Origin of the sequence: Bacillus piscicola, from assembly GCF_022458745.1 — a bacterium.
Taxonomy (GTDB): Bacteria; Bacillota; Bacilli; order Bacillales; family Marinococcaceae; genus Alteribacillus_A; species Alteribacillus_A piscicola.
Genome location: NZ_JAJJJF010000010.1, coordinates 57,201 through 114,871, shown reverse-complemented (window position 1 = coordinate 114,871; position 57,671 = coordinate 57,201). Strand labels below are relative to the sequence as shown.

At 45.0% G+C, this 57,671-nt stretch carries 56 protein-coding genes and 2 riboswitches (2 of these 58 cut by a window edge); of the genes, 13 read left to right on the top strand and 43 right to left on the bottom strand.

The window, feature by feature from the left end:
* The 11 genes from rsbW to acpS all read right to left on the bottom strand — a co-directional run.
* Nucleotides 1-215, bottom strand: partial view of an anti-sigma B factor RsbW gene (gene rsbW / locus LOR49_RS14210; protein ID WP_275899684.1) — the beginning only. Its footprint begins 274 nt before the window's first position; only the first 215 of its 489 coding nucleotides appear in the window; it begins with the start codon at nucleotides 213-215; its stop codon lies off the left edge, out of view.
* Nucleotides 215-547 (bottom strand): STAS domain-containing protein, encoded by a 333-nt coding sequence (locus LOR49_RS14205; RefSeq protein ID WP_240377438.1) that lies wholly within the window; start codon nucleotides 545-547, stop codon nucleotides 215-217. The genes rsbW and LOR49_RS14205 overlap by 1 nt, the downstream gene beginning before the upstream one ends.
* Nucleotides 548-692: 145 nt before the next feature.
* A complete protein-coding gene (locus LOR49_RS14200) occupies nucleotides 693-1,685 on the bottom strand; it encodes a PP2C family protein-serine/threonine phosphatase (RefSeq protein WP_240377453.1) in 993 nt (330 codons plus the stop codon).
* 34 nt (nucleotides 1,686-1,719) lie between these two features.
* Nucleotides 1,720-2,133 (bottom strand): anti-sigma regulatory factor, encoded by a 414-nt coding sequence (locus LOR49_RS14195; protein WP_240377437.1) that lies wholly within the window; start codon nucleotides 2,131-2,133, stop codon nucleotides 1,720-1,722.
* Nucleotide 2,134: 1 nt separating this feature from the next.
* Nucleotides 2,135-2,491, bottom strand: a complete 357-nt coding sequence (locus LOR49_RS14190; protein ID WP_275899675.1) for an STAS domain-containing protein — start codon at nucleotides 2,489-2,491, stop codon at nucleotides 2,135-2,137.
* Between the two features lie 5 nt (nucleotides 2,492-2,496).
* Nucleotides 2,497-3,354 (bottom strand): STAS domain-containing protein, encoded by an 858-nt coding sequence (locus tag LOR49_RS14185; RefSeq protein WP_240377435.1) that lies wholly within the window; start codon nucleotides 3,352-3,354, stop codon nucleotides 2,497-2,499.
* Nucleotides 3,355-3,576: 222 nt separating this feature from the next.
* On the bottom strand, nucleotides 3,577-3,867 hold the full coding sequence (locus LOR49_RS14180) for an antitoxin (protein WP_420830482.1): 291 nt from the start codon (nucleotides 3,865-3,867) through the stop codon (nucleotides 3,577-3,579).
* Nucleotides 3,868-3,942: 75 nt separating this feature from the next.
* Entirely contained in the window at nucleotides 3,943-5,076 is a 1,134-nt protein-coding gene (gene alr, locus LOR49_RS14175) for an alanine racemase (protein ID WP_240377433.1), read from the bottom strand.
* 185 nt (nucleotides 5,077-5,261) lie between these two features.
* Entirely contained in the window at nucleotides 5,262-6,308 is a 1,047-nt protein-coding gene (locus LOR49_RS14170; protein ID WP_240377431.1) for a LolA family protein, read from the bottom strand.
* A 47-nt stretch (nucleotides 6,309-6,355) separates the two neighbouring features.
* A complete protein-coding gene (locus tag LOR49_RS14165; RefSeq protein ID WP_240377430.1) occupies nucleotides 6,356-7,894 on the bottom strand; it encodes an NAD(P)H-hydrate dehydratase in 1,539 nt (512 codons plus the stop codon).
* Nucleotides 7,895-7,948: 54 nt separating this feature from the next.
* Entirely contained in the window at nucleotides 7,949-8,329 is a 381-nt protein-coding gene (acpS, locus tag LOR49_RS14160) for a holo-ACP synthase (protein ID WP_240377429.1), read from the bottom strand.
* A gap of 124 nt (nucleotides 8,330-8,453) precedes the next feature.
* Here acpS and LOR49_RS14155 point away from each other — a divergent pair, with 124 nt between their 5' ends.
* Nucleotides 8,454-9,224 (top strand): rhomboid family intramembrane serine protease, encoded by a 771-nt coding sequence (locus LOR49_RS14155; RefSeq protein WP_240377427.1) that lies wholly within the window; start codon nucleotides 8,454-8,456, stop codon nucleotides 9,222-9,224.
* Here LOR49_RS14155 and LOR49_RS14150 read toward each other — a convergent pair.
* Nucleotides 9,190-10,518, bottom strand: coding sequence for a hypothetical protein (locus LOR49_RS14150; RefSeq protein WP_240377425.1), 1,329 nt, complete (start codon nucleotides 10,516-10,518; stop codon nucleotides 9,190-9,192). The two genes, LOR49_RS14155 and LOR49_RS14150, sit on opposite strands and share 35 nt — an antisense overlap.
* Nucleotides 10,515-11,054, bottom strand: coding sequence for an RNA polymerase sigma factor SigX (locus tag LOR49_RS14145; RefSeq protein WP_240377424.1), 540 nt, complete (start codon nucleotides 11,052-11,054; stop codon nucleotides 10,515-10,517). Before LOR49_RS14145 ends, LOR49_RS14150 begins: the two co-directional genes overlap by 4 nt.
* Before the next feature lie 370 nt (nucleotides 11,055-11,424).
* Here LOR49_RS14145 and LOR49_RS14140 point away from each other — a divergent pair, with 370 nt between their 5' ends.
* From LOR49_RS14140 to LOR49_RS14130, 3 genes are all read left to right on the top strand, one after another.
* A complete protein-coding gene (locus LOR49_RS14140) occupies nucleotides 11,425-12,483 on the top strand; it encodes an FUSC family protein (RefSeq protein WP_240377423.1) in 1,059 nt (352 codons plus the stop codon).
* Between the two features lie 133 nt (nucleotides 12,484-12,616).
* Nucleotides 12,617-13,312: a GerMN domain-containing protein gene (locus tag LOR49_RS14135; protein WP_240377422.1), complete on the top strand. Its 696-nt coding sequence runs from the start codon at nucleotides 12,617-12,619 to the stop codon at nucleotides 13,310-13,312.
* 258 nt (nucleotides 13,313-13,570) lie between these two features.
* Nucleotides 13,571-14,164 (top strand): cell wall hydrolase, encoded by a 594-nt coding sequence (locus LOR49_RS14130; protein WP_240377421.1) that lies wholly within the window; start codon nucleotides 13,571-13,573, stop codon nucleotides 14,162-14,164.
* 60 nt (nucleotides 14,165-14,224) lie between these two features.
* Here the strand turns inward: LOR49_RS14130 and wrbA are convergent, their stop codons facing one another.
* On the bottom strand, nucleotides 14,225-14,839 hold the full coding sequence (gene wrbA / locus LOR49_RS14125; protein WP_240377420.1) for an NAD(P)H:quinone oxidoreductase: 615 nt from the start codon (nucleotides 14,837-14,839) through the stop codon (nucleotides 14,225-14,227).
* Between the two features lie 212 nt (nucleotides 14,840-15,051).
* On the opposite strand from wrbA, the gene trhA reads away from it, so the two are divergent.
* Entirely contained in the window at nucleotides 15,052-15,696 is a 645-nt protein-coding gene (gene trhA, locus LOR49_RS14120; RefSeq protein WP_240377419.1) for a PAQR family membrane homeostasis protein TrhA, read from the top strand.
* Between the two features lie 72 nt (nucleotides 15,697-15,768).
* On the opposite strand, the gene LOR49_RS14115 is transcribed toward trhA, so the two are convergent.
* Nucleotides 15,769-16,572 carry a CAP domain-containing protein gene (locus LOR49_RS14115; protein ID WP_240377417.1) on the bottom strand — a complete coding sequence of 268 codons (804 nt, stop codon included), beginning with the start codon at nucleotides 16,570-16,572 and terminating at the stop codon, nucleotides 15,769-15,771.
* Between the two features lie 749 nt (nucleotides 16,573-17,321).
* On the opposite strand from LOR49_RS14115, the gene LOR49_RS14110 reads away from it, so the two are divergent.
* The 5 genes from LOR49_RS14110 (at nucleotide 17,322) to LOR49_RS14090 (ending at nucleotide 22,870) form a co-directional block, all read left to right on the top strand.
* The gene (locus LOR49_RS14110) at nucleotides 17,322-18,158 is read left to right on the top strand and encodes an STAS domain-containing protein (protein ID WP_240377416.1); all 837 of its coding nucleotides are present in this window, start codon (nucleotides 17,322-17,324) and stop codon (nucleotides 18,156-18,158) included.
* Nucleotides 18,159-18,351: 193 nt separating this feature from the next.
* Nucleotides 18,352-19,935: a peptide chain release factor 3 gene (locus LOR49_RS14105; protein WP_240377414.1), complete on the top strand. Its 1,584-nt coding sequence runs from the start codon at nucleotides 18,352-18,354 to the stop codon at nucleotides 19,933-19,935.
* A gap of 69 nt (nucleotides 19,936-20,004) precedes the next feature.
* Nucleotides 20,005-20,802 (top strand): carbon-nitrogen family hydrolase, encoded by a 798-nt coding sequence (locus tag LOR49_RS14100; RefSeq protein ID WP_240377413.1) that lies wholly within the window; start codon nucleotides 20,005-20,007, stop codon nucleotides 20,800-20,802.
* Nucleotides 20,803-20,935: 133 nt separating this feature from the next.
* Entirely contained in the window at nucleotides 20,936-22,489 is a 1,554-nt protein-coding gene (locus LOR49_RS14095) for a Na+/H+ antiporter NhaC family protein (RefSeq protein ID WP_240377412.1), read from the top strand.
* Between the two features lie 117 nt (nucleotides 22,490-22,606).
* On the top strand, nucleotides 22,607-22,870 hold the full coding sequence (locus LOR49_RS14090; RefSeq protein ID WP_240377411.1) for a hypothetical protein: 264 nt from the start codon (nucleotides 22,607-22,609) through the stop codon (nucleotides 22,868-22,870).
* A 74-nt stretch (nucleotides 22,871-22,944) separates the two neighbouring features.
* Here LOR49_RS14090 and LOR49_RS14085 read toward each other — a convergent pair whose 3' ends face one another.
* Together LOR49_RS14085 and LOR49_RS14080 are read right to left on the bottom strand one after the other, a co-directional pair.
* Nucleotides 22,945-23,364, bottom strand: coding sequence for a universal stress protein (locus tag LOR49_RS14085; protein ID WP_240377410.1), 420 nt, complete (start codon nucleotides 23,362-23,364; stop codon nucleotides 22,945-22,947).
* A 100-nt stretch (nucleotides 23,365-23,464) separates the two neighbouring features.
* Nucleotides 23,465-24,910, bottom strand: a complete 1,446-nt coding sequence (locus LOR49_RS14080) for a SulP family inorganic anion transporter (protein WP_240377409.1) — start codon at nucleotides 24,908-24,910, stop codon at nucleotides 23,465-23,467.
* Nucleotides 24,911-25,264: 354 nt separating this feature from the next.
* Here LOR49_RS14080 and LOR49_RS14075 point away from each other — a divergent pair, with 354 nt between their 5' ends.
* Both LOR49_RS14075 and megL read left to right on the top strand, forming a co-directional pair.
* Complete coding sequence (locus LOR49_RS14075) at nucleotides 25,265-28,489, top strand: DEAD/DEAH box helicase (protein WP_240377408.1); 3,225 nt, start codon at nucleotides 25,265-25,267, stop codon at nucleotides 28,487-28,489.
* A 312-nt stretch (nucleotides 28,490-28,801) separates the two neighbouring features.
* Entirely contained in the window at nucleotides 28,802-29,980 is a 1,179-nt protein-coding gene (megL, locus tag LOR49_RS14070) for a methionine gamma-lyase (protein ID WP_240377407.1), read from the top strand.
* Between the two features lie 117 nt (nucleotides 29,981-30,097).
* On the opposite strand, the gene LOR49_RS14065 is transcribed toward megL, so the two are convergent.
* The 9 genes from LOR49_RS14065 to coaW all read right to left on the bottom strand — a co-directional run bounded on the left by LOR49_RS14065 (nucleotide 30,098) and on the right by coaW (nucleotide 40,960).
* Nucleotides 30,098-31,609 carry an L-lactate permease gene (locus LOR49_RS14065; RefSeq protein ID WP_240377406.1) on the bottom strand — a complete coding sequence of 504 codons (1,512 nt, stop codon included), beginning with the start codon at nucleotides 31,607-31,609 and terminating at the stop codon, nucleotides 30,098-30,100.
* Nucleotides 31,610-32,001: 392 nt separating this feature from the next.
* Nucleotides 32,002-32,418: a TIGR02328 family protein gene (locus LOR49_RS14060; RefSeq protein ID WP_240377405.1), complete on the bottom strand. Its 417-nt coding sequence runs from the start codon at nucleotides 32,416-32,418 to the stop codon at nucleotides 32,002-32,004.
* Nucleotides 32,419-32,595: 177 nt separating this feature from the next.
* Nucleotides 32,596-33,234, bottom strand: coding sequence for a thiamine phosphate synthase (gene thiE, locus LOR49_RS14055; RefSeq protein WP_240377404.1), 639 nt, complete (start codon nucleotides 33,232-33,234; stop codon nucleotides 32,596-32,598).
* Nucleotides 33,234-34,064, bottom strand: coding sequence for a hydroxyethylthiazole kinase (gene thiM, locus LOR49_RS14050; RefSeq protein WP_240377403.1), 831 nt, complete (start codon nucleotides 34,062-34,064; stop codon nucleotides 33,234-33,236). The genes thiE and thiM overlap by 1 nt, the downstream gene beginning before the upstream one ends.
* Complete coding sequence (thiD, locus tag LOR49_RS14045) at nucleotides 34,054-34,890, bottom strand: bifunctional hydroxymethylpyrimidine kinase/phosphomethylpyrimidine kinase (protein ID WP_240377402.1); 837 nt, start codon at nucleotides 34,888-34,890, stop codon at nucleotides 34,054-34,056. The genes thiM and thiD overlap by 11 nt, the downstream gene beginning before the upstream one ends.
* A gap of 125 nt (nucleotides 34,891-35,015) precedes the next feature.
* Nucleotides 35,016-35,118: riboswitch (TPP riboswitch) on the bottom strand.
* A 61-nt stretch (nucleotides 35,119-35,179) separates the two neighbouring features.
* Entirely contained in the window at nucleotides 35,180-38,611 is a 3,432-nt protein-coding gene (locus LOR49_RS14040) for an efflux RND transporter permease subunit (RefSeq protein ID WP_240377401.1), read from the bottom strand.
* Between the two features lie 361 nt (nucleotides 38,612-38,972).
* On the bottom strand, nucleotides 38,973-39,473 hold the full coding sequence (gene tpx / locus LOR49_RS14035; protein ID WP_240377400.1) for a thiol peroxidase: 501 nt from the start codon (nucleotides 39,471-39,473) through the stop codon (nucleotides 38,973-38,975).
* Nucleotides 39,474-39,589: 116 nt separating this feature from the next.
* Nucleotides 39,590-40,039 (bottom strand): MarR family winged helix-turn-helix transcriptional regulator, encoded by a 450-nt coding sequence (locus tag LOR49_RS14030; RefSeq protein WP_240377398.1) that lies wholly within the window; start codon nucleotides 40,037-40,039, stop codon nucleotides 39,590-39,592.
* Between the two features lie 78 nt (nucleotides 40,040-40,117).
* On the bottom strand, nucleotides 40,118-40,960 hold the full coding sequence (gene coaW, locus LOR49_RS14025) for a type II pantothenate kinase (protein ID WP_240377397.1): 843 nt from the start codon (nucleotides 40,958-40,960) through the stop codon (nucleotides 40,118-40,120).
* Nucleotides 40,961-41,195: 235 nt separating this feature from the next.
* Between coaW and cls the strand changes: the two genes are divergently transcribed.
* On the top strand, nucleotides 41,196-42,644 hold the full coding sequence (gene cls, locus LOR49_RS14020; RefSeq protein WP_240377396.1) for a cardiolipin synthase: 1,449 nt from the start codon (nucleotides 41,196-41,198) through the stop codon (nucleotides 42,642-42,644).
* A gap of 58 nt (nucleotides 42,645-42,702) precedes the next feature.
* Here cls and LOR49_RS14015 read toward each other — a convergent pair whose 3' ends face one another.
* The 17 genes from LOR49_RS14015 to LOR49_RS13935 all read right to left on the bottom strand — a co-directional run.
* The gene (locus LOR49_RS14015) at nucleotides 42,703-43,662 is read right to left on the bottom strand and encodes a metal ABC transporter solute-binding protein, Zn/Mn family (protein ID WP_240377395.1); all 960 of its coding nucleotides are present in this window, start codon (nucleotides 43,660-43,662) and stop codon (nucleotides 42,703-42,705) included.
* Nucleotides 43,663-43,717: 55 nt separating this feature from the next.
* Nucleotides 43,718-44,587, bottom strand: a complete 870-nt coding sequence (locus LOR49_RS14010) for a metal ABC transporter permease (RefSeq protein ID WP_240377394.1) — start codon at nucleotides 44,585-44,587, stop codon at nucleotides 43,718-43,720.
* Complete coding sequence (locus LOR49_RS14005; RefSeq protein ID WP_240377393.1) at nucleotides 44,587-45,330, bottom strand: metal ABC transporter ATP-binding protein; 744 nt, start codon at nucleotides 45,328-45,330, stop codon at nucleotides 44,587-44,589. Before LOR49_RS14005 ends, LOR49_RS14010 begins: the two co-directional genes overlap by 1 nt.
* A gap of 212 nt (nucleotides 45,331-45,542) precedes the next feature.
* On the bottom strand, nucleotides 45,543-45,998 hold the full coding sequence (locus tag LOR49_RS14000) for a GtrA family protein (protein WP_240377392.1): 456 nt from the start codon (nucleotides 45,996-45,998) through the stop codon (nucleotides 45,543-45,545).
* Between the two features lie 50 nt (nucleotides 45,999-46,048).
* Nucleotides 46,049-47,191, bottom strand: coding sequence for a glycosyltransferase family 4 protein (locus LOR49_RS13995; RefSeq protein ID WP_240377389.1), 1,143 nt, complete (start codon nucleotides 47,189-47,191; stop codon nucleotides 46,049-46,051).
* 73 nt (nucleotides 47,192-47,264) lie between these two features.
* Nucleotides 47,265-48,413 (bottom strand): NAD-dependent epimerase/dehydratase family protein, encoded by a 1,149-nt coding sequence (locus LOR49_RS13990; RefSeq protein WP_240377386.1) that lies wholly within the window; start codon nucleotides 48,411-48,413, stop codon nucleotides 47,265-47,267.
* 263 nt (nucleotides 48,414-48,676) lie between these two features.
* Nucleotides 48,677-49,693 carry a ThiF family adenylyltransferase gene (locus LOR49_RS13985; RefSeq protein ID WP_240377384.1) on the bottom strand — a complete coding sequence of 339 codons (1,017 nt, stop codon included), beginning with the start codon at nucleotides 49,691-49,693 and terminating at the stop codon, nucleotides 48,677-48,679.
* Complete coding sequence (locus LOR49_RS13980) at nucleotides 49,690-50,457, bottom strand: thiazole synthase (RefSeq protein WP_240377382.1); 768 nt, start codon at nucleotides 50,455-50,457, stop codon at nucleotides 49,690-49,692. Before LOR49_RS13980 ends, LOR49_RS13985 begins: the two co-directional genes overlap by 4 nt.
* Before the next feature lie 5 nt (nucleotides 50,458-50,462).
* On the bottom strand, nucleotides 50,463-50,666 hold the full coding sequence (gene thiS, locus LOR49_RS13975; RefSeq protein ID WP_240377380.1) for a sulfur carrier protein ThiS: 204 nt from the start codon (nucleotides 50,664-50,666) through the stop codon (nucleotides 50,463-50,465).
* Nucleotides 50,650-51,789 carry a glycine oxidase ThiO gene (gene thiO / locus LOR49_RS13970; protein WP_240377378.1) on the bottom strand — a complete coding sequence of 380 codons (1,140 nt, stop codon included), beginning with the start codon at nucleotides 51,787-51,789 and terminating at the stop codon, nucleotides 50,650-50,652. The genes thiS and thiO overlap by 17 nt, the downstream gene beginning before the upstream one ends.
* Nucleotides 51,782-52,456 carry a thiamine phosphate synthase gene (locus LOR49_RS13965; protein ID WP_240377377.1) on the bottom strand — a complete coding sequence of 225 codons (675 nt, stop codon included), beginning with the start codon at nucleotides 52,454-52,456 and terminating at the stop codon, nucleotides 51,782-51,784. Before LOR49_RS13965 ends, thiO begins: the two co-directional genes overlap by 8 nt.
* Nucleotides 52,457-52,463: 7 nt before the next feature.
* Nucleotides 52,464-52,571: riboswitch (TPP riboswitch) on the bottom strand.
* 185 nt (nucleotides 52,572-52,756) lie between these two features.
* Complete coding sequence (locus tag LOR49_RS13960; RefSeq protein WP_240377375.1) at nucleotides 52,757-53,920, bottom strand: UxaA family hydrolase; 1,164 nt, start codon at nucleotides 53,918-53,920, stop codon at nucleotides 52,757-52,759.
* Nucleotides 53,921-53,937: 17 nt separating this feature from the next.
* Nucleotides 53,938-54,228: a UxaA family hydrolase gene (locus LOR49_RS13955; RefSeq protein ID WP_240377373.1), complete on the bottom strand. Its 291-nt coding sequence runs from the start codon at nucleotides 54,226-54,228 to the stop codon at nucleotides 53,938-53,940.
* A gap of 114 nt (nucleotides 54,229-54,342) precedes the next feature.
* Nucleotides 54,343-55,353 carry a tripartite tricarboxylate transporter substrate binding protein gene (locus tag LOR49_RS13950; protein WP_240377371.1) on the bottom strand — a complete coding sequence of 337 codons (1,011 nt, stop codon included), beginning with the start codon at nucleotides 55,351-55,353 and terminating at the stop codon, nucleotides 54,343-54,345.
* 55 nt (nucleotides 55,354-55,408) lie between these two features.
* Entirely contained in the window at nucleotides 55,409-56,458 is a 1,050-nt protein-coding gene (locus LOR49_RS13945) for an Ldh family oxidoreductase (RefSeq protein ID WP_240377369.1), read from the bottom strand.
* 33 nt (nucleotides 56,459-56,491) lie between these two features.
* Nucleotides 56,492-56,959: a tripartite tricarboxylate transporter TctB family protein gene (locus LOR49_RS13940; protein WP_240377367.1), complete on the bottom strand. Its 468-nt coding sequence runs from the start codon at nucleotides 56,957-56,959 to the stop codon at nucleotides 56,492-56,494.
* A gap of 17 nt (nucleotides 56,960-56,976) precedes the next feature.
* Nucleotides 56,977-57,671, bottom strand: partial view of a tripartite tricarboxylate transporter permease gene (locus LOR49_RS13935; protein ID WP_240377365.1) — the final stretch only. The gene runs 826 nt beyond the window's last position; only the last 695 of its 1,521 coding nucleotides appear in the window; its start codon lies beyond the right edge, outside the window — the gene reads right to left on this strand; the stop codon is at nucleotides 56,977-56,979.

Below are 57,671 nucleotides of genomic sequence, written 5' to 3'. Positions count from 1 at the left end.
ATATTGCAAACGACTGCCATTTGACCATTATCTTGGTAAGCATGGTCGACAACATTGGTACAAGCTTCTGCTACCGCTATTTTCATGTCTTCTATATCATCATACGAATAGCCGCTGCGGTTGGCGACACCTGATACGGTGAGTCTGACAACCCCTACATATTCCGCTTTTGCAGGAACCTTCATTTCGATATAATCCAGAGCTTGTCTGTCCATCACTTGGCTTCCTCCCTCTTATCTTCGTCGATGTTCATCACTTCATCCAATCCTGTAATAGAGAACAGCCTTTTAATACGATCATTAAGACCGGTCAACTCGAGCTTACTGTTATGGTTTTTGGCCGATTTAAGAGCACCGATAAAAACCCCCAATCCAGTGCTGTCAATGTAATTCACGTTCGTCAAATCAACAATCACTTTCGTTTCCTGTTCCTCGGTTAAAGGGATAATCTCATCTTTTAGCTGCGGAGCTGTATGAGCATCAATTTCACCACCCACGTACAGCACCTTACGTCCTTTTCCTTCCACAGTGCGCAGTTCTAAATCCATTTCGATACCCCCCTGTTATTTATCAAACACCTCTATAAGACGTCTATCTGTAAACAAAAAAGCGGCCCCTTTATTAGACCGCCAATAGGCTTTTTACATTTACTAATACCTGCTTCGCTTTGTGGATTCCCCGATTTTATAGATGTTAAACCTTTCTTCTTAAAATAATTAACGAAAAATCATCCTTCAGTTGAAAGTGCTGCAGCCTCTCTAATTCGTAAAAGACCTTGTCCACGATTTCCTGAGCGGTCATGTGCTGATACTTCCGAATAAGGCTGATGATTTCCTCTCGCTCAATAAAACCATCTACAGTCCGGCACTCCGTGACACCATCCGACAACAGCACGATAAAATCGCCAGGTTCTACACGTTTGTGATATTCCCTAAACTTTGTTTCTCTTTTGATACCAAGAGCAAGCCCTTTCGCATATAATTCTTCAAATTTATCCTCCGCGTAGTTGTAATAAAAGCCGGGCTCATGCCCCGCACCGGAATAATAAAATTGATGAATGCGCGGATCATAAGAGCCGTACATCATAGTAATGAACATATTAGCGGCGACATTCCGCTCCACTACCCGGTTTAAATTCTCTAGCAAGGCACCTGGCTGGAGACGCTGTTCCGGAAGGCTGTCCATCGCGTACTTAATCATTGACATACAGAGCGCAGCCGGAATACCTTTGCCAATAATATCGGCAATGGCAAGTCCGATACAGTCATTTTCATCTTTAATAAAGTGATAGTAATCACCACTCATTTTCGTAGCGGGCATGCTGATGACTCCAATATCCAGCGACTCTACTTCTGGAATATTTGCAGGTAGCAGAGTCTGCTGCATACTCGCAGCCACATTAATCTCCGCCTCTAGTTCCTTTTGTTTGTCACGTAGGCTCTGGTGCTCCCGATATGCCATCCCAAATCCCATCATCACTTCTATTAATAACTCAAAAGAATCCCGAACCCCTTCAGGCAGCTTCGGAAAAAACTCATCAATCGCTTCAAGATGGAAACTTACGGTTTCCTCTGGAGAAACTTGGTTTTCTAATATTTTTTTACTAAATTGCTGTGCTTGGTACAAGACAACCTCATTCTTATCCTCAATATATTTCTTTAATATTGTTTTGTATTGATTCTGCATGGAACTAAAAGTATCAGCCAACCTTCATCCTCCTTTAACGGAGCCACTTGATTGCTGTAATTTCAGTACCTACTCCGCTTCGTGAATCTATATCGAACTCATCCATTAATCGTTTGACACCCGGCAATCCTGCTCCTAGGCCACCAGACGTCGTATAGCCATCTTCCATCGCATTACGTATATTGTCAATACCTGGACCTTCGTCGCGTGCAGTAATTTTAATCCCGCGTCGAGGTGGTGACACATTTTCATTTTCTAAAAACTCAATGATGATTTCACCGTTATTCGCATATAAGTATATGTTTCTTGCAAGTTCGGAGATGGCTGTCGCGATTCTTGCCTGGTCAACACTGCTGAACCCCGCTTCTTTTGCTAGATTTCTTCCTGCTTGGCGGGCAGAAACAATTCCCCATTCTGTCTGAACTTCAACATTTGATTGGATGCCCATTTTAGTCCTCCAATTCCTGCTGAAGTTTTTCCAGCCCTTGTTCAAGATCAAGTGCAGTCGGCACTTCATGAAGCATAATACCCATGTCTATTAATGTAATAGCAACAGCAGGCTGAATGCCAGTCAAGACTACTTTTGCCCCCATTAAATTAGACATATCTACAACATCGCCGAGCACCTTGGCAATATATGAATCTATCATTTCGACAGAAGTTAGATCAATAACCACACCGAGCGAGCCTTCCTGATGAATTTTGTTCAGCAGATCTTCCTGAAACTGCAAAGCAGTCTGATCATCAAGCTCAACTTGTACGGAGATAAGTAAATATTTATGAAGCTTCAAAATTGGAATTCGCATTGGTTTCATCCTCCGATCACTACACTGCTGGCACTTTCTGTATTACATTTCACTATTTTTCGCTGCGTCATCTGCAGGCCAGCTTCGATCCCTTGTTGGAGCGTGCTTTTCGTTTGTAACTTGCCGAGATCGATCCCGAGATTTACGATCGTCTGCGCAATTTCCGGACGGATGCCAACAAGTATGCATTCAGCACCTACTAAACGAATCGCTTCTGCTGCCTGGATAATGTGGTGCGCTACCATCGTATCGACAACCGGTACCCCGGTGATGTCGATCAACACGACATGCGAGCGGTGCTCAATAATGCCTTCCAGAACATTTTCCATGATTAACTTTGCCCGCTCTGTATCAATGGTCCCGACAAGCGGCATGACACTGATCTTCTCAAATACAGGGATGAGTGGTGCCGACAATTCATTAAGAGCATGTCGCTGCAGCTGGATCGTATTTTCCCAAGATCCCGAATATTCATCCGCGATCTGATTGACAATCCCGTCCACCCATGTTTCTATTTCGTAAAAAGTCTCGAAAATTCTCTTTGAATTGACGCCCTCGCCTGAGGACATCGTCTCTAGAAGCACGCTGCGGAAAGATTGCATTCCCCTTGTAAAGTAACTTAGCGGCCAGCCAGAATAAATTAACCGCTCTACAAACCCCCGCAATTTTCCCTTTGCTTCGCGTTGTTCATACTCCAATGTATCAATAATCATTTCAATAAACTTTCTATTAGTTTCATCGTCCATCTCTTTGGGTACATTATTTCCAACAGTCTCTGTCTGTACTGTATTAATCTCTTCTAGCCAATTATCAATAATGTAGTGGCGCTGGTTATGAATCATTTGTATTATGGACGGCTGCATATACTTATCCTCCGTATAGCTATATATTTTTTGTTAAAGCATTTGACATAGTAACTTTTAATATATAGATGTTTCTATTATTTCATTTCTCTCGTACATGCGCAAATAAAAAAAGTTGCTGCTCACCTATAGCAACAACTTTCCGTTCTTAGTTTTTAACGATGATACAGGCACTCTTCATTCAATTTAGGAAACAAAAAAAGAATAAATCCAAGGAGCCCTTCACACTCCACTGACTAGTCTCGTATCAAGTGAATGTTCCGCTTCTTCTTCAGCAAGAAAAGACTCTGCGGCAATATGAAGATTAATCTGCGCCATTTCTACATACCCTTGCTGCATCGTCTCCCGTTTTGCTTTCTTCTGCCGTTCTTTCAGGTAAAATTCGGTAGCTTGATGAATAAATTCATTCCGGTTTACATTGTCCCTTGCGATCATGCCATCCAATTCATGAAGCAAACACTCCGGAAGGCACACTTTGATCTGTTTCTTGCTCTGGTGAGACAATCCACACACCTCCGTCATACGCCTATACTACTCGTTTCATTTATCCTCATAATAGCATTTCATTATCTGTTTTGCAAAGAGCTTTTATTTGATATATAGACGAGGCACGCGGTGGCTTATCATGCACGGGATTTCGTACGTAATCGTCTGCAGTCGTTCTGCTACTTCCATTACTGTAATCACTTCATCGCCCTGGCTTCCGACAAGTGTAACTTTTGTGCCTACCGGAGCATGGACGGGCAGCCGGATCATCACTTGGTCCATGCAGATTCTGCCGACGATTGGCGCTCGCCTTCCGTTCACCAGCACTTCGCCGTTCTTTGCATGCCAGCGATACCAACCGTCCGCATAGCCAATCGGAATCGTCGCAATCCATTCTTCTGTGTCAGATACGTAAGTGCATCCGTAGCCAATATTCGTTCCAGCCGGCACTTTTTTCACCTGCGCAATTCGGCTGTGCAGGGAAAAAGCTGTCTTTAACGGGAACGGGAATTCATCTTCGACTTCTTTCGACGGAGAGAGTCCATACATGGCGATGCCGAGTCGAATCATGTTAAAGCATTGATCCGGATAACGCAGGCTCGCCGCACTATTTCCGCAATGAATAAAGTCGAATGTATCTATGTGGGTTTTCACTAATTGAATCCGCTCTAAAAAACAAGCATATTGCTGCTGAAAATAGTCCGCTTCTTTTTCATCAGCAGTAGCAAAATGGGTATAAAGACCTTCTGCTTTCAACCTTGAACAGATTTTCAGCGTCTGCATGAAATCGTGAATCTCTGCATCTTCAACCAGTCCGAAGCGCCCCATTCCCGTATCTAGTTTAATATGAATGGAAAGGGTCGTTCCCACTTCTAAATGGCTCTCTGCTTCAAGTAACCATTCTTTTTGAAAAGCGGTAAGACGAATATGGCGCTTCGCCGCAATCGCCGCATCTTCTGGACGCGTTCTTCCCAAAACAAGAATTGGCGCCGCAATCCCGGCATCGCGCAACTCGAGTGCTTCATCAAACAGCGCAACACCGATAAACTCCGCTCCTGCAGCGAGCGCTGCCTTAGCCGTTTCCACGGCCCCGTGTCCATACCCGTCTGCTTTCACCATCGCCATCACGTGGATATCTTGGTCAAACTGTTTTTTTGTTTCCCGAACATTATACTGAATATAATCAAGGCGGATTTCCGCCCATGTTTCTCTCGTTGAGGCTGTTTTATAGGCCATGCTATCTTCTCCTATGCTGTCGCTTCCATCTAGCAGATTATATCATGATTATTCGTGTGATAGGGAGGAAATGTCAACAAGGTCATCTGTATGAAAAAAACTAGATATATCGAAACAGGACCAGCAGCCGCAATCAAAAAAAACACCTCAAAAGCAGGGGCTGTCTTTTGAGGTATGCGCTATTTTTACTTAATGTCCTCGGTAGCGTAGTCCATCGAGCGGGCAATCGCCGCCATCTCTGCTTTTGTTAAGTCATTAGAAGCGAGGAAGTATTCGACACCATTGTAACTCCATGTCAAGGAATCATCTGTCAGTGCACCAACGGCAAACCCAAGATCAACTGGTTCACCCTCACCTACTTCTACTTTGGCGGAAGCCGGTCTGACTCGTTCCGCCTGCTCTACAATAGTAAAAGACTGATCACCAACGTAAGATAACACGACTTTTTTCCCGTTTTTAGTGGTTGTTTCTTCCGTATCGACTAAAGAAGATCCCTGCGGTTCAAAAGTTGGATAGACGACCTCAAAGGATACGTCTCCTTCCTGCTCATCTTCGCCAGCTTCAGAGGCAGCGGTCGGAACATCTAAATTAGCGGCTGACATATTTTTCTCTGTATCAAAATCATTGTCGTCAAACGTGATATCCTCTTTAAATTCAGTGAATGTAACAGAGACCAGTAATTTAAAATCAGCATCATAGATTTTTACTGTTTTTGGGGCAAGCGTTTTTGCGTCCAGGACAATTTCCTGATGGTTTAAATTTTTGTTCTGGTAATTCGTTTTTGTCTCGAAGACGTAAGAGCCTTCGTTAACAGCAAATGTCCGTTCAGCGTCCATTAAGATATCGGATAGGAGAGACTCATAGAGATATACTTGGCTATTGTTATTCGGCCAATCGCTTTGGAAACGGAAGCTTTTATTCAGGGCTGGCGTCAATACAAAAACACCGTCATCATTTCGAATAATCATTTGGTTTTGTTCTTTATTCTCGTTCTTTAAATCAACTTTATAGTATTTATTCTTTTCGTTTTGCATGTGCCATACTTCCACGTCATATGAGCGAGGTTCTTCACCGGTTTCGAGGGTCATCGTTGCCTTCCCTTTGTATCCTTCCATGTCTTGAAGCTTTTTATCAAGCTCTCGGACGACCTCTTCCTGGGATTTCTCTCCGCACGCTGCCAACACTCCAGCCGTCATGAACAGCACGATACTAAAAAGCAATAATTTGCGCACGTTATCATTTCTCCTTTGTCCGCAAGATAACGACAAAGGAGGGAACCTTAATCTGACAAGATAATGGAACGAAATGCAAGTGGTAAAAGGTGAATGAAATCAGAGGCTGCAAGCGGGTGGGATGCAGCTGTCCGCTCAACCGCTATTTCGGCCGTCAACCCGTGAAGATACACAGCATTACTCAAGGAAGCGGCAATGTCTTCTCCTTGAAGAAAGATCCCGAGTGCGATCCCGGTTAACACATCTCCGGTCCCGCCCCTTGCAAGCGCCTCATTGCCCGTCGTGTTGATAAACTGCATCCCTTCTGGGGTCGTTACAATTGTATTCGGCCCTTTTAAAACAAGATAACAGCCATATTCTTCGGCAAACTGTCTCGAAAGGGAAAAACGGTTCTGGTTTACTTTTTGAACCGAAAGCCCCGCGAGTCTTGCCATTTCTCCCGGATGCGGGGTTAACAGAAGCGGTGCATGGCGTTCTTTCATTTCCGACTCTAATTCCGGCAAATAGTAAAGCGCGTCCGCATCGAGCAAGAGGGGAACTTGTACCTCCTTGAGCAATCGACGGATGAGAGTCTTCACTTCTTCTGTTCTTCCTAACCCCGGCCCGGCTGCAACACCGTCAAAGGCTTCCAGTTGAAAATCCGTCCTGCTTATTTCATGCCCGAGAATGCCTTCTTGATCAGGAAGCGGAAGAAACATCGTTTCCGGCACACGTGCTGCGATCATCGGCACGACCGAGTCTGGAGCCGCCGTCGTCAAAAGCCCACAGCCACTGTACAAACAAGCTGAGGCGGAAAGCGATACAGCACCGGGCATGGTGGATGAACCTCCAATAAGCAGGCCTTTTCCGTGATCCCCTTTATGAGATGCTGCTGCGCGCTTCGGGAGTGTGCTTCTGGCTTCTACATCGGTCCACAGTCTCCGCTTTACCGGCACGTGTTGCCGGGCTTTTTGTGGAAGCCCGATATCAACGACGGTAAGACGGCCGTAATGTTCCTTCGCCGGATACAAATAGGCACTGCACTTCGGTGATTGAATAGCAATCGTTACATCCGCATTCACCGTTACCGACGGCACTTCTTCTTCACCAGCAGGCACCCCGCTTGGAATGTCAATAGCAACAACATCCCCTGCTGAGCTGTTTACTACCTCGGCTGCCTTCCTGTAAGGCGGGCGAAGCTCTCCAGTAATCCCGGTTCCGAGCATGGCATCGATAAAAAGGTCATACGCACCGTTTTGAAATAGCTCCCCGTCCGAAAAACAGTTCCACTCATAACCACACGCCTCGTACAAATGAAAGTGATAGCGGGCTGCTCCTTGTACCTTTTCTTCTTCTTCCAGCAGCCACACATGTACATCCATTCCCTTTTCCAGCAAGGTACGTGCAATTACAAATCCGTCACCGCCATTACTGCCTTTGCCAGCCAGTACAGCTATCTTCCTTTCAGAAAGCGCCGGGTACAGCTTCTCGAGCTCGTGAGCAGCAGCGCGGCCGGCATTCTCCATTAACACCTCTTCATTCATCCCTAAGACGTCCATCGTATAGCGGTCCATTTCTCGCATTTCTTCACCGGTAACCACTTGCATGACAGGCCCCTCCTAACCGCAATATATTTCTATGAGACAAACCTTCCAGATATGTTAGAAATCACTAGCACTGAGCTCGACTTTTTCTAAAATCACTTGAGCTGCCGCATATTCTTTAGAGTGTGTAATAGAAACGTGTGCCCGCATCCCAGCAGCATCCGGGAAAGTAAGACACGGTTTTCCTGCCGAATTATTTGAAATGTTTATATCTTGAAAACCATATGTACCTGAAATTCCGGTACCAGCCGCCTTCACAAATGCTTCTTTTGCCGCAAACCGGCCAGCCGCAAACTCCACCTTTCTTCTTCCTGAATAAGCGCGAAGACGTTCGCGCTCCTCATCTGTGAGAATTCGTTTTTCAAAACGGTCACTTTTCAGAAGCAGTCGTTCAATCCGCGCCAGTTCAATAATGTCGAGTCCAACACCGTAAATCATCCTTGATTACCCCTATCTCTTAGCAGTTGGCATTAGCCTTCTACTTTTCTCATATGCTACTATGAAGAAAACCATCGCAATCTATGCTTTCGAAGTGAGCAAGCATCCCTTGAGGAGATGAATCATGTTTATACGAAATGAAACGTTTTATTCTTTCAGAAAAAATTATCCGATCATCACCACGCTCGTGTTCATCCATCTTGTTCTTTTTCTATGGATCAATTTATCAAGGTGGAGCGGAGGGCTCGTTCCCTTCGGCAGCTTCCTTCTCGAAGCAGGTATTGGCAATAACAACGCAGTGGCGCATGGTCAGTATTGGCGGCTTCTTACACCGATTTTCCTGCACATCGGTGCTGCGCATGTTCTTTTCAACTCTTTTTCATTAATTTTGTTTGGGCCGGCCCTTGAAAGAATGCTCGGCAAAGTGAAATTTATCATCATATATGCCGGTACAGGTGTACTTGCTAACATCGCCACCTTTTTACTGACAGGGCCTTACTATACGCACTTAGGTGCTTCTGGTGCTATTTTCGGATTGTTTGGCGTCTATTTGTATATGATTGTTTTTCGAAAAGATTTAATCGATGCTGCGAATGCCCAGATCATTACTGTCATTCTTATTTTAGGAGTAGTGATGACATTTTTAAACCCGGGGATTAACATTTCTGCTCACATCTTCGGCCTTATTTCAGGCGCTCTCCTCGCACCTTTGTTTGTAAAAAACGCTGTCCCGTTCCATATTACTGCTCCGGCAAGAGACAGGGGTGTTTCCTTTGACCCGAACCGCTGGAAAAAACGGCGTTATCTGTCTTCACAACGGGTCCTTCGCTTAATCGGCTGGGCATTTCTTTTACTCGTTATTATCGGTATTCTCTCCCGCCTCCTGCCATTCTGACAGGAGGCATTTTATTGGGGGCAAGCGGCACTGAAATCGACTTCCCCGCCTCATATCCGTCTATTTTTTCAATCTTGCCTCCGGAAAATTCCACTTGTTCAATCCCAAAATCGGCTGCCGCCAACAGAATGGCTTCTACCATAATGTTGCCGTTCCAGGATTCTGGCAGACGACTGTCGTTCGAAAACACGACCTGTGCCTCAGAACCATTCCGCTCCGCCCTCTCCACATGAACTGTTTCCGGAATGGGCGGTTCTACTTCCTCTGATCTCACTGCCGTCATCTGCTTGAGTGTCTTGCTAAACGAATAGAGAGCACCACTTTCATCTCGTACCGGAAGCGCGGCCGCATTGCTGCTTACAAGGAAAGATATTCCTGCGGGGCTTGTGTATACGTAATAGCCGCGGTTCTCCCGTTTGATTTCATAGTGGTCCAGTAACCCATAGTCACCAAGGGCCCCAGTTTCGCCGTCATATCGGACCGATACATTCTTTTCATTTATAAAAGGTATACTCTCTTCCAAACTGCGGATAATCAGATCACCGTTTTCTTCAGATGACAGCTCTTTAACGTTGGTGGCCGGCGTCTCAGCGTTACCTACCTCCTCCAAGTGAATGTCCTGCAGCGGGGAAGTCTCAAGCCCTGCTTCTTTTCCGGAATACTCTTCTATCAGAGAGGAGTATGTTTCAAACAAGTCCTCCTGTCCACTAACGAGAAACGTCACCGGTACGATAATAGATGAATCCTTTGCAAGCAGCGGTATTGTAACCGGCTTTTGATCGTCTGCTACGTCAGCTGTTGATACTGCCGGAGCATATACAGAAGCGGGTAAGCTGTTACTGCTCACTGCACGCGATTCTTCTCTTGCTTTCTCTGTCGTTTCCTTCTGCGACCCGCCTGTTACCAGACCCTCTTCTTTCTGATTGCAATCTGTTGCTTTCTGATTATCCTCCCCTGCTTCACGTTCCTTCTGATCAGGGACTGTTTTTGCCGCGTCTTCGCTGTGCTCTTCCCTTTGGATCCTTGCGTCTCCCCTCACTTCAGCACTTTTTGGCACATCACCGGCCGATTCATTCGTTCCGCTCATCAAGGGAGGCAGGAACACCAGCAGGAGTAGGATGGCAGCTGCACCTAAAAAAGCAGGATATGCCCGTTTCTGTCTCCGCCTCGTCTTTTCCACAGCAATTCCATCAATATTGCGAAAAATTTCTTCCTTGGTCCGCTCATCCTTAATCAATGGCATCTGTCCGAGCATCTTCTCTACCTTGTCATTTTCGAAATCTCTGTGCTTCATCCGTTCACCCTCCTCTCGCTGTCTTCTCCGTTCTCCCGCATAAGATCGCGAAGCTTTTTTAGGGCACGGTGCTGGGTCGTTTTCACTTTGCTTTCCGACCATCCTAATGTAGAAGCGGTCTCTTTCACCGTCAGCGACTCCATGTAGCGAAGGATTAACACGTGACGCTGATCCGGTGTACAGTCTTCCATCGCTCTATACACTTCCCTAATATCATCTCTTGCCGAAATAATTTCATCTGGAAGTGGAGCCGGATCTTCTACCTCTTCTTGCGATAGCGGCCCGAGTAAGCCGAACCATTTTCTTTTTTTTCGATTTTGCATTCTAACCCAATCAATAGCTGTGTGCCGTGCGACAGAATAGAGCCATGTCTTCTCACTGCTGTCACCTTTAAAAGAAGAATGAGATTGTAAAACCTTTATGTATACGTCTTGCACTAACTCTTCTGCCGCTTCTTTATCACGGACCATATAGAAGATATATCGAAAAAGAGAGTGGTGATACGTCTCATATAACCTTGTGAATTCATCTTTCACGAAGAACACTCCCTATCTATAAGTCGTCGCTTCCCCCCGCTGCGTTACAAATACCTAAAAAGAAAAGCTCCTGTGTCCGTAGACCATGAGCTTTTCAGAACTTATACGAAAATCGCAAACACCCAGTACAAGATGCCGTATAATGCTACCAGCGTAATAACAAATGCAAGTAAAGCTTTGTTTGACATTTTTTTCATGTAATCACCTGCCACCTAATTCATTGGTGATTATATCATGTTTACGCACCGAAAAAGAATGGAAAGTTTGATGAGTTTTATAATTACCTGTGTCCGTTCGGTTAATATTTGGAAAATATGGTAGAATGGAGGAAGTACGGGTTATTACGTTCGGAACTAGGCAGGTTTTTCACATGGATACGAAAAAAAAATGGAAAGTACGTGTTGTTGGTGGCCGTATTTTAAAGACAGGCATCGCAGTCTTTCTGACAGCGCTCATCTGCCGGTTATTCGGAATGCTGGAAGCCTTTGCGGTCATTACAGCGATTGTGACGCTAGAACCAACGGCTGCGGCATCCATTCGCAAAGGTGTACAGCGGCTGCCGGCATCTATTATCGGAGCAGCTCTCGCAATGGGGTTCACGTACTTCTTCGACATCAGCCCACTTACTTACACGCTTTCGGCTTTGTCAACCATTTATATTTGTACGAGACTAAAATTGACGGACGGCACACTAGTTGCAACCTTGACGGCAGTAGCAATGATTCCCGTTTCCGAAGGTCATCTTTTCTATTCGTTTCTCGAACGAGTTGGGACGACGACAATCGGGCTGTCTGTTTCAACGCTTGTGAATTTTATTATTTTGCCGCCGCACTTTTCCCATTTAATCGCCGCGCGCAACGAACGCCTCTTTAAAGAAGTGGCTGAAGTTTTTCGCATACGAATGCAAGCTTTTCTTTATGAAGATGCGGATATCAAAACGGGTGAACAACAGTACAAGAAGCTGGAAAAAGAGATGGAACGTTCGATTCAGTTATCGTACTACCAGAAAGACGAACTGCGCTACCACCGCCGCAGTTCCAAAGAAAAACGCTTTTTCACTTTTGAACAACGCCAACTTCACATTCTTGAGCGGATTATCTACCACCTTCATCAACTGTTTACCATGAAACCAAATGCGGATACTTTCACACCAAGAGAAGAAGGTTTAGTCAAAGAAGCCGTACAATCGATCGCCTTCATTCTTGCAGACCCGGATCACCGTATCCCGGAAGAACACTGGGACGTAATTGAAAAAATCGACGACCAATTTTGGCAGAAGCGCGAGAGTGCATCTCACCCAGCTGCCATCAGTCATCACCACCGTTTTTCTGATGATGTCATCCTTTTGTTTACGATTTTGTACATAAACGATGAATTGGAGGAGTTAGAACACCTGCATCTTCACGAAACGGACAACCAGGAAAAATAACCTAGTTAAGGTACAGGAGAAAAGCCTTTTGACTTCTTTTCCTGTTTTTTCTACACTTTCTGTAACTGTTTCTTATCGTAGCACGTCTAAGAAATAGCAAGGAACCAGCATCATAGAAAAGTGAGGGGATACAATGAAGCATGTATATGGATTAATTGCGTTGATGCTCAGCATCGGGTTATTAACAGCCTGCGGACAAGGCGGGGATAATACGGAAGACGCCAGCAATGCTGCAGCTGGGAATGAAACAAACAACGAACAAGCAGTCGAGGAAGAAGAAGCGGAACCGGCTGAGGACAACACTGCTGAGGAAGATGCTGCTACAGAAGAGGAATCATCCAGTGAAGAAACTTCCTCTGACGCCGAAATGAGTGAAGAAGCTGCATCTGATGATCAAGAAGGAGAGGTGAGCGAAACAGTCACACTCTACTTCCCGGACGACCAGCTGCTGGAGACGTATAAAGAGGAACAGGAAGTAACAGTTGCAAGTGAAGAGGAACTTCCAAAGGCAGCTCTAGAAGCCTGGGTTGCCGGGCCGAAACATGATAAATTAGTAACCTTCTTCCCCGAACCAATTGAAGTACAATCCGTTGAAGGGGAGGATGACACCGCAGTCGTTTCCTTTTCCAAGGAACTTCTAGACACCAACCTCGGCTCTACCGGCGAATTGTTCATGACCGAACAAATTGCGCTGATTATGCAACAGTTCGGCTATGAGCAAACAAGAATTCTCGTTGATGGCGAAGAGCAGTCCACTTTATTCGGCCACATGGATGCCGACGAACCATTCCCTGCAAACGATCCAAGTGAATATGAAACAGTCGAATAAAGGGTGACAATAGAAAACGGACAGTGAGCGTCTATCACTGTCCGTTTTTTTTTGGAAGTATCTATAAAAAAAGGTTAACTTTCGGAAATATTACAACACGTCATATTCGTCATCTAATTTTAAAAAATGCGGTATAGTACCTATCCGTCCATGCTTTTATACGCCTCTTTTCGCGGTGGTATTGTTTTCCTAGAGAAATAGCCATCGGTAGTTGCTATTCTTACGGTAGCTATTTTGCAAAAACAATTCCAGGAGGTTATGAACTTGTTTAAAAAGTGGAAAGTGATAGGTTTACTATGCGTCAGTCTCTTTACTATACATTCGGCAGCCGAGGCTGCTACCCTTCATACAGCAAAGAGCGGAGATTCTCTTTGGTCAATCGGTATGGATTACGGTGTTTCCGTCCTTGAGCTGAAGAAAGCAAATGGAAAAAGCTCTGCAAACGTCAACCCAGGAGAGAAAATAAAGGTTCCAGGGGGTATTACAGCAGAGGAAGAAGAACTACTTGCCCGCCTCGTAAGTGCCGAAGCAAAAGGAGAACCATACGCAGGAAAAGTTGCCGTTGCTACAGTTGTCTTGAACCGCGTGCCAAGTCCTGATTTTCCTAATACGATCAAAGGCGTTATTTACGAAGTGTCTCCAACCGGATATCCTTCTTTCAGTCCGGTTGGAAATGGCACTATTAACAAGCCGGCAGACGCAGAATCAAAAAGGGCGGTAAAAGAAGCACTTACTTTTGAAGGCCAAGGATACGGATCACTCTTTTTCTACAATCCAGATAAAGCAACCAATCATTGGATCGCAACAAGAGAAACTACTACAGTCATTGGCAACCACGTTTTTGCCAGATAATTAGACACCGAATCCCAGCAGCGCGAGGCGTTTCATGCCTCCGCTGTTTTTTTGTTTCATTTACTTCAGCTTTTCTGCCACGTTCGCTACTCGGGTCCCTAGACGCTCGGCCATGAGGAGTTCCCGGTCATCTGGCTGTGCAGAGCCATCTGGACCAGCGACTGTAGATGCTGCGTACGGAGAACCGCCAATCCCGTCTTTTGTTATTTGTTCAGGGTTGTCCCCATATGGAAGCCCAACATAAATAAATCCGAAATGAAGCAGCGGCACAATAGTCGTGATCGCGGTCGTTTCTTGGCCGCCGTGAATCGTATTACTACTAGTAAACACCGATGCAGCTTTCCCTTCAAGCTCTCCGTTCGCCCAAAGTGATCCAGCTGAATCAAAAAACTGTTTCACTTGCGCCGGCATATTGCCGTAGCGAGTCGGAACACCCCAGACGACACCATCTGCCCATGTTAAATCTTCATGGGTCGCAATTGGAATATCTTTTTGTGCTTCTTGTGCCTTCACATACGTATCTCGTTCCGACAGTGCTTTACGTACTTCTTCAAACTCGGCAATTTTTGCTATTTTCACTTCTGCTCCTGCTTTTTCTGCACCCTTCTTTACTGCCTTAGCCATTTGAAAAATGTGGCCATACGTACTATAATAAGGAATTAAAATCTTTGCCATTACTCCACACCTCTTATTCATTGTTTTTTCAGTAATTCACTTTTCCGATGGTAATTGTCCTGCTCAATTTTTTCAACAAATATGTTTTGTGTAGCTTATTCTGTTTATTTTATCCATCTGCGGTTCGATTAAACAGACAGTGCTCCTTGTTTTTACACATCCGAGGAAATATAGTTAAAATGAGCATCAAAATATTGAAAAGGAGATGTTTTATGGCCGCCGTACACACGTTTTCACGAAAAGAGGAAATAGCAAATGCCGCCACGCATGCGGTTGGCATTGTCCTTAGTGTTGCTGCGCTTTCCCTAATGATTGTTTTTGCCAGCCTTTATGCGAGTCCCCTGCATATTGTCAGTATGTCGATTTATGGGGGGACGATGCTGCTTTTGTATATTTCCTCTACACTGCTCCACACTTTAAAGGCAGGAAAAGCGAAAGACCTCTTTGAAATATTTGACCATGCCTCGATCTATTTGTTTATTGCCGGTTCATATACGCCTATTCTATTCCACGTCTTAGATGGCTCGTTAACCTGGTCCTTACTCGGTGTCGTTTGGGGGCTGGCCGTAACCGGCATTGTCTTTAAAGCTTTTTTTGTTAAAAAGTTCCGGTTCTTGTCTACCGTTTTTTACCTGTTAATGGGCTGGGTGATCGTCTTTGCTTGGCAGCCTCTCACGGAAGGACTGCCGGCGGGGGGTCTCGCTTTTCTCATCGGCGGCGGACTCTTGTACAGTGTCGGGACGATCTTTTATATGTGGCGGCACTTCCCTTATCATCACGCAGTCTGGCACCTTTTTGTCCTCGGTGGCACCATCTTGCATTTCTTTTTAGTGTTCCTTTATATTTTGCCACTGTAGTTTGATCAAACGGATCCCCCAAAAAAACAGCAGCACCGAGACCTGCTCTCGTTGCTGCTGTATTGCTTGTATTTATTTCGTAACAAACATCTGCGTCCAGTAATGGCCATAGTTTCCGCCTTCTACATGACCGACTCCGATATGGGTGAAGTCTTTGTTTAAGATATTCGCGCGGTGTCCTTCAGAGTTCATCCAGCCTTCCACTACTTGTTCAGGTGTTCTTTGACCGGCTGCAATATTTTCTCCCGCACCACGGAAGTCAATTCCGTATGTTTCCATCATATCAAACGGGCTTCCGTAATTTGGACTATTGTGATCAAAGTAACCGTTATCACGCATATCTTTTGATTTGTCACGTGCGACATCAGAGAGCTCGCTGTAGGCTTTCAGTGGAGCCAAACCTTGTTTTGCTCTTTCTTCATTTGTTAATCGAATGACTTCTTGTTCAAATTGACTTTCGGTTGCTGTTTCTTGTTCGTTTACTGGTTCTTTCTCGGTAACCGTTTCTTCTTGAGCTGATTCTTGTTCAGGGGCCGCCTTTTGCTCCGCTTCCGGCTGAGCTGTTTCTTGGCTGTCTGTATTCTCCTGTTGCGAAGCTTCCGGTGCTGGAACTGCTTCCTCTTTCGATACGTTATCTTGCTTTGCGGATTCTTGCTCATTTTGTGCTTTTTCAGGGAGAGTCAACTTTTCTCCTATGAATATCCAATCCAGGTCTTGGATTTGCGGATTTGCTTGCATGAGTTCATAGATAGATAGATGAAAGTTGCTGGCTACCTCTCCGAAAGAATCTCCTTTTTGGACCGTATAACATTCCTGTGCATTTACCGCTACAGGGAAAGCAAGTAGTACAGCAAGTGCTAAAATAATTTTTTTCATTTTCTCCACCTCCGCAATCATTATGCCATATAAATTAAGCTATGAAAGGGAGGGGGGATTTATTGCCAAATTGTGAATAAATTTTCTTTCAGTCCATCGTCCTGTTATGCTTCTATGTCATCGCAACGATTTAACAACAGACTGGGAAGTAAGAGCAAGATCGTGAAAAAAGAACTAGTTACTAGAGCTAGGCAATCGGTCTATATACACGAGTTTTAACATAAAAATGTAATCATCCTGAAACACATTTCCCACATAGTCGAAAACCCTTGTGCTATAACGAATAGCAGCCCAAGCCTTTCTCCAAGGCCTGTGCTTCTTTATGTCATTATTCTTCCATGTCACCCATTCCGTCAGCATCATCTTCAATTGCCGGTCCATCATTCAGCGCCGGATCTTCTTCCACATCCCCACAAGCCACGACCATCCCTGTTGCAATGACTCCCGTTAGTAAAGAGTACAGCGAATTTCGTACTCATTCCTAACCCTCCTTGTCATGGCAGACATGAACAGCCTATTGTTCATCTTCTTACTTACCTTCCATTTAGCAGCGCTTACTTTTTTCAAGAGACAAATTGGGTGTTTTTTACAATTTTGAATAATGTTGTTGTATCTGCCGAGGATGTTTTAGATTCCTAAGACATTATATTTTTAAAAAAAGGTTTAGTTGTGGTACAAATAGGGTATAGGATTTAAGTTGTGAGTCCGGTCCAATTGATCCATCATTATTCGGAGAAAGGATTGAAACAATGAAAGACCGAGTTCGTGTTTTGAAGACAATCGGGGAAGAGATTATCAAAAATAGTGAACATTTAAACAACCAAATCACTAAAAACTCACAGAATCGGAATGCGCGTTTTCTTTCAGATGATAACCCAGGCCTTGGAGAATCTTTTTTTAAGAGGCTTGGGGAAGATCTTATCGGAAGCACCAGTGACGACATACAATCTTCTTCCTTGATAAAGCAATGGGGAAAACAGGCAGCGGACTATTGCTTGGAACATAATATCGACCTATCCACTGCGCTGAAAATCCTGCCTGATTTCCGCGCAGTGATCACACATACTATTGAAAAGCAGTGCCTAGCCGCTCAATTATCTCTCCACGATTCGTTTATCATATATGGCAAATTTGAGAGTTTTCTTGACCACACGGCACAGATGTTTAGCCATGCCTTCTTGAATAAGCATATTGCCGACCTTGACCTTGCCAAGAAACAAATGCAGGAAATATCTGTTCCTGTCGTGCCAATTCAATCTGGAACAGCTGTACTGCCCCTTATTGGTGACATGGATGATGAGCGATCGGAGTTTCTTCAGCAACGGACACTCGAACGAGCCACTGAGTTGGATCTCACCTCTATTATTATCGACCTGTCTGGTATTAATACGATTAACACGTGGTTCGCCCAGCATCTCATACAATTAATTGACGCGTTGAAACTATTAGGCATTGAGCCGAGTATATCCGGCATGCGTCCGGAGCTTTCCCAAACTATCGTTCATTTAGGGATAACTTTCCAAAGCATCCCAAAGTACTTAACATTAGAGCAAGCACTTCAGCAACACCCTTCCTATAGCACATGATCTTTCGTAATGCCAGCACCGCCCTTTTCGAGGGCACCTGCTGGCTTTTTCCTTCCTGTTCACCGGCCCGCGATAGACACATAAACCTTCTGTCATTTTCACTTCCTATTGTGATCACTGGTTGTATCGTTTATGATAAAATGGTTTACTTAACCGTTAACAGGGAAGTTTTAAGTAAGAAAGGATAAATGAAATGAGTACGTTACAAAAAGAAATAGATTCACGGAAAACGTTTGCGATCATTTCTCACCCCGATGCCGGGAAAACGACGCTGACTGAAAAACTCCTCTACTTTGGCGGAGCGATTCGGGAAGCCGGGACCGTAAAAGGAAAGAAAAACACGAAACACGCGACGAGTGATTGGATGGAAATCGAGAAACAGCGTGGCATTTCCGTTACAAGCTCCGTGATGGAGTTTTCCTACGAAGGCCATCACATTAATATTTTGGATACGCCGGGACACGAAGACTTTAGTGAGGATACGTACCGGACGCTTACTGCTGCAGACTCGGCGACAATGCTGATCGACGCCGCCAAAGGGGTTGAAGCGCAGACAAAAAAGCTCTTTAAAGTATGCAGCATGCGTGGTATTCCAATTTTTACGTTTATTAATAAATTAGACCGGCAAGGGCGCGATCCGTTTGAGTTAATGGAGGAGATGGAGAATCTGCTTGGCATCCGCTCCGTTCCAATGAATTGGCCGATCGGTATGGGCCGTGACTTTTATGGCATTTATGACCGACACCAGCAACAAGTAGAGTTATACAACGCCGACAATCCAGCGCACGTCGAAGTAAAAAAAATTACCGGTCCGGATGACCCGCTCCTAGATGAACTCATTGATCCCTCTTTCTTAGCACAGTTTCGTGAAGAGATCGAACTCTTGGATGTGGCGGGTGATATGTATGACGTGGATAAAATTAAAAGCGGCGAGCTCACTCCGGTGTTCTTCGGAAGTGCCATTTCCAATTTTGGCGTTCAAAATTTTTTAGAGCACTTTTTGCACCTGGCACCGTCTCCTGTTGGTCGTGAAAGTGATCAAGGTTTTGTCGCACCGATTCGTGACTCGTTTTCTGGGTTTGTCTTTAAAATTCAAGCGAACATGAACCCCAAACATCGCGACCGTATTGCTTTTTTACGGATTACATCGGGTAAGTACACGCAAGGCATGCACGTTAACCACGTTCGTCTCGGGAAATCATTGCGTCTCACACAGCCAACTCAATTCCTTGCTCAAGACCGCAGTATCATCCAAGAAGCGTATGCCGGAGATATTATTGGCTTATATGACCCAGGCACTTTCCGAATTGGCGATACGCTCGCCGAAAAAGACAACTTTCAATTTGCGGAAATGCCCCATTTCTCGCCGGAACATTTTGCCGTCATTTCTGTCAAGGACGCGATGAAGCACAAGTCATTTGAAAAAGGGCTTCAGCAGTTAACAGAAGAAGGTGCTGTTCAGCTGTTTCATACGTATAATCGTTATCCCGAACAGCAGATTATCGGGGTCGTGGGTGTCCTGCAGTTTGAAGTAATGGAATACCGACTCAACAACGAATACAATGCTGACATTCGTCTTGAGCGCCTGCCTTTTTCAATTGCACGCTGGGTCGATGGCAGCGACACCGCTCTGGAACAGTTTAAGAAACGCCAACGTAATTTAACGACAGATCGAGATGGACGTATCGTCGCCTTGTTTGACAACGAGTTTCAAATGAGAACAGCCGCCGACAAATACCCAGAATTAACATTTTACGAAAATTCCTTTCGAAAATAACCGTCTTACGCAACAGTCCATGTTACCCTGTAATATAGAGAAAGCGATTTACTTTTAGGGGGGTTACGCATGAAATTAGCGATGTTTCAGATGGATATTATTCCGGGAGAGCCGAGTGAGAACTGCAAAAAAGTAGCGACATGGGCAAAAGAAGCAGCGACCGTTCATCAAGCAGATGCGATTGTGCTTCCGGAACTGTGGACAACAGCCTACACGCTTGAAGCTCTTGCTGATCTTGCCGTGGAAGAAAACAATGATACGATTCTTTCCTTTTTACAAGAAATCGCAGCGACTCACCAGCTCACCGTGTTTGGAGGCTCCTACGCAGCCAAAACGAAAAACGGTGTTGTGAACCGGGCGGTGGTGATAACGAAGGACGGGGAAACGGCAGAGATGTATGATAAAATCCACCTCGTTCCGATGCTTCAGGAGCCAAGTTATATGGCACCGGGGAAACAGCTTCCTTCCCTTCTTCATCATCAAGACATGAAAGCAGCTGTTTCCATTTGTTATGATCTTAGGTTTCCGGAATTATTTCGTCCGCTTGCTGTTGACGGAGCTAATTTGTTTGTAATCCCGGCGGAATGGCCGGCAGCCCGGGCCCGTCACTGGGAAACACTGCTAACTGCACGCGCGATTGAAAACCAAGCGTTCGTTGCCGGCTGTAACCGTGCGGGATCCTATAACGGAACGGAGTTCGCAGGACGCTCCATGATCATTGATCCCCTGGGAAACACGGTCGCCAAAGCATCCAACGATCAGGAAGAGACGATTGTCGCCGATATCGACTTCAAGCTGACGGCAGAGACACGGAAGAACATCCCTGTGTTTTCCAGTCGAGAGCCCTCCCTTTATAGGTTTTCCTAAAAATTAAGTTGCGCACCCGCAGCGGAGATTGGTATAATCTTCGTGGCAACTGAACGGCTTTACCGTATCAACTGCCTGGCACTAAGCCCTGGCAGTTTTTTCATTTGTATAATTAGGAAAGGAGAACGGAAATATGGAAGACCCATCCATTCTCTCGCTTGTGCCCCCACTCTTAGCGCTACTTATGATCATCACTACGAGGAAAGTTCTTCCGTCTCTTGGTGCCGGTATTCTCATTGGGGCTCTCATTCTTGGTGACTGGTCTGCTCTTGCTGCTCTTTCTCTCATTTGGGATACCTTTGCTGGTATTTTTGTCACCGATGGGGCTCTTAACAATTGGGAATTATATATTATCTTCTTTTTACTGATTCTCGGAGTGATGGCAGCGTTAATTAGTTTTTCAGGTGGGAGTCGTGCCTATGGAGAGTGGGCGCTTCGGCGTGTAAAAACGAGAACAGGTGCCCAGCTAATTACGCTTTTTTTAGGTATTCTTGTTTTCATTGATGACTACTTTAACAGTCTGACAGTGGGACAGGTGAGCCAGCCGTTGACGGACAGACACCAGATTTCGCGGACGAAGCTCGCATATATTGTCGATACAGCCGCCGCACCGATTTGCGTCATTGCCCCGCTCTCAAGCTGGGGCGCCTATATCATTACCATCATTGCGGATGTTCTGAGAAGTCACGGCCTGACAGACATTGGCGGCCTGCAAGCATTTGTTTTCATGATCCCGATGAACTTTTATGCGCTTACCGCTATTTTATTTCTATTTCTTGTTATTATTTGGAAACTTGATTTCGGTCCGATGCGCACTCATGAAAAACGAGCCATCGTGGAAGGTCAGATGTTTGACCCTGCGCATGCCAGTATTATCGGTGGAAAAGACAAGAATCTGGAGGAAAAAGAGGGACACGTCCGAGATTTAGTCGTGCCGATTCTCTTATTGATTGCATGCACCGTGTTTTTCATCATTTTCACAGGTGTGCAAGGGGCCGAATCTATTACGCTTTTATCCATTTTTGCCGAAACAGATGTCGCTTCTTCACTCGTTTATGGCGGTTTGATCGGTCTTCTTGCCGCTATCTTTTTCACGGTCCGGAAGCGCCCATCCGCCTCTTCTTTCTGGCGGACCATTTGGATTGGTGTTCGATCGATGCTCCCTGCCATTTATATTCTGATTATGGCGTGGATTATCGTCACGATTATCGATGAACTCGGCACGGGAAAATATATGGCCACTTTCATTGATGGTAAAATTCCATTGTTTTCACTGCCAGCCTTGTTGTTTTTACTCGCGGGCTTTATGGCGTTTTCTACTGGAACATCATGGGGCACCTTTTCGATCCTCTTACCAATTGCCGGAGAAATCGCAGCTACACTTGATATAACGATGATGCTGCCGCTGCTGGCCGCGGTACTAGCCGGTTCGATTTTAGGAGACCACTGCTCTCCAATTTCCGATACGACGATATTGTCCTCAACAGGGGCCGGAAGCCACCACATTGACCACGTGATGACCCAGATCCCGTACGCGGTTCTTGTCGCCGTGAGCTCCTTAATCGGCTATCTTGTGCTCGGCACGACGGGGAGTACTCTCCTGGGGCTTATTGCTGCAGTTGCTGCTACTTTCTTGATTGCTGTCGTACTAAAGATAATGTACAAGCCACTCTCTCACATTGTTTAAACATTAGATAGAAAGGAAATGAGGAAAGGAGACAGAGGTTATACGTAAAAGCCTGATCGGTCGGCAAGTATTACCGGCTGAACTGGTAAAGCGCGATAACTGAACCAGGGAGTGACGATGATGAACGTGTTATTTGTCATAATTGCAGTATTGATCGCTGCCGTTTACTTTTCTCCATTTTTCATGGAGAGTCTGCAAGCCTCCTTTCCTTATTTTAATACGATTGTACGCGTCCGTTATACGATTATTTTTGGTGGCATAGGGTTCCTGTATGGTATTGCCGAAGGAACGCTGAATATTCAAGAGTTGTTTCTCGGAATGATTGCCGGCAGCTTCATAGACTTACTCTTACGCTCTCAAAGCCACAAACCCACCGTTTAATAAGCGGTAAGAAACAATAAGATGCACAAGAAGGGTCAGGAGACATGCTCTCCCGACCCTTCTTGGTCAAGTTGTTATTTAATGATCATCACAGGACATTCGACTCGCTTTGCTACTTTATGACTGACGCTGCCGAGTACCATTGTTTGCAGCTGGCTCAAGCCGCGGCTCCCAAGAACGACGCAGTCATAGTCGCTGTTGTTGGCGAATTTGACAATGGTCGGTCCAGGTTCCCCGTGTTCAATATGAACATCGTAAGATAGGCCATTCTCCTGTAACTTTTCTTCAATAGGCGCTAATTTTTCTTTTCGTTTGTGGTCGATTAAATGGCTATTACCATATTGCAGGACATCAGACTTAGATGCAGAACCATCGACAACATAAATGATATCAACACGGGCGTCCTTTTCGCCTTTTACGAGTCCGATTGCATGGTCGGCGGCACGATATGAATTCTCTGAGCCATCAGCCGCAAGCAGTACATTCTGATACATAAATAACTTGCACCTCTTTTCATAAGACTACATTTTCTTTCTATCGTGTGGGAAATGAGCGAAAAAAGCAAGTGCGTCCCCCGTAAAGGACGCACTTTTTTTAATGACCGGACAAGCCGTTCAACCTCTTCATGAGCTGTGAGCTCTCTTTATTTAGTCCACTGATGGATACCTCGATCTCTTTCTGGACAAACTTCGCTTTCACTTTCTCAATCGCTTCTACCGCCGAATCATCCCAGATATGAGCTTTGGTAAGATCAATTTTTACATGGCTGACATCGTCATTAAAATCAAAACCCGCCATGAAGTCAGTGACAGAGGCAAAGAATAATTGGCCATCCACTTCATATGTTTTGTGGGAGCCGGCGACGTGTTCGGTTATCTTCACTTTCGAAATTTTACCCGCAAAGAAAATCGCACTTAAGAGCACACCAGCAAACACCCCTTTAGACAGGTCATGCGTGATAACGACCGTGGTAACTGTCACAAGCATGACCACAGAGTCACTCTTTGGCACGCGCGTGAGCATTCTCAGTGAATTCCAGTCGAACGTGCTGATCGACACCATGATCATAACACCAGCGAGAGCGGCCATCGGGATCTGGACTACTAGATTGCCAAGCACGATAATCAGAAACATAAGAAACACCCCGGCAACAAAGGTTGATAACCGTCCTCTGCCGCCTGATTTCACATTGATGACAGACTGTCCAATCATGGCGCAGCCGGCCATTCCACCGAAGAACCCTGTGACAACATTCGCATAACCTTGGCCGCGGCATTCTTTATCTTTATCACTGTCTGTATCCGTCATGTCGTCCACAATGGAGGACGTCAAGAGAGATTCCAACAGCCCGACAACCGAAAGAGCCAGTGCGTATGGGAAAATAATCGTTAGTGTCTCCCATGTAAGCGGGATTTCCGGCAGGAGAAAGACAGGAAGTGTATCAGGAAGAGCCCCCATGTCTCCTACATTACGCACATCTGCCCCGATGAAAATCGCGAGCGCACTCACAACGATAATTGCAACCAGCGTCGACGGTACCGCTTTCGTTACTTTTGGGAATAGATAAATAATAAATAAGGTCAAGGCAACAAGTGCGTACATCATCCAGCCTTCCCCTTGAAAATGTTCAATCTGAGCCATAAAAATTAAGATAGCTAACGCGTTTACGAATCCAACCATAACAGAGCGCGGAATAAACTTCATCAATTGTGCCAATTTACTGAACCCGATAATAATTTGCAGGACGCCTGTTAAAATAGTTGCCGCAAGTAAGTATTCCAGCCCGTGGTTGGCAACCAGCGTCACCATCAACAGCGCCATTGCCCCGGTTGCAGCTGAAATCATCCCCGGTCGTCCGCCGACAAAGGCAATTACGACCGCCATCGAAAATGACGCATACAGACCAACCATCGGATCCACCCCGGCAATAATAGAAAATGCAATTGCTTCCGGGATCAAGGCTAAGGCGACGACAATCCCGGCGAGTACGTCACCGCGAATGTTTCCAAACCAATCTTTTTTTATTGTTGCAGTATTCACTGTTTTGTTTCCCCTTCTTTCTATCTTTTTCAAGCTGAAGCATGATCATTCCTGTCTTTCTTTTTGCAAGTTCCGTCAACGTGACAATTGGACGTTCGCAATGCTGTCCATCTTCTCGCTTGGCACGTTAAAACAGACGCAGCCTGCCCTTCCTGACATGCAAATGGCTTTCGTCCCTCCCAAAAGCCGCCCGTTATGAACATATGGATTTTACCACAAACCAGCCGCAAAACCAACCACCCAATCAAACACCATCGTATGTGTTCGCTTTTTTATCGAAGCAGTTAGAAGAAATTCACTTTTGTCTTATGTTAAAATGGTCATTATGCATGTTTACGCGGAGGTGGCTTCACGTTGCGTTATTTAACAAAAGATAAAATACGCCGGCTGGCGGGGGATACGATCTATTCACGTGCCCTTCCCTACTGGATGAACGAGAAAGTCGAAATCACCAGCCACAATCGAGCCGGCTCTCATACAAGGGTGACGGCTTACGTCACTGGTACAAAGCGTTACAGCACCGGAGTGCTTTTTCATGAAGACGGTGACCTGCAGGAGTGCGAGTGTTCCTGTCCTGCCTATGAGGGGGGTATGGATATTTGCAAGCACATCGCGGCACTTCTGTTAACTCTTTCTCCCGTTCAAAATGCGCCTTTAAGACAACCAGTGCGGTCCTCCTCCCCAAACCATGAAAGCAGAATGACCGCACCTGTGAAAGAGTTATTTCTAGATTATTTTGCGGGCCGTTCCGAAGCAGTAGAAACGATAGGCGAGCCTCTCCAAGTCGAGTATAATCTCATTTTTCATACCGACTACGAACAGCGTAAAGAATTGTTCTTTTCTGTGGAATTGAAGATCGGAATTGGCAAACGTTTCATCGTTAAAGAGCCCGCGCGTTTTTTTGCGGCCATCCGCGAACGCTCGCTTCTTCCGATCACGAAAACCTTCACGTTTGACCCAACCTACCATTATGTGGAAAATCAGGATCTTGATGTCATTCAACAGCTAGAGGAAGTGCTCCAAACCCAAAAGTGGACAGGACGGCAGATCAGCTTTTTTTCAAAGGTAAACATTAAAAATGCGATCACCATTCCACCCGTAGCAGCGGAAAAACTGCTCCGATCCTTGCTTGCATGCAGTGACGTGAATGTAAAACCTGCTGCCGGATACTCGTTCCCGTTAACAGTAAAAAGAGAGTGGCCGGGTTCTTTTCAACTTCACAAAGAGGATCGTGACTATTATTTGACATATTCGTCCTTTGAGTATCCGCCACGCAAAATCAGCTTGACCTCTTTTTATTACTGGAACGACCGATTATATGAGCTGACGGAAGCGGATGCCGATACGGCGAGGTTGTACCAACTGCTGATGAAAACACCAAAAGGCAGGCTGCACTTAGAAAAAAAGGACGTAGAACAAGTATATGCGAATCTCGTTCCCACGCTGCAGACGCAAGGGCGTCTCCGCGTGGAAGACAAAGTGGGCAAGCGTGTGGAGAAACATCCCCTGCAGGCCAAAATCTACTTAGACAAAAAAGAGGATGCACTGACCGCCGATCCACTTTTCGTCTACGGACCCCATTCCTTGCATGCCGTGACAGAGGATAGGCATTATTCCGAAGAGGACGTCATCATCGCCCGTGACACCCGCAAAGAAGAAGAACTACGGCAGCTTATCGAAACAGCAGGATTTCATTGGAACGGTGAATCTTTGACGATTACAGACGAGGCGGCTGTTTTTTATTTTCTTACCTCCATTTTACCTGAGCTGCATGAAAAGGCAGATGTTTTCATGACCCAAGAGGTAGAAAATTTGCTCGTCCCTGCTTCTTCGTTTAACATTGAATCCGCTTTAGACGAAAGCCTCAGCTGGCTTGATATATCCTTTCAGACCGATGACTTAAATGAAGAGGAACTACATGCCCTGATGATCTCTTTAAAAGAAAAGAAACGCTATCATAAAACAGATGGCGGGCGTTTTATTGCGCTTGACGACGATATAATGACCGGCTTACAAGATTTCTTGACCGAAACAGGAGTAAGCACCGCCGACTTGCAGGACAACACACTCCGTCTTCCTGCTTACAAAGCGTTCCAAGCAGATAAGTATTTAAACACAGGGAGACAGTGGAACAAAGCGGCCAGTGTCGAGAAACTCCTGGAAGACATCCGCTCACCGGAAAAAATGGAGACCGCGGTGCCTGCTGCGTTGCACGGAAATTTGCGTGATTATCAAAAACGAGGCTTTCAATGGCTAAAAGCATTATCGTTGTACGGATTTGGCGGTATTTTAGCCGATGATATGGGTCTTGGAAAAACGATCCAGACGCTCACTTATATTTTATCGGAAAGAGAGGAACGCCCGGATGCTCCACCTTTTCTAGTCGTTGCCCCTTCTTCCCTGATCTTTAATTGGGAAAAAGAGGCAAAAATGTTCGCCCCCGGTCTTACCGTCCAGTTGGTGCACGGCTCCAGGACGGAACGCGAACAGCAGGCAGCTAATCTGGAGGGGGTCGATATACTGATCACCTCGTATCCGCTTATCCGTCGTGACAGCGAATTTTATGAGAAGGTGACCTTCCACGGCTTAATTCTGGACGAAGCCCAAGCGCTTAAAAATCATACATCCAAGACCTTCCGCGCAGTGAAACAGTTGCAGGCAGAAAAAGTATTTGCTCTGAGCGGGACACCGATTGAAAACCGTATTGATGAGCTTTGGTCGTTGTTTGCCGTGTTAATGCCCGGATTGTTTCCTGATATCAAATCGTTTAAAGCCTTATCTGCCGATCAAACCCGGCACCGTGTCTCACCTTTTATTTTACGACGGACGAAAAAAGAAGTGCTGACCGAACTGCCCGATAAGATTGAGTCAACACTTCATTGCGAGCTAACAAAAAACCAGCGTGAAACGTATGTCGCTTACTTAAACCGAATTAAGAACGAGACCGCCCAGCAGTTAAAGACCGGCACCTTTCAAGAGAACCGGATGAATATTTTGGCAAACTTAACAAGGCTGCGACAACTCTGCTGCCACCCAGGCATGTTTCTCGAAGACTATGACGGTGGCTCCGGTAAGCTCGATGAACTAATTGTCTTTCTCAAAGAGGCAAAGGCAAGCGGGAAAAGAATGCTTATTTTTTCTCAGTTCACGACGATGCTTGCATTTATATCAGAAGCACTGGAAAAAGAGGGGCTGTCTTTTTTCTACCTGGACGGAAGCACTCCAAGCAAAGACCGTCTGCAAATGACAGAGCAGTTTAACAGTGGTAAGCATGATGCCTTTCTTATTTCCTTGAAAGCAGGCGGCACCGGCTTGAATTTAACCGGCGCCGATACTGTCATTTTATTCGATTTATGGTGGAACCCGGCAATCGAAAGCCAAGCAGCCGACCGTGCGCACCGTATCGGGCAGAAACGCGTCGTTCAGGTGATCAAACTTATTTCCCAAGGTACCATTGAGGAAAAAATTCAAGCACTTCAGCAAAAGAAAAAGGCACTGTTTGACCAAGTCATCCAATCCGGCGAGACGAACCTAACCTCTTTATCCGAAGATGATATCCGCGAACTACTCGAATTATAGGAAGCATGTACTTTTTTGGTGCAAAAGGAGCAAATACCGATACTAGAACCCGAACTATTCGTATATAGTGTAGAAGGTTGATTTTCACTGCAGGTGGACGCTTTCCGTTACAATCAACAACAGATTTTACTGCTTTCAACGAATCATTTCTAGATTAAAAAAATACTGTTCGTGTTTATCATCTAGTTTGATTCAAATACGAATGATTCAAAAATAATATAGTGCTTTTTTGATTTTCAGGAAATATTTCATCTAGAAAAGCACTTGTAAAATTGATTCATACGTATAATAATTTGTCTGGAGGCAAACACGATGAAGAAAAAAGAACTTGATACACGTCTTATCCACGGCACCCATTCATCGCAAGGTGATCACGGCAGTCTTGTGCCGCCGATTCACCAGACATCAACGTTTTCCTTTACCTCAGCGGAACAAGGAGAGAAGCGCTTTGCCGGCGAAGAAGCCGGCTACATTTACTCCCGGCTCGGCAACCCAACCGTTCGAGAACTCGAAGAGAAAATCGCAGATCTTGAAAACGGTGAAGAAGGCATTGCATTCAGTTCAGGGATGGCGGCAGTCTCCTCTGTATTAACATCACTTGTCAAAACGGGCGATCACATCCTTGTTTCTGAGGGGATCTATGGTTGTACGTTTGGCTTGCTAGATATGCTGAAGGAACGCTTCCAAGTTGACTACGATCTCATTCCAATGGATACGGAAGAAGCGATCGTTTCCCGGATCCGTCCTGAAACGAAAGTCATTTATATCGAGACGCCAATCAACCCGACGATGAAGTTGGTGGACCTTAAGCTTGCTACTTCCATCGCAAGGAAACGAGACATTCATTGTGTCGTCGACAATACCTTTGCATCACCTATGCTGCAACGGCCGCTTGAGTTTGGAGCGGATGTCGTCCTGCACAGTGCGACAAAATATATCGGCGGTCACGGTGATGTTGTCGCCGGACTGGCCGTAGGAAAAAAAGATTTTATTTCCCGTGTCCGCCAATCTGCTCAAAAAGACATGGGCGGCGTACTCGGACCATTTGATGCCTGGCTCTTAATGCGCGGCCTCAAAACGCTAGGTCTGCGTATGACGCGCCACTGTGAAAATGCGCAGGCTGTTTTCGAACAATTGAAAGACCATCCAAAAGTAAACAACATCTATTACCCAGGAGACCCAAATTTCCCACAGCATGATCTCGCCGCTGCGCAAATGGAGCAATTTGGCGGCTTAATTAGCTTCGAATTGAACGGAGACAAAACAACTGCTCAACGTTTCATGAATGAGCTGCAGCTCATCCACATCGCTGTCAGTCTCGGTGATGCAGAAACGTTAATTCAACACCCTGCCAGTATGACCCACTCAGCTGTGCCTCCGAAGAGCCGCAAAGAAATGGGGATCAGCGAGCAACTGCTCCGTCTCTCCGTCGGACTAGAATCCGACTCCGACATTTGGGAAGACCTTGAACAGGCACTTGCCCGTGTATAGTAACCAACCAGCATTAACACCCTCGAAATGCCAAAGCATTCGAGGGTGTTAGTATACGTATTGGGACGGTATTCGTGGAACTTATGCCTTCATTTGGCTTATCCACTTTTAAGTATCTCAAACAAAAACGGACCAAGCCAAGATACCTAAAATTGTAATAACTAATGCCCCTATCGAAACGAGAAGCATTTTTCTTAACAGTTCCCCTTCTTTGCCAGAGTTCCCAGTAATGGATGCCACCAATGCCACCCTTGATGGGGAGCTCATCGTCACGTTTGAAGCGGAAACATTTTGGGATGTCGCAAGCAACATCTCCGGCTCATGTAATTTATGTGCCATTGAATGTTGGAATTGAGCAAACATGGCGTTCGAAGCTGTATTGCTTCCGCTCAAAAATCCACCCAACGCTCCTATAAGAGGAGAAACAGCCAAAAATGCGGATCCAAAGAAAGCAGCTGCATTCGTTGTGATTAAGTCAATCATACCCGCCTCTTCCATCACTGACGACATCGCGATAAACCCTACGGTTGACACAATGACCGGATAAGCCTGCTTGATTGTAGCAAAGAAACAGGATCGTACCTTTTTCCATGAGAGCCGATACACCCCCACAGCAGCGAGAGATGCGAGAAGAAGTGCAAATCCTGGGCTGTAAAGAACTTCAAGCCTAAAATCGTATGCAGGCAGTTCCCACACCAAAAAAGATTGAAAAAAGGCCTGAAACCTTGGGATCAAATGAGAGATAATAAAAAAGCCAATCAATACGGCATACGGCAAGAGTGAACGGTATAACGTTCTAGTAGAAAGCGCCTGTTCACTAGCAGCCGCCTCCTTCCATCCCCGTTTTCTTCGTGACTGTAAACGCCAATACCCTATTAAGCAGATGGCCGTAATCAAGCCGCCCATTGCGCCGGTTAACTCAGTTGAAATGAACATGTTAGCCGCAAGAGTGGAAAGAGAAAGAGTCGAACCTATAAAAACAATGAGACCTGCGTATTGTCTAACTGCCCTCCAACCGCCGGCAACCGCTACAACAACGGCAGTATAGAAATAGAATAACGGAATACTTACTAACGCGCTGGCGATTCCAAGAGTCTGAAGGGGGACTTCTGTTAACTCAGAATTGACTACCGTACCTATTGCCAATCCTCCCCACGGTACCGCTATTTGCGTTAGCAATGCCAGAAGTGCCGCTTTCTTTGGCTCAAAACCAAGTGACAAATAGATTGGTGCCGCAATCACCACTCCCACACCAAAGCCGCTAGTCGCTTCCAAAAAAGGCCCAAGCGCTGCAGATATCAAGATAGCTTGTTCCACCGGCGAACTGCTCATTTGGGAGAAAGTGACGGAAATTTGGTCAAGGGCGCCCCCCTGCCTAAGTAAGTTGTATAAAAAAAGACCAAAAAACACGACATAAATGACGATGACCGAGAGCAACACTCCTTTTATGGTACCTGCTGTGATATGGTCGGCTGATGTTTGAAAACGAAGCGGCAGCACCGTTATTACTACTACGGATAAATAAGTATAGACAGCCGTTTTTAAACTAGAGACTTTCAACACGAGTAAGCAAACGACTGCCAAAAGTAAAGGAAATAAGGCTAGTAACAAATCAAAAAATAAAATCATTTAATCCTCTCCTACATGACAATCAAAAAAGCGTTTTCAATAAAAATACGAAGAAACACTTGGAGTTACCAATTGTGACTGTTATTGGTAGCTATCTCCTTATCTTTTTACTTTCTATAAACAATCCACTTCTATGTTACTGCAATTAACATGCCATCCCTGCTTTATTTGCAAACTCATGACCATAATCAGATACCCTTTTTAAACTCCTGCGGCAATAAATAATTTTTCCTTTCTTGTCCTTATATCTACTTAATACAAAAGGGGCAAAAAAAAACGTCTCTTTATACAGACGCTTTTTGTAGACAACTGGAAACACATTTTTTAACTGGCTACATCGTTGAAAAAATGCTAACCTTTGCTGAAATGAAATAAGGATGGCAAGAATCATTTTATCCATCCTTGCGTTCTGGTGGTGGTAACAGAGAGATCCCTTTTGCTTTCAAGTTTTCAAGGCATTCCCGGAAATAACAACAATCATGTTCAGGGTAAATGTATGCAGCCTTTAAAGTGCTGTCTTGTTCCCCTTCCTCCGTCAAAAGTTGCCATTCCCTATAAGGAGTGCAATTTCTACCTCGATAGAGAGGGTCTTCCCATAATGGGTCCACTTGGAAGCCACGTGCCTTCATTTCATCCATTACTTTCTGATGATATTGATAGAGACGAACAGGAGCATATTGAAAGACATAGTTAACCGTTCGATGAGACTTTCCCCAGCCGTTCCCCCGCAGTGCACAGCATTCACGGTGCTGTCCTAAAAGTTGCTGGCGAGGCAGTTCGGGGATCAATGCTTCATGCCATAATCTCATAGCAGTAGACCTCCTTCTAGCACAGGTGTATGATGTCAAAATTGAACTAAATAACCACTGCATAATGATGATATGAATACTTGAAAAAAATCTTACAAACAAATAGCGACGTCACAGCAGCCTATGATCACATAGGTGTTTCCTAGGAGCTCTCTCTTTCATAAAAAAGCCAGCTGCTCACAAAGAGGTTAGCTGGCTTTTCAATGCTTTAGCTGCTTGGTCGGGGTCCGCGGCACGGCTGATAGCAGAAATGAGTGAAACACCATCAGCACCCGCACGGATAACATCTTTTGCGTTGTCTTCATTAATGCCCCCAATACCGACAATAGGCAAGGTTATTCTATTTTTACGGAGTACGCGGATCGCCGCTGGCCCAACCGGAGATTCTGCATCTTCTTTCGTGGACGTCTGGAACATCGGGCCGGTCCCGATATAATCGGCACCACCATCCACAGCCTCACGTGCTTCTGTAATTGTTTTCGCTGATACTCCGATCGCCATGGACGTTGGCACCCTTTGCTTGAGTACGGGCAAAGGCTCATCATCCTGTCCGATATGAATGCCATCTGCTTGTAATCGAAGGGCAAGCTCAACGTCGTCATTAACGAAAAATGGAATCTTGTACAGCCGGCAGAGGTCCCGCAGTTCACGGCCTAATGCTTCTTTGGCTCTGCCGGAAAGTGCTCCCGTTCCCTTTTCACGAAATTGAAAACAAGTGATACCGCCGCGGAGTGCTTTCTCCAGCACGACCGCAGGATCATCGGATGTATTGTTACTACCCATGATGAAATAAAGAAGGAGACTGCTGGCTTTCATTATTTGTCACCTTCCCAGTCTGAGACACTTTTCTTAATCGTGACGGTCTGTTTGAGTTCGAGCTCACCCACATGGTAGAGGGCATTCAAAAGTTCTATTTGAAAGGTGCCGGGACCTTCCATCGAAGCGTAACCTTCTGCACGTTCTGCCGCTACTCCGTAAAAACCGAGTGCTGCACTCGCTCCTTCCAATGTATCATCGGTCACAGCCAGAAAAGCAGCGATGACCGCACTCGCCAGGCAGCCAGTTCCTGTAACACGAGTTAACAGCGAATGGCCGTTTTTGACATTATAGATCGTTGTGCCGTCGGTTACTGTGTCTATCGGTCCTGTCACTGCTACCGGCAGAAGCAGCCTTTTTGCTGCATGAACTGCGATCGCTTCAATATTTTGGCCGGCTCCGGCTGCATCTACTCCGCGTATATCACTTTCAAGTCCGGCAATCGCGGCGACTTCAGCAGCATTTCCACGCGCAATAGTTATCTTGAGCTTTTCCAGCAGGGCGTGAACGGTTTCTGTCCGGTAGTCGGTAGCACCAGCGCCTACTGGGTCAAGGATAACCGGGATTCCTTTTTCATTTGCAGCTTTTCCTGCTGCCAACATCGCCTCAACTTGATCAGCATCAAGGGTACCGATATTTAAGACAAGCGCATTCGCATTTGCGGCCATGTCAGCCGCTTCTTCAACGGCATTTGCCATAACAGGCGACGCACCTAAGGCAAGAATACCGTTTGCCGTAAAGTTGGTAACGACACTGTTCGTAATGTTGTGTATTAAGGGCTTTCTATTTCTTATCCTATCTAGCAACCGACTGACAGCTTTACTTTCCATGCAGCGCCCTCCGTTCGACGAGCAGATCATCTTTAGAAAGACGTGACGCAAAATGGTTAACCGGACCGTTTCCTTTCCCGATACCAAGTGTCTCGACGATCGCTTTCGTAATATAATCCTTGCTTTCCTCGACCGCATTGTAAAGACTTTTACCACGTGCAATCTTTGCAGCAATGGCAGCGGAGAGTGTACAGCCCGTCCCGTGTGTATGATGGGTATCCGCGCGTGGCGCTGTGAAGAAGTGGCTTTCGCCTTTTGTATACAAAATATCGGTTGCCTCACCGGACAAATGTCCACCCTTGACAAGTGCTGCAGCCGCGCCCATCTCCTCTACTATTTGTTTCGCTGCAAATTCAGCGTCAGCCATGTTCACAATTGTTCTTCCCGTTAGTTTTTCAGCTTCCTCCGCATTCGGGGTGACGATGGCCGCCAAAGGCATGAGCCGGTTACGCATTAAATCATGAGTTCTTGCATCCATCAGCGAGTCGCCGCTCGTTGCTACCATCACAGGATCGACCACAAGCGGGACGCCCTCCTTTTCCACTACAGCTGCTATTAATTCCATCATCTCAGGGGTCGCAATCATGCCGGTTTTTACCGCATGTGGACGTGTATCTTCAAAAACAGCATTAAGCTGGCTTTCGATCATTGCAAGCGGCACGTGCCACACGTCACGAACACCTTCTGTGTTTTGAGACACAACAGAAGTCACAACGGCCATTCCATACGCATTGTTTTCCTGAAATGTCTTTAAATCGGCGTGAATACCTGCCCCGCCGGTTGGATCGGTGCCGGCAATGGTTAACGCTAATGGGACTTCTCTCATCGTAAGCCCTTCCTTTCTATTTCCATAATGAGACGTAAGCGGCATACTAAGAACAAAAAAACCACTCTCCATGTAAGGAGAGCGGCGACGATTTATACACGAAACATAGCGGTTGCCATTTTTCGAAATGTCCACGCCCACTTCCCTACGCTGGCATTAACCATATCAGGTTCAAAGGGACAGATGGCCATCCATCTTCTCAGCCGCTAGGCGCCCCTAGTGGTTCCTATTGTTCCAATTACCTTTATCGTACTGGAGACGGGGGAGGCGTGTCAACTTATCCCCTTCGTTATTCGTCCCTGTTATCTTTTTTTTTGCTTTCATCTTTTTGTTTTTCTGATTCTCTTGATTGATCCACTATCCGCCCCAGCAGCGATAGAATTTCGTCTTTTGTCAGCTGTTCTTCTAATGGTCGTTCTGTATCCTCTTCTCCTCGTTTATTACGCGACTTTTCCGTGGTTGCGTCCGGTTCTTCTTGACTCTCCTTCACGTCCTCTCGTGGTACTTCTTTTGTGTCGCGAGCACCCGGCACTTCTTCTTGTTTCTGCATTTTCTCTTCCTCGACAAGAGTTGCAGATGAGCGGGGGACATCATCTCTTTCTGTTCGCTGTTCACGTGGTAGATCATGTTTGTAAATCACATGTCCTTCCGGTGTAATAAAACGTCTATTCATTGTACGCGTCTCTTTATCAAAGAAGCTGTAAAGCACTGGCACGACGAACAAAGTCAAGAAGGTGCTGCTCACCAGGCCTCCGATGACGGCGATCCCCATCGGTTGTTGAATTTCCGTTCCTTCCCCGATTCCTAAGGCAAGTGGCACAACCCCTAGAATCGTCGTAATTGCTGTCATTAGAATGGGACGGGTCCGTTGCCGGACAGCTTCAACCAACGCTTCCCGAGATGGCATCCCTTTTTCTTTCATCTGGTTAATATAGTCAACAAGTACAATGGCGTTGTTAACGACGATCCCTGCCAGAACAATTAACCCAATAAAGACAGTCACACTTAACGGTGTCTGTGTAATCGCCAAAGCAATCATCACACCGATCACGACAAGCGGTACGCTGAACATGACGACAAATGGGTACTTAAATGATTCAAATTGACCTGCCATTACCAGGTAGATAAACAGAAGCGCGAGCACAAAGGCAAAAGCAAGGCTTTCAATTGCATCATTTAACAATTCTTGTTCTCCGGAGAAAGCGTAGTTCGTACTGTCTTCCAAATCAATATCTTCAATTGTGGTTTCCACCAGTTTTGCCATTTCGTTCAAACTTGTATCAGAGCTATACGTTACGGTAAACTCAACGCTCGGCTCTTGATCCAGTCGATTTATGACAGCCGGTCCTTTTCCCTCATCAATGGTGGCAAGATCATTCAAAGCCACATACTCACCGTTGTTTCCAGGTATCTTCAGCTTTTTGAGATCATCTTCTGTTTCTAGCTGATCCTCTTTATATTTTACGACAACGTCATACGTATCATTCGCATCCGTTCGAATAGATGTGGCCGTCTCACCACGCATCGCATTGTTAACAAACTGGGCAATCTGCGCCGGTGTCAATCCATGGTTACGGGCAGCTTTCGGGTCAACCCTTATTTGCATCTCTTTAGCTTCTTCTTCCGTAGACAGCGCAATGTCACGAACAGCAGCTTCATCTTTTAAATCATCGTGAAGAGTCGTGACGGCTTCATCAAGACGTTCCATGTTGCTGTCACTAAGCGTGAACACGATTGTATTCGCCTCACCACCTCCTACTGCAGCTTGAGTAGTTAATGTTATATCAGCATCAGAATCGACACCGGTCACTTTATTTTCAATCTCTTCGATGAACGAAATCGTACTCTGGCTGCGTTTATCCAGATCAGTCATTGTTACGAACACCTGCGCTTCATTGGATCCGGCCGGCCCGCCCATCGCACCCGAATCCTCCGAAGAACCGATGACTGACATATAGTCTTTTACATCAGGTTTATCATCCAGAATATCTTCAATCTTGTTAGCGACGTCGCTCGTTTTACTGAGTGAAGTTCCGTTTTCCATTTCTACATGTATGGAAAAGAAACCTTCATCGGTGGTCGGCAGGAAATTCATCCCGGTGGTCAGAAGCCCCGCCCCCCCTGCAAACAACAGCACAGTCGTCAGCACTAGTGTGATAATGCGATGGCTCAGTACCCATTTAATGGAGCGGTCTAGTCCATTCATAAACGGTGACTGCTGTCTTTTTCTCTCTTTGTTTTCATCTGGCGGGGTGAGGATACGACTAGCGATCATCGGTACGACCGTTACCGCCACAAACAGAGAGGCAAGCAGGCTGAAAGCAACTGCCAACGCAAACTCGGTGAATATATTTCCGACGATGCCGCTAATGAAAACAATCGGCAGAAATACAGAAACTGTCGTAAGCGTGGATGCAGTAATAGCACCGCCGACTTCTTTTGTCCCTTCAAAAGCCGCTTCTTTTGGTGCTTTCCCCATTGATAGGTGCCTGTAAATGTTCTCAATCACAACGATCGCATTGTCAACGAGCATGCCAATGCCAAGCGCTAGCCCTCCAAGCGTCATCAAATTCAGCCCGACATCGGTAAAATAAAGAAAAGCAAATGTAACGATGACTGAAAAAGGAATGGCAATCCCAATGATAAGCGGAGTTTTTAAATTGCGTAAAAAGAAAAACAACACGACCATCGCAAAGATACCGCCGAGAATAAGAGCCATGGAGACACTGTTAATCGACTGCTGGATATATTCCCCTTCATCATACAGAGTAATAACCGATAGATCTTCATATTCTTCTTTATCAAGCAGATCATCAAGCTTCTCATTAAAAGCGGTGGATACGAAAGCAGTGTTGGCATCACTCTCTTTCATTGCTGTCATTTGCAGCGCCGGCTCTTCATTAGCCCTAGTGATCGCAGTCTGTTTCGGCGTGGTTAGCTTGATTTCCGCTATATCATCAAGTTGGAGTTCCTTTCCGTTTTCTGAATTTGTGCCAACGACGAGCTGATTTAACTCCTCTTTTCCGTTAAAGGTATGCAAGACTCGAGTGGCGAGCGTCTCATCATCTGTTGCAATCGTCCCTCCTGGAAGTGCCACATCATGAGCTTGAATGGCCTGGACAATTTGATCCTGACTAAGATTGTTCTTTTCTAATTTGTCTGGATTTAGGCTAACTTGAAATCGCTCTGTCAGTCCCCCCGACTGGGTCACATTTGCGACTCCGTCAATACGCTCTAGCTCTGTTTGAAAATCTTTGACATCCTCTTGAAAGTTCTGAATGTCCTTTCCTTGGGACGTTATCGTCATTTGTTTCATGCCCATCATCGACGGATCAAATTTAAGAAAGCTCGGTTTGGACGCATCGTCTGAGATGTCAGCCATATTCATCGATGTAATAATATCCTGTTCCACTTCATCGATAGTCGAATCCCAGGAAAATTCAAGAAGCACGAGTGTCATGCCTTCTTCTGAGGTCGATGTCATCCGGTTTAAGCCCGGCAGTGTCGAGAGCTCCTCCTCCAACGGTTTGGTTACTTTCTCCTCAACTTCTTCCGGACTCGCCCCGGGATAACTCGACACAACCGCTCCTACCGGCGGATTAATTTCCGGAAAAAGCTGCAGGGGAAGATTTGTGAGTGAAACTGCACCCAAGAGGATGAACAATATCATCCCAACAATAGTAAGCTTTGGGCGCTTGATCGAAAGTTTTGTAATCCTCATAGAGCGGCCACCCTCTCCTTCTCAACGCTGTCTTTAAAACCTGTACCATGGCAGCTTCATATAATTACGTGGTTTCAGTTAACACAATGTGACTGCCTTTAAAAATCATATACTATATCATTACATTTCAAAAAATAAACAATAAATTTTATTAACTGTTTAAAAATATAAAATAATAAAGCGCGTCCGTCAACGAAATGCTTTTGATATAAAAAGTTGATGCTAAACGTAGTGTACCCGTCCCGCGGCAGAGAAAACCTGTTACATTTGCTTCGTTTGCCTCACAAAAAAAGCTCCCAACAGAGTAGGAGCTTTTCAGCGTAAGTTTACTATTCATTTTCAGTTCAAGTTACGGTAGAAGTTATTTTGCTTCTCTGGCCGCTTTTAGAGCTTGATCATAGTCTGGGTGTTCCGTTACCTCATCTACATACTCCACATAAGTCACCTTGTTATTAGAATCAACAACGAATACCGCTCTTGCAAGCAGTCGTAAATCTTTCATCAAAACACCATATTTTTCTCCAAAATCGCCATCACGATGATCTGACAGTGTATCAAGATGTTTAATTCCGTTCTCAGCGCTCCATCGACCTTGCGCAAAGGGCAAGTCCATGCTGATCGTTAAAACAGCAACATTATCAAGCTTGTCAGCTTCCTCATTAAAACGTTTTGACTCCTCTGAACAAACGCCTGTATCGATAGAAGGAACAGCAGTGATCAACTTTACCTTCCCTTTATAGTTATCAAGCGTAACTTCTTTCAGATCGTTTGATAAAACGGTGAAATTAGGAGCCTGGTCCTCAACTTTTATTTCAGTCCCTGCCAGTGTGACGGGTTCTTGTTGGAATGTTACATTTGCCATATTCATCATCCTTTCAAGAAAATGCTGTGCTCTTTATATTCAAAGGTATTCAATGTTAGCCTCGGACTTCATCATTCCCTTTTTATAGGGACATATAAACACTTGGGTAAATATTATTAGTTCTTTTCCCCTTTTTCAATGATTCTCTCTAGTTTCACGAGGGCGTCTCGCGCTGCTTGGAATTCTTCCAGTTCAAGCTTGGATATGTAATTTTTCACTATCATATCCTCAAATTCCCGGAACTGGGAGTGTAATTCTTCTCCTTGTTTTCCTAATGTGAGTGTGATTTCGCGCCGGTTCAGCTCATTGATCGAACGGTGCAGCAAATCCTCTTCCTCAAGCTTGTTTAACGCCTGGCTAACAGAACTTTTAGTTATACCCAGCTTTTCGGCTATCATGCTCATGTTCAATTCAGGACTGCGAAGGTATAGAAGTATGATGCTTTCTTGGCGTTTCGTCAGCTGCAGTTCCATCAGAAGGGGAATTTTGGGTTGTAAGTATTGATTGATATTTTCAATAGAACGAAAAGCATCAATAAAAATATCCCGGTATTCTTGGATAGCCACTATTGTCAACTCCTGTCACTTTTTAGTACGGTACATTTTTCATACGGCAGCTTTTAAATTCACTACTTTAAATTGATTTTATAAAAAGTGGTCGTGCTCCCTGTTATGCAGAACGGCTCCGATGGCACCGCTGAATTCACCATTATCAAGAAAATACGCTTTTTTTCCACGCAACTCCGTATATTCTTTAATAATGTCTTGCAAGGGGATGTTACTAGCAAAGGTCGACCCGATGTAAATGATAGACTCAGTTTGCAATCGGTCTGCCGCTTGCACACTCATTGTCGTAATCGTCTCACCGATCATACGGACGACTGCTGCGATGCAATCCTCTTTAGGAAGGTCCGCTTTTTTCATAAATGTAACATTTCCAAAATTACTAGCCGTCAAATCCCCAGGAATGGGAGGGGGCTCGTGCGAATAAATGTCACCTACTTTAATGTTTAAAGTTCTGCCACTTCCCTTTTGGGCAAGTTGGATAATAGTATCATAATCCGCTACTCCAGTGAGTAAGTAAGAGAGCCCAACTAGCGTACCGCCCCCGATACCACTTCCGCCGATCCGCTCATAATCGTCGTCGTATACGTAATGGAGGGAAGTGCCAGTACCAACATTGGCGACGATAAAGTGGTCCCCGGTTTTCTTAATCAGCCCTTTTTCTTTCAAAAGCCATCTCACTCCAGCACACGTTGCTTCAAATTCATTCATTCTTTTAGCAGGAAGCGCTAAACTCTTGATAAAGAAGGCTGCTTTTCCACCTGTTATATGTATTTCTGGATCGTTGAAAGATTCATCAATCCATGAATTGATCTCTTCCATTTTATATGTTGGGAATGTTTTATAACCCCAGTCCCGCCCAGAGGTGTATACGATTTTGGCGAGCGTACCCCCTGCATCCACGCCTACAACATCCTTACTCATCTGGATGAACCCCTCTCTCATGAATGTATTCCTCTGTGAAAAATATGTAGTCTTGTTTTATTTTAGCTTATTTTGCGGAAAAAAAGATAGGGGCATTCTCAGAGCCCTCCTAATCATTCGGCCTTTTATTAGCATTCCCTGTTCTTACCTTATTTAAGAACGTCCAAGGCTATTTTTTGTTATAATAGAGAAGCCATCATCGATAATAATTATTGGCAGTTAGGCAGGGAACACAATGACTTGGGCTTCAGCACTATTGGGTGTTCTGTTTTTGTTAAACATTATTTTTGCAGTGGTCATTATTTTTATAGAACGAAAAGATGCAACGTCCGCCTGGGCTTGGTTAATGGTGTTATTTTTTGTTCCTTTTTTAGGTTTCGTTCTTTACCTCATTTTCGGTCAAAACATGAGCAGGAAACGGCTGTTTGATTGGGAAGATCTCAAAAAAATTGGAATAGAGTCGCTTATTGAAGAACAGATCGAAATGCTGCGGGAAAACCGTTTTCGTTTCGCGAACGAGGAATCTCAAGAATACCGGGATCTCATTTACATGCAGTTAGTCAACAACGATGCGGTTTTTACCGAAGAGAATCACACAGATATTTTCACTGACGGAATCGACAAGTTTGAACAATTACTAAAAGATATTGAAGCGGCCACAGATCACATTCATTTTCAATACTACATCTTCCGTCATGATCATCTTGGCTCACGGATTTTACATGCATTGACGAAAAAAGCACGCGAAGGGGTCATCGTTCGGCTCATGTATGATGACATGGGATCACGCACCCTTAAGAAAAAAGTTTTTCATCAACTAAAAGAAGCAGGAGGAGAAGTGGAGGTATTTTTCCCAAAACGTCTGCCTCTTATCAACTTACGGCTGAACTACCGTAACCACCGCAAACTCGTGATTATTGATGGGAAAATCGGTTACTTAGGTGGCTTTAATGTCGGGGACGAATATTTAGGTCTTAATCCAAAGTTCGGCTATTGGCGGGATACCCATTTACGCATGCAAGGACAAGTCGTCAAAGCGATTCAAACGAGATTTATTTTGGATTGGAACCAAGCAACTCATCACCATTACATCCATTATGAAGATCGATTATTTCCCGTTAGTGCGCCAGTGGGCGACTTAGCGGCACAGATTATTTCGAGTGGACCCGATTCGGAATGGCAGCAAATTAAAAACGGCTACATGAAGATGATCATGGCGGCGAAAGAATCCATTTTTATTCAGACCCCTTACTTTATTCCGGATCAGAGCCTAATGGATGCCTTGCAAATGGCGTCTCTCTCCGGAAAAGATGTTCGTATCATGATCCCGAGCAAACCGGATCACCCATTTGTCTACTGGGCCACTTATTCCCACATTGGGGAATTGTTAAAAACTGGAGCACGGGTCTATATTTACGATAATGGCTTCATTCACTGCAAATCGATCGTCGTTGACGGAAAAGTTGGCTCGATCGGTACAGCGAACATCGATGTTCGCAGTTTTAAGCTTAATTTTGAAGTGAATGCCTTTATGTTCCATAAGCCGACTGCAGAAAGAATGACTGCTATTTTTGAGCAAGATATGGAGAAAAGTTGGGAGCTGACGATGGAACGCTATCAAGAGCGTTCGTTATGGATCCGCTTTAAAGAATCGATCTCTCACCTTCTTTCCCCTATCTTATAGAATTGAGCAAAAAAGGCCGAAGTACGAGGAGTTTTCCCCACGCACTTCGGTCTTTTTGTTATTTCTTTAAGCCATCGTGGATGAGCTTAATATTATAATTTAAATACTTCACATACGTATCTACTTCTTCTCCTGGCTTTCCTATTTCATCGGAGTAGATCGGCTTTTCAAAGATTGGAACACCGCTTTCTTTTGAAACGGTTTCCATTGGACGCGGATCAACGTTTGATTCTACAAACAAGACCGGTACATCGCTTTCCTTAATGTAGTTCACTAGTGATTTGATTTGCTCTGGAGATCCGTTTTCTTCTGTGTCAATTTCCCAGATAAATGCCTCTTCCAAGCCATATTGACTAGCCAAATATTGGAAAGCACGCTCACTTGTCACAAGTACCCGGTTTTCCTTAGGAATATCGTCAATTTTCCCAGCATATTCGGCTTCAATATCTTTTAAACGATCAATGTATTTATTTCCTCTTTCTTCATAGGCGTCTTTTCGTTCAGGGTCGGCTTCCATTAACGCATCCCGCATCGCTTCTGCCATCTGAATGCCGACGTTCGGATTGATAAAAGCATGGGGATTTATTTCTTCTACTTTCCCATCGTGTCCTCCGATATACATCGGTTCGACTTCCTCTGTCAAACTGTAAACATTTGCTTCGTCTTGCCCAACAGAGTCGATCATTTTAAAAAACCAGCCTTTTTCTCCACCTTCAAGATTCAAGCCATTGTAAAAAAGTACATCTGCATCGGTTGCTTTCTTGATGTCTTCTGGCAGCGGCTCATACTCGTGAGGATCCGTGCCCGTTGGTACAAGGTTATGGATTTCCACATCATCTCCGCCAATTTCTCTAGCCATATCTTGAATAATCGTAAACGACGTCACAACCTGAAGTGGATTCTCCGCGCTTCCTACGTCATCAGCGGCACCTGTTTCTCCGCCTCCGCACGCAGCCAACAGAAGTACCATCATGCCGAAAAACACTATTCCTACAAATCCTTTTCCCCAATTCCCCATGTCTCTTTCTCTCTCCTTTTGATGTTTATTGCATAGGTAAGCCTGTTAACATGAATTAGCTTACCTCTTTACTAACGGCTGTTCTTTGTTTGTTCACCTTCAGTATCCGCCAGAGCACGCCCTGTTTTGGTGAAAAAATAAAGGCTAACAAAAATAATACAGTTGTCGCAATTGCAATGACGGGACCGGATGGTAAATTATAAAGAAAACTAAAATACAGGCCGATCACTGATGAAAAGGCACCGAAAAATGCAGCTAAAACGAGCATCGATGACAAACGGTTTGTTAAAAGATAAGCAGTAGATGCCGGTGTGATTAACATGGAAACAACGAGGATGACACCGACTGTTTGTAGTGATGCTACAGTGACCAGTGTCAAGAGCAGCATAATGCCGTAATGAATCAACCTAGTTTTTAGACCGTAAGCAGCTGCCATCGTTTCATCAAAGCTTGACACGAGAAGTTCCTTGTAAAAGAGAATAACGGCAAGTAAAACGATCCCGCCCACGATAATCGTGAGCCACATGTCGGACGTCCGCACAGACAAGACATTACCGAATAAAATCTGGGTCAAATCGGTCGCACTTTGGGCAAGTGTAATCAATATTATCCCAACCGCAAAGGCTGCCGAAAAGACGAGCCCGATCGAAGAGTCTGTTTTCACCCGGCTGTTTTGGCTGATGACACCAATACCGAGCGCAGTCAAAATGCCTGTGGCAACTGCCCCATAAAAGTAATTAATACCGAGCATATACGAAATTGCGACTCCTGGGAGAACAGCGTGCGAGATCGCGTCTCCCATCAGCGCCATCCCTCGGAGTACGATAAAACTGCCGATGACCCCGCAAATAATCCCAACAACTATCGAAGTCACAAACGCTTTCTGCAGAAATTCATAGGTGAGTAGATCCTGGACAAACTCCATTACACGCTGACCCCCAAATTCCCCATCAGCATCGATGGTGTTTGATACGCCTTTTGCATTAAATCTGTCTGGAAAACGTTCTCGACCGGGCCTGCACCGTACAGTTCTTTATTGATCAAGATTAAATCATCAAAGTATTCCTCAACCTTCGTTAAATCATGATGGACGACAAAAATAACTTTCCCGGCATCACGTAAGTTTTTTAATATGTTAATAATCACTTCTTCACTCGCCACGTCAATGCCGACGAACGGTTCATCCAGAAAGAAATAGTCTGCTTTTTGAGCAAGCGCCCGTGCGATAAATACTCTCTGCTGTTGTCCTCCTGACAGTTCGCCGATCTGGCTGTTTGCAAAATCAGCCATGCCTACTTTTTCTAAACATTCAAGCGCCCATTTTTTGTCAGCCCGTTTCGGACGGCGGAGGACACCCAGTTTGGGATATGTGCCCAAGAGGACAGTATCTTTTACCTTAATCGGAAAATCCCAATCAATATTGGAACGCTGTGGTACATAAGAAATGTTCGTTCTCACTTGCTCCAATGGCCGTCCTGATACCATTACTTTGCCGGTGTCGCGCGGGATTAGACCGAGCACCGCTTTCATGAGCGTAGACTTTCCCGCTCCGTTTGGGCCGAGAATTCCAATTAATTTCCCCTCATCAAAGGAAAAACTAACATCATGAATGACTTCTTTTCCGTGGTAAGACACATGCAAATGATCAACACTGATTGTTCCGCTCATCGTTTACCCCTCCTGAAATATTTCCCTACACTCACACTATTCACTATTAACCAATTAATTTTATTAAGTAATATTTTTTTACCTAGTGCAACTTTCAAGTAAAAGTCTAGTATACTTCGTTTGTTTTGTAAATACCTTTTTTATTATTATGTCTGTATTCTGTTTTTGGTGTGTGCAACCATTAAAAAACCCCCTGCTCCAAACAGCGGGGGTCATCGATTATATGTTTGGTGTTTTTTCTTCTTGAAAACAAAATATTTAATCATAAAAAAACTTGCCGTAAAAGATAAAAACATCGCTATACCTTTTGCAAGGTTGTAGCGGAACCAGCGCGGGATTGGAAATAACTGCAAAATATCTGCAAGTCCCAGAAATACAAGATTACTTACACCAAGACTCACAATGCCTTGCAGAATAAACAATAACCGCTGGCGTCCGCTCTTCTCTACTGTATGCCGGAAAGTAATCGATGCATTCCAAAAATAACTGTTCGCCACCGCCAGCGAATAGGCAATTGTATTGAAAACAACAAGAACTACCCTATCATCCGTAGGAAACAAGAGCAGTAAGAGATTCAATGTTCCGATATCCACACCGGCATTAGCAATCCCGATAATGCTGAATTGTAGAAACTGGAATGGTCCTTTTGAATTGGCGGTTTTCTTCATGGTATCCCTTCTGATGGCAAGCTTGAAGAAGAAGAAGCATCTCATCTCCGTCAAGTCAGCTTTTGTTGTTGGCCACTTTCACCGTGTATACCTGTAATGTCCTTATACCAGCCGAGCAATTGTTCCGCGGCTTCTTCCCATCCCAGATCCTCAATGTCTTTACGAGCGTTAACCGCAAGCCGTTTCCGCAGCGTCTCGTCCTCAAATTGACGGACTGTTGCCGTGAAATCACCGTCGATTGCTGGATCATACAATAAGCCGGTGCGCCCGTCTTCTATCTGTTCACATGTCGGTCCGCTTTTCGCAGCGACGAGCGGCAGTCCAGATGCCATGGCTTCACCGATCACGAGACCGAGTGTTTCCGTGGTGGACGGGAAAACGAATACATCAGCAGAGGCATATGCCTCTGCTAATTGTTCACCGTGTAAAAATCCAGTAAAGACGGTATGTGTGCCTTCGAAGTGCTTCTCGAGCACAGAGCGGTGCGGACCGTCCCCTACGATCGCAAGGGCAAATTCATCCGACGAATCAAGTACGGCTTTCACCTTCTCAATTTCTTTTTCTGCCGCAAGCCGGCCGACATACAGGAGCAGTTTCCGCTCCGGCTCACCTGCTGTCAACTGCTCACGAACAGAGGAGCTGAATTTCCCTGGTTTAAACATCTCCGTATCAACTCCGCGTTTCCAGACATGGACATTGTAGAAATCACGCACGATTAACTCTTCCTGGACCGTTTTTGACGTGCAGATGTTTAAACCAGCCTGATTATGCAACTTGCGAAAGTACCACCAAATTAACCCTTTAAAAAGGGATAGATTGTAATACTCCATATATTGGGCAACATTTGTGTGATAGGATGCGACGAGTGGAATTCCTAATTTTTTCGCCGCGGTAACGCCGGAGTACCCGAGAATAGCTGGATTTACGACATGTACGACGTCGGGCTCGTATTCAGCCAAATACTTTTTCACGAGGCGATTCGGAAGGGCAAATTGCTTAGAACGATAAAACGGTAAGGTCGTTGCTGGTACCCCTTTGATTTCCGCTCCTTTAAATGTAGATACACCTAGATCCGGAGCAATAATCTGAACATCATGCCCTTCGTTCAGCAACCAATCTATACATGCTGTCAGCCGCGTTACAATTCCATCCGTTGAAGGAAGAAATGTTTCTGTTACGATTGCTATTTTCAAAACGAGGACACTCCCTGTTTATGGAATAATAGAGGTCAGGATGGTATTGTGCCTGACCTCCAATACCTCTATTTTACTTCCAGGTTACGTTCGTAAGCACATTTTCCTTAATGACACGATCTTTATGATCAAAAACGGAACGTAGAATCCCCCGGAGCACGTCTTCCGTCAGCAAGTTTGGCTCCAGACCAAGATCACGGAGCTTTGTGTTTTCGGCCTGGAAGAAATGCTCCTCCAATTCAACACGTGGATTCTCTAAGTGAGCGATATTGGCAGAGAGTCCTTCTTTCTCGGCTGCGTTCTGGACCATTTTCGCCAAATCAAGTACGGAGAATTCTTCCGTAAACTGGTTAAACACCCGGAACTCGCCCTGATCAGCAGGATTCTCCGCCGCGATTTCAATGCAGCGAACCGTATCTTTAATATTCAAAAAGCCGCGTGTCTGTCCGCCTTTTCCGTACACCGTCATATCGTGACCGATTGCGGTCTGGATAATAAATCGGTTAAGCGCGGTACCAAAGATACCGTCGTAATCAAGACGGTTGACGAGAACGGGATCGAGCTCAGTCTCATCCGTATGAAGGCCGTAGACGACCCCTTGATTCAGGTCAGTTGCCCGAACGCCCCAAATTTTACATGCAAACATAATGTTATGACTGTCATGCACTTTCGACAAGTGATAGAAAGAACCCGGTTGTTTCGGGAAGGGCAGTACGTCTTTCCGTCCCTTATGTTCAATTTCAATATACCCTTCTTCAATCGGAATATTCGGCGTGCCGTATTCACCCATTGTACCCAATTTAATCAAATGACAGTCTGGAACAATTTCCTTAATGCCATACAGTACATTTAACGTACCGGCGACATTATTTACTTGAGTAAAAACCGCATGCTCCCGGTCAATCATCGAGTAAGGCGCTGCCCGCTGCTCGGCAAAGTGAACGAAAGCATCCGGCTTCTCCCGCTTTAATACCTCTCGTAAAAAATCATAGTGATTTAGGTCACCATCGTATGTACGTATTTCTTTTCCTGTCAGTTCCTTCCACTTCGCCACGCGTTCTTCCAGCGTCGCGATTGGCGTGAGCGAGTTCGAATGTAACTCTTCATCCCACTTTCTTCTAAACATATTATCAATTATTGAAACGTCATGTCCTTGTTTGGATAGATATAATGCTGTCGGCCAGCCGCAAAACCCATCCCCACCTGCAACAAGAATATTCATGCCATTACCTCCACTCCATTGATAGATTCAATTTTTGGATTGCAAACAAAAGGTATCATGTCCAGCCATAATTCGTAAACCATCTATTGCAAGGAATTTATACCCTTTCTTCACTTCCTATAATACTTTTCGTTTTGTTTTCAAAAAAACCTTCTAATCCAAGAAAGAAAAGCGCAAGCGCCCTGAATTATTTCTCTAAACAAGGCAGCGCTTGCGCTTTACTCTATACCCTATATAATAACTATTTAAAACTTCTGCTATCACTAGCCGCCAATATATTTCTGGTATAACGAACGTGCTGATACTTTATCCGGTTCCCCGTGAATAATCGTGCGCCCATCTTTGAAAATGACAAAGCGCCTTTCCTCCAGCTCAAGAACGAGAAGAAAGTGATTTTCTTGCTGAACCGCTTTAGGATAGCGTTTTTTGAGCTCAGGAAGCGAAATAAACTGCTCTTTCGCCGGCCGTACTTGGACAGCATTACGTCCGCAGAGTACTTCTGTCTTTGTCCGATTTTCATACTGCAAGAACGGAAAACTGGCGCTTGTTCCGCATGATGGGCAGTCCTCGTTCTTCAACCGATTTACGTTTACGGATGTCGATTCATTTGTCCATAAATCAAAGGATAATAATGTGCCGCGGAGCGCTTCTGTCTTTTCTGTCAAGAGTTTCAAGGCTTCCGCCGTCTGATAGGCACTGACCATCTGCACAGTAGGCGCAATAATTCCGGCTGTATCACATGTCTCCCCGTCGAGCGGGATTGTCTCCATTAAGCAGTGCAGGCACGGCGTTTTCCCCGGAAGCACTGTAAACGTAATCCCGTAACTGCCGATGCAGGCACCGTGTACCCATGGAAGTTCGTGTTTCTGCGCAAAATCATTGATCAGCATGCGCGTGTCAAAATTATCGAGCGCATCGATGACGATATCAACAGGAAGGACGTCTTCAAGTACAGCCAGGTCCGCTTCACCGGTCACAGCGATCACTTCAGTATCTTGGTTAATACGACGAAGCATGCGTTTCGCAGCTTCTGCTTTCGGTATTTTGTCAGCTGCGTCCTGCTCCGTATATAGCTGCTGACGGTGCAAGTTACTGTACTCAACAAAATCACGGTCAACAATTGTCACTTTACCGATACCAGCGCGCACCAGCGTTTCAGCGGCAGCACTCCCGAGCGCTCCTGCCCCGATGATGAGTGCATGTTTCGTTCGGATTAACTCCTGTCCGCGAGGTCCGATACCGTAAAACAGTTTTTGTCGTGAGTACCGTTCATCGCTCAAACTCTGCTCAATCCTTCTGTCGGACTGCTGGCTGCTGCGTAAAATTTCTTTTCGATACGGCCAGCTTCTCCGCCTAAGCGACCAGCTTTCACAGCATACTTCATCGCTTCTGCCATTTTCGCCGGATTGCTTGCATCTGAAACAGCTGTATTCAGGAGTACGCCATCCGCTCCAAGCTCCATCGAATAACAAGCGTCTTTCGGACTTCCAATACCGGCATCAACAATAACAGGCACTTCTGCTTGTTCAATAATATGCTGTAAGTTATATGGATTAATGATACCAAGCCCCGTTCCGATCGGTGCCGCTCCCGGCATAATCGCATGAATACCAAGGTCTTGAAGACGACGTGCCAAGACGACATCATCGGAAGTGTATGTCAGCACGGTAAAGCCTTCTTCAAGTAGCTGCTCCGATGCACGCAGTGTCTCTACCGGGTCTGGCAAGAGCGTTTTGTTACAACCGATCACTTCTACTTTCACCATGTCACACATGTCCGCGGCTTTCGCCATTTTTGCAATTCGCACCGCTTCCTCCGCATTTTTTGCGCCTGCAGTGTTGGGAAGCAGCTTAAAACCAGAGAGATCCATATTTTCAAATGGATCCGGCTGGCTGTCGTCAAAGATGTTCATTCGGCGGACCGCAAACGTCAATACCTCCGTCTCCGAGGCGCGTACCGCTTTTTCCTGTTCTTCTGCTGTTTTATATTTACCTGTTCCTAAAAAAAGCCGTGATGAAAAAGTATAAGGTCCAATCGTTAACATACTGTTTATCCTCCTCCGACGAAATGAACAATTTCGATCGTGTCACCTGATGCCACCGGCTCTTGTTCATGCTCGTCTTTTCGTAAAATCTTGCCGTTTCGTTCGATGACTGCTTTTTTCTCCCCCAACTCTAGGTGAGTAAGTAGCCTGCTTACAGTATTCAAGTCGGCCGGTACTTGCTTTTCTATACCATTAATGGTTAATTTCAACGCCATTCTCCTTTCTATCTGTCATGCGAAGCGGAGAAAACTCCTTCTCCCAGTCAGGGTCGACCGGATTTCCTCCGATTAAATCGGCAATCCACTTCCCTGTCAAAGCGGAAAGTAAAATGCCATTGCGATAATGTCCGGCCGCGACCCAAAGACCCTCTAAATGAGCCGCGCCGAGGTATGGCTTTTCATCTGCTGACTGGGGACGCACCCCGGTCCATGCTCGTTCAAATTCGGCTTCCGCAACTTGTGGGACAAGGGCGATCGCTTTAGTCAGCAAATGCTGAACAGAAGCTGCAGTCACTTTTTTATCTTTCACACCCTCATGCTCAGTCGCACCGATAATGAGCGAACCGCCTGCTTTCGGCACGAGGTAAAAGTCAGCTGCATGAATGGTGCTCGTAATAAGCGGTACCGCCGGACGAACCGACAATATTTCCCCTTTCACCGGCACCATCTTTAAATCGGCCGCTTCTGGGATCATATCGGTCCACGCACCGGCTGCCAGAATAACGTGAGCCGCGTACACGTCACCTTCTGTTGTTGTTGCGCCGTATACTCTCCCGCTTTGTTGGAGCAAAGAAGTGACCTGAGTGAATTCTTTGATGTCAGCTCCGTATGATGCAGCTGCACGGGCATATGCCAGTGTCAGTTCCTCAGCTTTTACCTGGCTGTCTCTTGGGATGAAAAGGGCCCCAGCTGCTTGATCACTGAGTGCCGGCTCTCTACAGGAGAGTTCTTCTCGTCCCCACCATTCCACTTGTTCATCGGTTTGTTTCTGGAAAGACAGCATACTGCGGAGGCGTGTTTTTTCCACCTCGGAACACGCAACTTTCAACATCCCGTTTTGTACATAAGAAACGGACATTCCGGCACGTTCTTCAAGCTCCGGAACAAGATCACGAAACATGTCACGGCTTGTACGGGCAAAATCAAAAAATGGTCCTTTTTCACTAATCTCCACCTGAGCTCCCAACATTCCCGCTGCAGCACTCGACGCTTCCCCTGCGACTCTGCCTCGCTCCAGTACGAGCGTCCGGTATCCTCGTTTCGCGAGCTGATACGCGGACGAGCACCCATTCACTCCGCCTCCTACTATAATTACGTCATAGCTGTTATTCATCCGATCCCCCCTTATGTAATGCAGCATGGTACGCTTGAATTCTTGTAAGTGGATCATGTGCCTTGTAAACGCCGGACATAACCGCAATTCCTGCTGCTCCATTCTCAAGGCATAACGCTGTACGCTCTGGTGTAATACCCCCGATTGCGATGACCGGGCACCGAACGGAGTGGGCTGCTTCTCTCAGCTCCCTTAAACCACGCGAGGCAAGACCTTGTTTGCTCTTCGTCTCGAAAATATGGCCGTAAAACAAATAATCCGCACCCGCCTCTGCTTTTTGGACAGCGCTTTCCACACTATGGACAGAGCAGCCCCAAACATCGCTTCCTTGCGCGGGCGGCACAACAGCATTTTCCGGCAAGTGCGCTCCCCCTAAGCCAAGACGAGCAGCCAATTCGGGATGAGAATTAAGAATCAGCTTTCCCGCAGGCATACCTGCCGCAAGGAACTGCTCGGCTGCCGCCTCTATTTTTGTAAGCGGCCATGCTTTTTCCCGTATATGAATATAGTCCACATAGGGGTAGACCTGCTTGGTGATCTCAAGCCACGTTTCAAGCGGCTGTACCCCTGTTGAGATAACGTGTAACGTCACATCCGCCACCCTTTTCACATTCTCTACCACACCAAAAAAACCACTTTCCAAGTTCAGAAAGTGGGTCGCCGTCATAAAAAAGCCCGTGGCTGTTCCACTTTCCTCCGCTGGTATCACCCAGTTCAGGTTCAAGGGTTTTAAAAGCACATTTTAATCTCAGCCCCTCTAAAAGGCACCCCTAGTGGTTATTATTTATGCTCTCGACCTTCGGTTCCTGATCCCTGCACAGTACAGGGCAGGACAAAGTGGCCTACAGCAATATTTTCGATTTATTCAAAGTTTAGAACATTCCTAGTCTCCTTGTCAAATCAGATAAGGGACGCAGCATACAAAACCAGTTCGCTAAAGAAAAACAGACACTAGTATTTTGGTTAGTTAGATGCTTAATGGAGAAGGCTTAATGACAACTTCTTCTTCTCCCAAAATTTCAGATTTTGTTTTCTTCCCTGATGCTACTTTCATTATAAAGTCCATGAAAGGCTCTTCTATTTCATCAAAAGTTTTCTTTCCTAGAAAAACATCGCTGACATCATAATCGATGTTGGGTCCAAGAGTAACTGCAGTATTTGGATTGCCTGTAACTTTAATTGTTGGTGACACCGGAGCCCCTATAATATTCCCTTTCCCCGTCGCAAACAAGATAATTTGAGCACCTCCTGCAGATAAAGCCGTAATCGACTCACATGCCGGAGATGGGGTATCCATTACATAAAACCCACTCTTAGTAGGCGTTTCTGCATAGTCGAGCACTTCTACTAATGGACTGGTACCTCCTTTAATAATTGCGCCTAGTGACTTTTCCTCTAATGTTGTTAACCCTCCCGCTTTGTTATCAGGGCTAGGATTTATTTCAGACAAATTTATTCCTAAACTCTTAGACTCTTCATCGACTTTCTTTACAATAGACAACAACTTCTCTTTCACTTCATTACTCACAGCTCGTTCTGCCAGTACCTGCTCAGCCCCTAAAATTTCCGATGTTTCTGATAAAATTACTTTTCCCCCATGTTTAATTACGAGGTCTGATATTCTTCCTAAAGCCGGATTAGAAGAGAGACCTGAAGTAGTATCAGAACCACCACACTCTACCCCTACTGTAAGGTGACTTAAATCAAATTCTGATGGACTTTGTTCTGTGGCTTCAGAAACGAGCTGTGCGGCTGCCTCTGTCCCTTTTGCAACAGCAAGGATGCTGTTCCCTTCATTTTGGACTGCAATATAGGTAGCTGTTTTCCCTGTATTTTCCGTCACTTTCTTACATAACATTTTCGCTGATTCTTCTTCTAAACTAACCACTAACACACTGTGAATATTAGGATTGCAGCTCAAACCTACTAATGCATCTAAGTGTGGTGATTCCGTTTGGTCATGAAATCCAGTTCTCCCATACCACACTGTAATAGGTAGACAATGATGAACTTGGGTGGCTATTTTATTCACAATTGCATTACAATTGTCCATAGCTGAAATGACCGCTACATGATTACGAATTCCAACTTGACCATTTTCTCTTTGATATCCTAAAAAACGATAGCTCATGTTTATTCCGTCCCTCCTTATTCTATATCCCCGCGTCCTCTGAGACTCTGTAAGTTATGAGTGTGGACAATCGTTCCTTTTAGTATAGGGGCAGAAGCAGTCCCTATCGTCTCACCATACTTAACGACCATCTCATTTCTTGCAATGTCATGCAATGCAACTTTGAATCCCAAGGGCACTTCTTCTTTTACCGTTAATTGCTCTTTATCGCTGTCGGATGTCGGATAGATTACAATGTCTCCCTTGTTTAAATCTTGAACAACCGTCACCACATTATCGTTTTCATTTAAAAAAATAGCTTTATGCATTAGCATCTCCTCCTCCGTCTGGCAGACCTAATTTTCATTACCTACTTCAATATTTATTCTCTAGAAAAGGTACGGTCTGAAAAAATACTTACCGTACCTCCCCCGTATAATTATCTACTTTGATAAGTTGTGTTTCTCTATTAGCTCTTTAGCATACTCTTTATATTCATTCACCATCTTATCTACTTCTTCTCCATTAATAAATTTCACACTTTGCCCAATGTTGCTCATTTCCTTTTGATAATCAGGATTTTCAGCAATATTACTAATGCCTTCTCGCAGTATCTTTAATTTCTCATCAGATATTCCTTTCGGAGTTACGTAAATTCTTCCTAATGCCGAGACGATTTCATATCCCTGTTCTGTAAAGGTAGGAACATCAGGAATTTGATCATATCGTTCTTCCGTTGTCACAGCCAGCGGTTGAATACTATCAATCTCTTCTATCATAACCCCCAGATTGACCCAGGCTGCGTCCAGGTGGCCTCCCAGCAGTCTTGATTTTGCTTCCGCTCCTCCCGTGTAGGGGATAATCGTAACATCAATTCCTGACTGCTCCATAAAGTCGAGAAGAGATAAGTGGAGACTTGTGTTCAAAGGCGCCCCTATTGAAATCTCCCCGGGCTTTTCTTTTGCTTCTTTCACTAGTTCTTCCAAGCTTGTGAACGAACTATCACTTGGTACAGCAAGGATAGCAGGATCACTGGATACTTGTGCTATATATTCGAAATCCTCGCTCTTAAAACTTCCGGAACCTGTTAATGGCTGTACGACAATGTCCGGGTAATTAGCTGCCATAATCGTTGAGCCGTCACCTTCCATTTGAGCGACTTCTGCCGATCCGACTGCCGCCGCGCCACCTGGCTTATAAATAAAAGATAGAGCATGTCCAAACTCATCCTTAAAGTGCCTCTCTAGAATTCTTGCGTGAGCATCACTTGCACCGCCTGGCTTGAACGGCACTACAATATCTACATCTTGATTAGGATAATCAATTTCTTCAGCACCTTCCCCGCTTTCACTTTGAGCATTACTTTCTGTGTTAGAAGAGCCGCACCCGCTTAAAAAGGTAATAAGCATAACAAACCCTAAAACACTCATGAAATAAAACTGTCTTTTACTCAATTCAATCTCCTCCTTGTGATTGCTTCCTACTCATACTAATTTCACTTATCTATCTTCAGTCTGGAAAAGCCACATCGTACTCTTCCCCTAAACGTTTTAACTCTTCTATGATACCTACTGATAGTTCAATATTTGTTTTCAGTAACCTTTTATACGATTCCTCTGAACGCTCCCCCGGAATGTAAATGGTTTCTCCTTGTTTTGCAGAAGTCTTAATAGTATCAATAAGATTATCGAGCTGATCCTGAAAAGCATCCCATTCTGTAAAATGTTCAATATTCACTGCTGTTACTGAATGAGAAACGCGTAATGGCTTGTCGTAATCTGGAGGTGTAAGCATTCCTAAAGAATAGCCTGGGGTTCCGCCAATTAGGGCACTTGACATAATCTCATTTAGTAATGCTAATGAATAGCCTTTATGGCCTGCCATGGGAAGAACGCTGCCTAATAATGCATCTTTCGGGTCCGTCGTGGGATTGCCGCTTTGATCGAGAGCCCAACCTTCGGGAATTTCTCTACCCTCTTTTTCTGCTAGAATAATATTCCCTCTAGCTGTTTTACTTAATGCCATGTCAACAACAATAGGAGTGTCTCTCCTTCTTGGAATACATACAGCAAAAGGGTTGTTTCCTAAAATCGGCTGTGATCCTCCTGTTGGAGCCATCATCGGTCCGCCATTGGTAGAGATACTGCCAACCATCCGATGCGGAACAACTTGCTTGGCGATCAGCCCTAACTCACCTAAATGCCCGCTGTTTATTACTCCAACCATACCTATTCCATAAGTCTGCGCTTTCTGGATGGCTAGATCCATAGCCTTAGAAGCAATGATTTGTCCAAATCCATGATCCCCATCAATTGTGCCAGTTGCTTTGCGATCTGATACTACTTTTATATTCGGCTGAGTATTGATGACATTATGTTTCACAAGATCAACATAAGTAGCTAAGCGAACAACACCGTGTGTAGAATGATCTCGTAAATCTGCCTCTACTAGTAATGACGATACATGTTCTGCATCATTCTTCGTTAAGCCAATTTTCTGAAGGATTTTACTGCAAAAACTTTCTAACTCAACGCTTTTTACCTTCTGTACAGTAGGCAAATACTTTCACTCCTTTCTTATTAATAAAGCTGTTTAGATTAATATCCCTTCAGGCGTCGGCACGCTGATTAATACTCTAAAAACAATATAGATAAAGATTGTAATCACCGCACAAACCAAGAAACTTCGCCCCAAGCTTTTAATAGAACGATCTTTCCCGAGCAACCAAGAAACGAGTGTCATTGTAATTAAACTTGATACATAAAAGCCAACGATGGGAATAGCAATAATAAATAAGACCGAACTGACAAATACTCCAGTTATCCTCCGCCAATTGGCAGGTGACTGCTTCTCCTCTTCGGTATTCTGTTTATTGATTACAGCCTTCAATAAAATAACAACGCTTAGAATAACCATGACACCTTCTATAACCCACGGAAAAACATTACTTGGGTATTGAAAATTCAGACTCTGCCAAATTAATAATATAGTAATAAACAGCGTCACTAAACCAAGATAGAAATCTTTATGTTGGTAAACTGTTCGTGAAGATTTATTCAATGAGTACCCTCCTTTCTTTATCTACTCTTACTATCTGCCCTGCGTTTATATTTCATTAATAAACTCGGTAACCCTAAAGAAACAATGGTAAGAATAATAAAGACCAAAGAGATAGGACGCAATACGAACACTTGAAGGAATGAGTTCTCACTGCTTGCCATCAATAAAGATTGCACTAATGAACTTTCGGCTAACGGAGCTAGTATCAGGCCTAAAGCAATTGCACCATTATTCAATCCTACTCGCTTTCCTAAAAAGCCAATGACACCAAAAATAACCATCACCGTAACGTCCAGCATACTGTTTCTTAATGAATACGTGCCAATTACCGACAATACAACCATCCCGGCAATGACATACTTAGCCGGTATAGTTAATACCTTTACAGTTACTTTGATAAGGAAGTAGCCTACTACAAGTAATAGAATATTAGCCAATAAAAAAGATATCATGAACGTGTAAACAATATCACCGTGGTTTGAGAACAATTTTGAACCCGGCTGAATACCATGGGTGAGCAGAGCCCCCATCATAATAGCAGCACCGGCCCCGCCAGGAATTCCTAGTGTCAGAGTTGGGATCAGCATCCCACCTATGCTGGCGTTATTCGCCGATTCACTCGCCACCATGCCATCTGTAATACCTGTACCGTATTTCTCAGAGTTTTTACTCCATCTTTTTGCTTCGGTGTAGGACACCATTGATGCAATCT

Coding starts and splice junctions, on each gene's coding strand:
- thiE (WP_240377404.1), bottom strand. CDS start 33,234: ATGAAAGCCAGCAGTCTCCTTCTTTATTTCATCATGGGTAGTAACAAT.
- LOR49_RS14140 (WP_240377423.1), top strand. CDS start 11,425: ATGGATACGAAAAAAAAATGGAAAGTACGTGTTGTTGGTGGCCGTATT.
- wrbA (WP_240377420.1), bottom strand. CDS start 14,839: ATGGCAAAGATTTTAATTCCTTATTATAGTACGTATGGCCACATTTTT.
- LOR49_RS14100 (WP_240377413.1), top strand. CDS start 20,005: ATGAAATTAGCGATGTTTCAGATGGATATTATTCCGGGAGAGCCGAGT.
- LOR49_RS14185 (WP_240377435.1), bottom strand. CDS start 3,354: ATGCAGCCGTCCATAATACAAATGATTCATAACCAGCGCCACTACATT.
- LOR49_RS14195 (WP_240377437.1), bottom strand. CDS start 2,133: ATGGGCATCCAATCAAATGTTGAAGTTCAGACAGAATGGGGAATTGTT.
- cls (WP_240377396.1), top strand. CDS start 41,196: ATGACTTGGGCTTCAGCACTATTGGGTGTTCTGTTTTTGTTAAACATT.
- LOR49_RS14040 (WP_240377401.1), bottom strand. CDS start 38,611: ATGAGGATTACAAAACTTTCGATCAAGCGCCCAAAGCTTACTATTGTT.
- trhA (WP_240377419.1), top strand. CDS start 15,052: ATGGCCGCCGTACACACGTTTTCACGAAAAGAGGAAATAGCAAATGCC.
- thiO (WP_240377378.1), bottom strand. CDS start 51,789: ATGAATAACAGCTATGACGTAATTATAGTAGGAGGCGGAGTGAATGGG.
- LOR49_RS14205 (WP_240377438.1), bottom strand. CDS start 547: ATGGATTTAGAACTGCGCACTGTGGAAGGAAAAGGACGTAAGGTGCTG.
- acpS (WP_240377429.1), bottom strand. CDS start 8,329: ATGATTTACGGTGTTGGACTCGACATTATTGAACTGGCGCGGATTGAA.
- LOR49_RS14155 (WP_240377427.1), top strand. CDS start 8,454: ATGTTTATACGAAATGAAACGTTTTATTCTTTCAGAAAAAATTATCCG.
- alr (WP_240377433.1), bottom strand. CDS start 5,076: ATGGCCTATAAAACAGCCTCAACGAGAGAAACATGGGCGGAAATCCGC.
- LOR49_RS14005 (WP_240377393.1), bottom strand. CDS start 45,330: ATGAGCGGAACAATCAGTGTTGATCATTTGCATGTGTCTTACCACGGA.
- LOR49_RS14130 (WP_240377421.1), top strand. CDS start 13,571: ATGAACTTGTTTAAAAAGTGGAAAGTGATAGGTTTACTATGCGTCAGT.
- LOR49_RS14200 (WP_240377453.1), bottom strand. CDS start 1,685: ATGCAGAATCAATACAAAACAATATTAAAGAAATATATTGAGGATAAG.
- LOR49_RS13960 (WP_240377375.1), bottom strand. CDS start 53,920: ATGAGCTATCGTTTTTTAGGATATCAAAGAGAAAATGGTCAAGTTGGA.
- LOR49_RS14000 (WP_240377392.1), bottom strand. CDS start 45,998: ATGAAGAAAACCGCCAATTCAAAAGGACCATTCCAGTTTCTACAATTC.
- LOR49_RS14010 (WP_240377394.1), bottom strand. CDS start 44,587: ATGGAGTTTGTCCAGGATCTACTCACCTATGAATTTCTGCAGAAAGCG.
- LOR49_RS14085 (WP_240377410.1), bottom strand. CDS start 23,364: ATGTATCAGAATGTACTGCTTGCGGCTGATGGCTCAGAGAATTCATAT.
- LOR49_RS13965 (WP_240377377.1), bottom strand. CDS start 52,456: ATGACGGCGACCCACTTTCTGAACTTGGAAAGTGGTTTTTTTGGTGTG.
- LOR49_RS13955 (WP_240377373.1), bottom strand. CDS start 54,228: ATGCATAAAGCTATTTTTTTAAATGAAAACGATAATGTGGTGACGGTT.
- coaW (WP_240377397.1), bottom strand. CDS start 40,960: ATGAGTAAGGATGTTGTAGGCGTGGATGCAGGGGGTACGCTCGCCAAA.
- LOR49_RS14135 (WP_240377422.1), top strand. CDS start 12,617: ATGAAGCATGTATATGGATTAATTGCGTTGATGCTCAGCATCGGGTTA.
- LOR49_RS14105 (WP_240377414.1), top strand. CDS start 18,352: ATGAGTACGTTACAAAAAGAAATAGATTCACGGAAAACGTTTGCGATC.
- LOR49_RS14110 (WP_240377416.1), top strand. CDS start 17,322: ATGAAAGACCGAGTTCGTGTTTTGAAGACAATCGGGGAAGAGATTATC.
- LOR49_RS14165 (WP_240377430.1), bottom strand. CDS start 7,894: ATGCAAGTGGTTACCGGTGAAGAAATGCGAGAAATGGACCGCTATACG.
- LOR49_RS14090 (WP_240377411.1), top strand. CDS start 22,607: ATGATGAACGTGTTATTTGTCATAATTGCAGTATTGATCGCTGCCGTT.
- LOR49_RS14060 (WP_240377405.1), bottom strand. CDS start 32,418: ATGAGATTATGGCATGAAGCATTGATCCCCGAACTGCCTCGCCAGCAA.
- thiM (WP_240377403.1), bottom strand. CDS start 34,064: ATGGAAAGTAAAGCTGTCAGTCGGTTGCTAGATAGGATAAGAAATAGA.
- LOR49_RS14065 (WP_240377406.1), bottom strand. CDS start 31,609: ATGATTTTATTTTTTGATTTGTTACTAGCCTTATTTCCTTTACTTTTG.
- megL (WP_240377407.1), top strand. CDS start 28,802: ATGAAGAAAAAAGAACTTGATACACGTCTTATCCACGGCACCCATTCA.
- LOR49_RS14150 (WP_240377425.1), bottom strand. CDS start 10,518: ATGAAGCACAGAGATTTCGAAAATGACAAGGTAGAGAAGATGCTCGGA.
- LOR49_RS14015 (WP_240377395.1), bottom strand. CDS start 43,662: ATGGGGAATTGGGGAAAAGGATTTGTAGGAATAGTGTTTTTCGGCATG.
- LOR49_RS14095 (WP_240377412.1), top strand. CDS start 20,936: ATGGAAGACCCATCCATTCTCTCGCTTGTGCCCCCACTCTTAGCGCTA.
- tpx (WP_240377400.1), bottom strand. CDS start 39,473: ATGGCAAATGTAACATTCCAACAAGAACCCGTCACACTGGCAGGGACT.
- LOR49_RS14190 (WP_275899675.1), bottom strand. CDS start 2,491: ATGCGAATTCCAATTTTGAAGCTTCATAAATATTTACTTATCTCCGTA.
- thiD (WP_240377402.1), bottom strand. CDS start 34,890: ATGAGAGAAGTCCCATTAGCGTTAACCATTGCCGGCACCGATCCAACC.
- LOR49_RS13990 (WP_240377386.1), bottom strand. CDS start 48,413: ATGAATATTCTTGTTGCAGGTGGGGATGGGTTTTGCGGCTGGCCGACA.
- LOR49_RS13980 (WP_240377382.1), bottom strand. CDS start 50,457: ATGTTAACGATTGGACCTTATACTTTTTCATCACGGCTTTTTTTAGGA.
- LOR49_RS14115 (WP_240377417.1), bottom strand. CDS start 16,572: ATGAAAAAAATTATTTTAGCACTTGCTGTACTACTTGCTTTCCCTGTA.